This is a genomic window from Micromonospora parva (genome assembly GCF_000718515.1).
In the GTDB taxonomy this organism is placed as follows: Bacteria; Actinomycetota; Actinomycetes; order Mycobacteriales; family Micromonosporaceae; genus Micromonospora; species Micromonospora parva.
Map to the genome: position 1 here is coordinate 1 of NZ_JNZS01000035.1, position 46,538 is coordinate 46,538.

The window sequence follows — 46,538 nt, forward strand, 5'->3', positions numbered from 1 at the left end:
GGAGCGGGGAGCGGGGAGCGGGGAGCGGGGAGCGGGGAGCGGGGAGCGGGGAGCGGGGAGGCAGCCGCTGGCTGGGGGTTGGCTGGTGGGGGGCCGTGAAGTTGGTGACAATCGGGCTCTGGGGGTGGTCGGTTGGCGGTTTTTGTGGCAATCCTGGGTTGCATGGCCGCCCCCCGCTCGCCGCTGTCGCGGCTGTTCACCGTGCTGCTCGCCGGAGTGTTGGCCGGGCTCGTCCTGGCCGTCGCCGCGCTGCCGGGCAACCTGCTGCTCGGGCTCACCGCCCGCTCCGCGCTCGGGTCGTACGCCGCGTTGCCGGCCTCGCTGAAGACCCCGGCCACGCCGCAGCGTTCGTACCTGTACGCCAACGACGGCAAGACGCTGATCACCACGTTCTACGACGTGAACCGCACCGACGTCCCGTTGTCCGAGATCGCCCCGGTGATGCGGCAGGCGATCGTGGCGGCCGAGGACCGGCGCTTCTACGACCACGGTGGCGCGGACCTGCGCGGCCTCGCCCGGGCACTGGTGGCCAACGTCAAGGGCGGCGGCACCGAACAGGGCGGCTCGACGCTGACCATGCAGTACGTCCGTAACGTGCTGAAGACCGACCCGACCCGCACCGCCGAGGAGCGCGCCGCCGCGACCGACCCGACCGTCGGTCGCAAGATCCAGGAGATCCGGTACGCGAGCGCGCTGGACAAGAGCCTCGGCAAGGACGAGATCCTCGACAGGTACCTGAACATCGCCTACTTCGGCTCCGGTGCGTACGGGATCGCGGCGGCCAGCCAGCGGTACTTCGGCAAATCTCCGGCGCAGCTGACCCTCAACGAGTCGGCACTGCTGGCCGGTCTGGTGCAGTCCCCGGACGCGTACAGCCCGATCGACGGGGACAAGGAGCAGGCGCTGGCCCGCCGGTCGTACGTGCTGGACTCGATGGTCGCCACCGGCGCGATCACCGCCGCGCAGGCCGCCCAGGCCAAGACCGAGCCGCTGGCCCTGCGCCCCACCGCACAGCCCAACGGCTGCACCGCCGTCTCCCAGGGCCACGACGACTGGGGCTACTTCTGCGACTACCTGCGCCGCTGGTGGCTGACCCAACCGGCCTTCGGGGCCACCGTCGCGGAGCGCGAGCAGGCGCTGCGCTCCGGCGGCTACACGGTGGTCACCTCGCTGGACCCGAAGATCCAGGCCACCGCGCAGCAGCAGGCCACCAAGGTCTACTCCTACGACAACAAGCGCGCCCTGCCGATCGCGGCGGTCCAGCCCGGCACCGGGCGGGTGCTGGCGATGGCGGTCAACCGGCACTACAGCCTCGCCGACAACCCGGCCGGGCAGGCGAACTACCCGCACACCGTCAACCCGTTGATCTCCGGCGGCGCCAGCGTCGACGGGTACCAGGCGGGTTCGACGTTCAAGCTGTTCACCATGCTCGCCGCGCTGGAGTCGGGCCGTACCCTCTCCACCGGTTTCGACGCTCCCGCCAAGCTGCCCACCCGGTACGCCGCCGAGGGGCCGGGCAGCTGTGACGGCCGCTGGTGCCCGGCGAACGCCAACCCGGACTGGATGGACGGGTACCGGATGATGTGGGACGGCTTCGGCCGCTCGGTGAACACCTACTTCGTCTGGCTGGCCGAACAGGTCGGCCAGGACAAGGTGGTCGAGATGGCGCAGCGGCTCGGCATCACCTTCCGTGCCGACTCGGATGCCGCCTTCGCCACGGACAACGCCAAGAACTGGGGTTCGTTCACCCTCGGCGTGGCCGCCACCACCCCCCTCGACCTGGCCAACGCGTACGCCACGGTGGCCGCCGAGGGCACCTACTGCACGCCGCTGCCGGTGGTCTCGGTGACCGGCGCGGACGGTGCGAAGGTGCCGGTCGGGCAGCCCTCCTGCAAGCGGGTTCTCGACGCCGACGTCGCCCGCGCCGCGACCGACGCGGCGCGCTGCCCGGTGGGTCAGCAGTCCGCGTTCGGGCAGTGCAACGGCGGCACCGCCACCGACGTCGACGACATCCTCGACGGCCGGCCGGTGGCCGGTAAGACGGGTAGCTCGGAGCAGAACTCCACCGAGACGTTCGTCGGCTTCACCCCGCAGGTCGCGGTGGCCGGTATCGCCGCCAACCCGGACGACCCGGCCGACTCGGTGGGGTCGGCGGTGCAGGCCAAGGTGATCGACGCGGTCGCCCGGGTCATCGCCACCGCCGTGAAGGGCCAGCCGGAGAAGGCGTTCGCCGCACCGAGCAAGGAGCTGGCCGGCGAACCACGCCGCCCGGTGGAGCGCCCAGCGGTCCCCGACCGCCAGGAGCCCACCCAGGACCCCCGCTCAGCCCTGCAACGCTGGCTGGACCGCCGAGGCTGACGCCTCAGCGTTCGCGGCGGCGGGGGCGGTAGCTGGCCAGGGTGGCGGGGAGGCCGCGGCGGATGATGCCGGCCCAGTCGGTGTCGCCGCGCAGCACCGCCGCAGCGGTGTTGCGGGCCTGCTCGGCGGTGAAGTGCGGGGGCAGCATCAGCTCGGCCGGGTCGACCAGGGCGTTGATCACCACTGGTCGGTCGGCGGTGAGCGCCCGGTCCCAGACGTCGCGCACCTGCTCCGGTGAGTCGATCAGTTCGCCGTGCAGCCCGAGCACCTCCGCCCACTGGTGGTAGGCGATGTCCGGCAACTGCTGACTGTCCGGGAACATCGGCGTTCCCTCGGTGGAGCGCTGTTCCCAGCTGACGAACGCCAGGTCCCGGTTGTTGAGCACCAGCACCACGAAGCGCGGGTCGGCCCAGCTGCGCCAGTACTTCGCCACGGTGATCAGCTCGTTGACGCCGTTCATCTGCATGGCGCCGTCGCCGATCAACGCGACCAGCGGTCGGTCCGGGTGGGCGAACTTGGCGCTCAGCGCGTACGGCATGGCACCGCCCATGGACAGCAGCGTGCCGGACAGGCTGGCCAGCATCCCGGGGCGTACCTGGATGTGCCGGGCGTACCAGGCGGTGGTGGTGCCGCAGTCGACAGCGAGCAGCACGTCGTCGGGTAGCCGTTCGTTCAGGGTGTGGAAGAGCAACTGCGGGTTGACCGGTTCGGCGCTCTGCTCGGCCAGGTCGCGTTGCACCCGGCGCCACGCGGAGGTGGCCTCGGCGACCTCCGCCCGCCAGGCGGTCGGCCCGGGGCCGGGGCCCAGCTCGTTCAGCAGCGCCCGCAGGGTGGGGCGGGCGTCGCCGGTCAGGTTCACCTCGGTCGGGTACCGCAGCCCGAGCTGGGTGCCGTCCAGGTCGATCTGCACCGCGCGGGCCTGTCCGGGCGGCGGGTAGAACTCCGAGTACGGCATGTTGCTGCCCACGATGAGCAGCCGGTCGCAGCCGTTCATCAGCTGCCAGCTGGGTCGGGTGCCGAGCAGCCCGATCGCGCCGGTCACCCACGGCTCGCGATGGTCGACGGCGGTGAAGCCGAGCAGCGCGGTGGCCACGCCGGCCCCGAGCCGGTCAGCGATCTCGCGGACCTCGTCGCGCGCGCCGAGGGCACCCTGGCCGACCAGCATGGCCACCCGCTGCCCGCCGCGCAGCACCTCGGCCGCCCGGCGTACGTCCGCCTCCGGTGGCACCGTCGGCGTGCTGCTCGGCGCGTTGCTGGTCTGGTAGTAGCCGTGCGCGTGCGGCGGGTTGGGCACGGCTGGCTCGTCCTGGATGTCCAGGGGCAGGACCAGGGCGGTGACGGTACGCCGGGCCAGCGCCGTCCGGCACGCCCGGTCGACCAGGTGGCGTACCTGCGCCGGGTTGTCGAGCTGGGCCAGGAACGCGGCGGCCACGTCCTTGTAGAGGGCGAGCAGGTCCACCTCCTGGTAGTAGCCGCCGCCCTCGGCGGTGGTCGCGGTGTGCCCGACCAGGGCGATCACCGGCTGGTGGTCGAGCTTCGCGTCGTACAGGCCGTTGAGCAGGTGGATCGCGCCCGGTCCGCTGGTCACCAGCGCGCAGCCCAGCGGGCCGCCGCCGTACTTGACGTGCGCGGAGGCGGCGAAGCCGGCGGTCTCCTCGTGGCGGACCTGGATGAACTGGGCCCGCCCGTTGGTGCGTTGCAGCGCGGAGGTCATGCCGTTGATGCCGTCGCCGGGATAGCCGAAGTAGCGGTGTACGCCCCAGCTGAACAGCCGCGACACGATGTGGTCCGCGACGGTCGGGCGCCGGGGCAGGGCACCCACTTCGCCGGGTGCCGTGTGGTCTGCGCTCACCTGGCTGGTCCTTCCCGTCGAGTCCGATACTCCGCCGGTCATTCCCCTTCTTCTTCGGACAAAACACCCCGCCGCGCGGGCGTCGGAGCGCGCTGCCCCGCGTCCGGCAGAATCGTCCGGTGCCCGTACACCAGATCACCGACCCTGACGACGACCGGATCGCCGACTACCGGGCGCTCACCGACGTCGAGCTGCGCACCCGCTGGGAACCACCGCACGGCCTGTTCATCGCCGAGGGGGAGTTGGTGCTGCGCCGGGCGCTGCGCGCGGGCTACCCGGCCCGGTCGTACCTGGTCGACGCCAAGCGGATCGACCAGCTCGCCGATCTGGACACCGGCGACGCGCCGGTCTACGCCGCCACCCAGGACGTGCTGCAACGGGCCACCGGCTTCCACGTACACCGGGGGGTGCTGGCGTCGTTCCACCGCCGGCCGCTGCCGACGGCGGCCGAGGTGCTCGCCACCGCGCGCCGGGTCGTCGTCCTGGAGGACGTGAACAACCACACCAACCTGGGCGCGATCTTCCGGGGGGCTGCCGCGCTCGGTGTCGACGCGGTGCTGCTCTCGCCGACCTGCGCCGACCCGCTGTACCGGCGCAGCGTCCGGGTCAGCATGGGTGAGGTCTTCGCGATGCCGTACGCGAAGCTCGACAGCTGGCCCGGGGGCCTGGACCAGGTGCGGGAGGCCGGCTTCACGGTGCTCGCCATGACGCCCGCGCCGGACGCCGTACCGATCCAGCTGTTGACCCCGGCGCAGCGGGAGCGGGCGGCGTTGCTGCTCGGCGCGGAGGGGCCCGGCCTCACCGCGGCGGCCCAGGCCGCCAGCGACGTGCGGGTGGTCGTTCCGATGCGCCGTGGCGTCGACTCGTTGAACGTCGCCGCCGCGGCGGCGGTGGCGTTCTGGGAGCTGGGCCGCGACGACCCGCCCTTCGGCGGCGAGTAGACCCTTCGGCTTGCATGGCCATGCGTTCTATTGCATAATTTTCCCCGTGTCCAAGGTTCTCACCTCCCTGCCCACGGGCGAACGTGTCGGCATCGCCTTCTCCGGCGGCCTCGACACCTCCGTCGCGGTCGCGTGGATGCGCGACAAGGGCGCGATTCCCTGCGCCTACACCGCCGACATCGGCCAGTACGACGAGCCCGACATCGCGTCGGTGCCCGGTCGCGCGCTCAGCTACGGCGCCGAACTCGGCCGCCTGGTCGACTGCCGCGCCGCCCTGGTCGAGGAGGGCCTGGCCGCGCTGACCTGCGGCGCCTTCCACATCCGCACCGGCGGGCGGGCGTACTTCAACACCACCCCGCTGGGCCGGGCCGTGACCGGCACCCTGCTGGTGCGCGCGATGGTCGCCGACGACGTCCAGATCTGGGGCGACGGCTCGACCTTCAAGGGCAACGACATCGAGCGGTTCTACCGCTACGGCCTGCTGGCCAACCCGATGCTGCGCATCTACAAGCCGTGGCTCGACACCGCCTTCGTCACCGAGTTGGGTGGGCGTAAGGAGATGTCGGAGTGGCTGCTGGAGCGCGGCCTGCCCTACCGGGACAGCACCGAGAAGGCGTACTCGACCGACGCCAACATCTGGGGCGCCACGCACGAGGCCAAGACCCTGGAGCACCTCGACACCGGCATCGAGACCGTCAACCCGATCATGGGTGTCCGGTTCTGGGACCCGTCGGTGGAGATCCCGACCGAGGACGTCACCGTCGGCTTCGACCAGGGCCGCCCGGTCACCATCAACGGCAAGGAGTTCGGCAGCGCCGTCGACCTGGTGCTGGAGGCCAACGCCATCGGCGGCCGGCACGGTCTGGGCATGTCGGACCAGATCGAGAACCGGATCATCGAGGCCAAGAGCCGGGGCATCTACGAGGCGCCCGGCATGGCGCTGCTGCACTACGCGTACGAGCGGCTGGTCAACGCCATCCACAACGAGGACACCCTGGCGAACTACCACAACGAGGGCCGCCGCCTCGGTCGGCTGATGTACGAGGGCCGCTGGCTGGACCCGCAGGCCCTGATGCTGCGCGAGTCGCTGCAACGGTGGGTCGGCACGGCGGTCACCGGCGAGGTGACGCTGCGGCTGCGCCGGGGCGAGGACTACTCGATCCTGGACACCACCGGCCCGTCGTTCAGCTACCACCCGGACAAGCTGTCGATGGAGCGTACCGAGGACTCGGCGTTCGGCCCGTCGGACCGGATCGGCCAGCTCACCATGCGCAACCTGGACATCGCCGACTCGCGGTCGAAGCTGGAGCAGTACGCCTCCCTCGGCCTGGTCGGCGGCGGCAACCCGCAGCGCATGATCGGGGCCGCGCAGGCCGCCTCGACCGGCTTGATCGGTGCCATGCCCCAGGGCGGCGCGGAAGCCATCGCCTCCCGGGGCGTCGCCTCGCCGGAGGACGAGGCGCTCGACCGCGCCGCTATGGAGTTCGGCGTCGACTGAGCCCGGCGGTCCCGGCCCGCGGCGGCAAGTCGAGTTCCGGCGTCACGGACGGTAGCGTGTCGGCCGTGTTCCCTACCGTCCGTGAGATCCTCGCCCTGGACCCGGTCCGCCACGGCGCGCCGCGCGTGGTCGCCGGGGACGACGGGCTGGACCGACCCGTCCGCTGGGTGCACGTGGCCGAGGTGCCGGACATCGCCACCCTGCTCGGCGGCGGTGAACTGGTGCTCACCACCGGCATCGGCCTGCCCGCGGACGACGCCGGGTTGCGCGCGTTCATCGGCGACCTCGCCGACGTCGGCGTGTCCGGGCTCGTCGTCGAGCTGGGCCGCCGCTACCTCAGCGGGGTGCCCCGGGTGATGGCCGCCGCCGCCGACCGGCGCGGGCTGCCGCTGGTGGAGCTGCGCCGGGCCACCCCGTTCGTCCGGATCACCGAGGCGGTGCACGCGCTGATCGTCGACGCGCAGCTCACCGAGCTGCGCGCCACCGAGGAGATCCACCAACGGTTCAACGACCTCTCCGTCGAAGGCGCCGACACCGCCGAGGTGATCAGGCAGGCCGCCGAGCTGTCGGGTTGCCCGGTCGTGCTGGAGAACCTGTCCCGGCAGGTGCTCGGGTACGACCCGGCGGGCGAGAGCGCCGAACTGCTGCTCGACGGCTGGGAGCAGCACTCTCGCCGGATCCGCCCGGCCGGGCGGACCGCGTACGACCTGGACAGCGGCTGGCTGGTGACCACCGTCGGCGCCCGGGGGCAGGACTGGGGTCGGCTGCTGCTGCGCTGGCCGGCCAGCGGGGACGTGCCCAGCGCCCAGGCCGGCGAACCGACCGCCGGCCCACCCACCCGGCTCACCATCCTGATCGAGCGGGCCGCGTCCACCCTCGCGTTGGGCCGGCTGATCCGCCGCGACGCCGAGGGCCTGGAACGGCAGATCCACCGCACCCTGCTCACCGCGCTGCTCGACCACTCCCGCCCGGTGGACGAGGTGGGGCTGCGCGCCAAGGCGCTCGGCGTGGTGCTCGACCGGCGTCACCTGGTCGGCGTGATGGTCCGGCACCGCGCCGACGACGCCGCCGGGGAGGTCGGCCCCGAGGCCGCCCAGGCCCGGCTGCGGGATCTCGCCGAGGCGGTCGGGCAGGCGGTGCGGGAGGCGAAGCTGACCGCGCTGACCAGCGCCGTCGACGACCACTCGGTGGGCGCGCTGCTGGCCCTACCGGACCCGGCCGCCGAGGACCGCGCGCTGTCCGCGTTCGCCAGCGCCCTTCATCGGGTACGCCTCGACGCCGGCACCGGCCGCGCGTCCACCGCCGGTGTCGACCCGGCCCGGGGTGCCGGCCCGGCTGCCGTGATCGTCGCCGCCGGATCGGGCGTGGGGAGCCTCCGGGAGGCCCGAAGGTCGCTCGTCGAGGCGCGGCAGATCGCCGAGGCGGCCCGCCGGGACCGGCGCGACCTGCCGATCTTCCGGCTACCCCACGTCGGTCTGGCGGGGTTGTTGCACCTGCTGCGCGACGAGCCCCGGTTGCAGACCTTCGTCGAACGCGAACTCGGGACGCTGCTGGAGTACGACGCCCGGCACCCCCGGGAGCAGCTGCTCGACACCCTGCGCGCCTACCTGGAGCAGGGTCGTAACAAGTCCGCCGCGGCCGCCGTCGCCCACCTGTCCCGACCGGCCTTCTACGAACGCCTGGCCCGCATCGCCCGGATCCTCGACGTGGACCTCGACTCGGTAGAGGCCGCCCTGTCGCTCCACGTAGCTCTCCTGGCCCTGGAAGCGGTCCGAGCGCCCTGACGTGGCTCCTTGTGTTGCCGATTCGGCGGCGGCGGACGGCTCGGCGTCGGGGTGAACGTCTGGGTCGGGCACGCTTTGGAGCTGATGTCGTAAACGAATCATCCCCTGGCCTTACTCGGCGGGGCGCTGACTTCGGTTGGGCCCTGGGTCCGGCCCGGTCCTGGTTCGGCCTTGGGTCCGGCCCGGTCCTGGTTCGGCCCTGGGTCCGGCCCGGCCCTGGGCCGGCCCTGGTCCGCTCGACCATGGGCCGCCCTGACGTGCTGGGCTTGGCGTGTCCCGGCCGGGGCTCGGCCTGCCTCGCTCGATTCGTTTACGACATCAGCTCCAAAGGCGCAGCGCCACACACACTCCACCGGCCAGCCGCCGCGATCATGCGACCCACGGCGGGGGGAGGGCTCGCAACACCGGCGCGGGGCCGGAGCGCGGGCCTGAACGTCTAGCGCGTCACATAAGTTGGTTCAGGGCTTTTGCGTAGGTGGGGGGGATGTGGTTGGGGCCGCCGGGGGTGAAGACGTCGGACGTGGCCACCGCGGACCAGGCCGTCGCCGGCACCGCGTCCACCAGGGCCTGGATCACCGGAGCGTCGCGCCACTGGTCCTGCTCGGCGAGCAGGCCGAGGGCCACCACCGACTCCTCGACCTCGCCCACGCACTCGAACGGCTTGTGCCCGTCCACGCCCAGCAGCTCGCGGTAGCCGGGGATCTGCGACTCGTCGGCCAGCAGGTCACCGCCGAAGATGTGGGTGACCCGTTCCCGTGGCATGAACGGCGCCATGGCCAGGAAGACGAACCGGCACTTCGGGCAGTCACGGCACCAGCGCTCACTCGCGTCGCGTAGCTTGAACGCCTGGTTGCAGCTGGTCACCACGTCGTCGTACCGGGTGAACTCGGCGAACAGCCGGGCGATGTGCAGCTCGGACAGCGACCGCAGCAGCGAGAAGTACGGTTCGGTCAGGCCCGCGTGCTCGGCCAGCGACGCCCGCAGCAGCCCCTCCGCCTCGACGCCCTTGGACCACTGGTGGTTGATCTCATGGCCGTTCCAGACCAGGTTCGGGTCGGACGCCGAACGCTCGTTGGACATCACCACCGGGCCCAACCCGTGCAGCACGGCGGTGGCCACCGCGATCAGCGAGTTGATGGCGGTGACCGGGATGTGCCCGTTCAGCGCGCCCGCCGCGTTCAGGTCGAACAGCACCGGGTCGATGCGCCGCCGGGCGGCCAGCGGGACCAGCCCGGACGCCTCGTTGACGGCGACGATCACATGGTTCGGGTTGACCGAGAACGGCACCGGGTCCAGCTCGGCGCGGCGCAGCGCCTCCAGGCTGACGATCGAGTCCTTGCCGCCGCCGACCGCCGAGAGCGGGCGACGGTCCGAGTCGTCGTACACCCGGGGCGACTCCGGGGTGCCGGCCGGCACCTCCGGGCGCAGCTGGAGCACGTGCGGCAGCTGGTTGCGGTACGCGTACTCGGCGAGGCCCTTGGTGTAGATGGCCGTGACGTAGTCGACGGTGGCCGCGCCCAGCGGCGCCGGCAGCACGAGTCGGGGCGGCGCGGCGGCCTTGTAGTAACTGACCCCGGCGACGAGGTGCAGCACCTCCAGCACCCGGTTGAGGGTCGCCACCGTCTCGTCGGACGGCGGCTCCGCCGGCAGTGGAAGCGTGATCACCTCGGTGAACCGCTGCTCACCGGCCGGGCCGGTCAGGGCGTAGTCGAACAACACCTCGCCGGTGGCGAAGTCGATCGAGTAGGACGGGAAGGTGAAGGCGTCCATCCGCCGGAGCTGCTCGTTGGGCACACGCCATACTAGGCCCTGGTTCGTCCGGCCGTGTCCGGACCGGGCCCTGCCCGCCGCCGCCGTGACCCCCGAGGAGATCCTCGTGCGCCTTTCTGACCTGCGCGGTCGTTCCGTCGCCGTCTGGGGCACCGGCCGGGAGGGCCGGGCCGCTGTGACCGCCATCGCCGCGCACGGTCCGGCCGAGCTGGTCGCCGTCGACGACAGCGCGAACTTCCTGTCGCTGCCCTGGGACGGTCCGCTGGCCGAGGCGGCGCCGCTGGTCACCGGTGAGGCGGGCTTCGAACGGCTGGCCGCCGCGGACGTGGTGGTCCGTTCCCCGGGCGTGCCGCAGACCCACCCGTGGCTGGTCGAGCTGCGCCGACGCGGGATCATGGTGACCCAGGGCACCGCGCTGTGGATGGCCGACCACGCCGCGCGCACCGTGGGGGTCACCGGCAGCAAGGGCAAGAGCACCACCTCCAGCCTGATCAGTCACCTGCTCACCGCGATGGGCCGGCCCAACGTCTTCGGCGGCAACATCGGGGTGCCGACCCTGGACCTGCCGGAGGCGGAGCTGTACGTGCTGGAGCTGTCCAGCTACCAGTGCAGCGACCTCACCGACTCGCCCCGGGTGGCAGTGGTCACCGCGCTGTTCCCCGAGCACCTGGACGCGCACGGTGGGGAGCGGGAGTACTACCGGGACAAACTGAACCTGCTGGCCCACGACCCGCAGACGATCGTGGTCAACGGTGCCGACCCCCGACTGGCCGCGGAGCTGGGTGAGCTGCCGGCGATCCGGGCCGGTCGCCCCGACACCTTCCACGTCGCCACCGGCGCCGACGGCACGCAGTGGTTCCACGTCGGCGACCAGCCGCTCTTCCCGCGCGCCGTGCTGCCGCTGGTCGGCCGGCACAACGAGGGCAACCTCTGCGTCGCGCTCGCCGTGCTGGACGCGCTCGGCGTGGACGTGCTGGCCGGCAAGGACCACCTCGCCGTCGCCGTCGCCGAGTTCCAGGGGTTGGCCCACCGGCTCACCGAGATCACCGACCCGTCCGGGTTGACGTTCGTCGACGACACCCTGGCCACCAGCCCGTACGCGGCCATGCACGCCATCGACGCGTACGACGGGCGGCCGTTGACGGTGATCGTCGGGGGCAACGACCGAGGTCTGGACTACACGCCGCTGGCCGAGCACCTGGCCGAGCGGGAGCTGACCGTGATCGGGATCCCGGACAGCGGCGCCCGCATCGTCGAGGTGCTCGCCAACCTGCCGAAGGTGCGTACCGAACTGGTCGACGACCTGGTGGCGGCGGTCCGGCTGTCCCGCGAGGTGACACCGGCCGGCGGGGTGGTGCTGCTCTCCCCGGCCGCGCCCAGTTACGGACGGTTCCGCAACTACGAGCACCGCTCCGAGGTGTTCGCCCAGGCCGTCGCCGACACCGCCCGCTGACTCAGCCCCGGTCGACCGGGCTGGGGTCCGGTGACCGCATCCCGGGCAGCAGCACTGTGTCGGCGGCGTCCTCGTGCTCGTTCTCGTCCTCGTCCGACGCGGGTTTCGTCGCGGCGCCGGTGGGAGGGTGGTCCTTGTCCGGAGTCCAGGCGAAAGCGAGTGCCCCGCCGATCAGGGCCAGCAGCATCCCGACCAGGAAGCCGCCCAGGTTCGAGGTCAACCAGGAGACCAGCCCGAGCACCAGCGAGATCACGGCGTAGAAGACCCGCTGCTGCGGGGTGGTGATCAGCAGGACGCCGCAGATCACGAGGATGGTGGGCACCAGGTATGCGGCGAGCCCCTGCGGTCCGATGTGCAGCAGCACCCCGAGCGGTGCGCGCAGGGTCGCCAGCATCTCGGCGCCCCCGAGGGCGATCAGCACTGCGGCGGTGAACGGGCGGGCCCGCCGCCAGCGGCGCCACCGCCCGCGGGTTTCGCGGACGGCCGGCGCCGTCTGGTGTTGTTCGGTGCTCATGTCAGCACCCGTCGGAGGTGAACGCCATGCGCAGGTTGGGCAGGTTGAAGACGGCAGCGGTGGTGGCGTAGTTGTTCTGCCGCAGGTTCTCGATGACGATCGAGTCCGCCTGCTGGGAGAAGACGCCGGGGTTACCCTTCACACCGGGCACCTTGTCCAGGGTGCTGGCGTCCTGCCCGATGTCGATGTTCCGGAAAGCGGCGTTGCCGGCGATCTCGTCGCCGTCGACCACAAGGGTCCGGGCGGTGACCGGTTTGTCGCCGTTGCCGGCGGTGATCTTGAGGAAGACACCGCCGAGGTTGATGCTCTGGCAGAGGTTGGTCAGCTCCGCCTTGTCGATCGCCGAGACCATCACCAGGACCTGTCCACCGGTGTCGCCCTGGTTGGGGCTGTCCGGGATCATCTGGTCGAGGGTGGCGAACTGCTCGAACCCGGTGCCGGTGAGCCTGTCGGCGGTGACCGTGAACGGCATGCCCGAGATGGCGAACTGCGCGCCCAGCACGCCCTGGGCGGTCAGCATGATCATGCCGGCGGCGCCCGCCACGACGATGCCGAACGTGGCGGCGAACCGACGCCAACGCGTGCCACTGCGCGGCGGCCCGGGTGCGACGGGTGTGGTTTCCTCCGACATGGCGGCTCCCCTTAAGATCGATTCATCGGCGACAATGGGAATTGCATCCCTGACCCGCGTTCTGTGGGCGCAGAGCCGAAGTTACCGCCGAGTAAAGGAGAGGTCAACGGCACGTGACGGCCATTTGGGCGGTATTTGTTAAATGTGGCCAAGGTGAGAAACCGCTGCGGTTTCCGACCGTGTGATCAGGAGGGGTGGGTCGGTGCGCATGGCGCGGTCGTACTCGGGCCGTCGTCCGGCCGTATCGGCCGGGTCGCCTGAATCGCGGCCTCGGTGCCCAGGAACGGCGCCATGGCCGCGTAGGTGAGCACCGGCAGCAGTTGCGGCAACTCCGCCGCCCGACCCCGCGCCACACGGCCGCGGACAGTGGCGTAGATGCCGCCGACCACTGTGGACACCAGCTCGTCGCGGCCCACCTCGGCGAGCGCCGGCCCCGAGCCGGCGTCGACGAAGAACCGACGGAAGCTGGTGAGCAGCGCGTCGCGCTCGCGGCGGGCGTCGGGGCCGGCCGCGTCCACCTCGACGAGCGCCATCCGGGCGAACGCCGGAACGCTCGCCAGCACCTCCAGCAGGGTGCGCAGCGCGGCGCGTGCCGCGTCCGGCCAGGTCGGGCCAGCCTCGCGGTAGGCGTTCTCCATCAGTTGTGACACCACGGCGATCCCGTGCCGGTACGCGGCGAGAAAGGCGTCCTCCTTGCCCGTGAACAGGGCGTAGAAGGCCGGCCGGGTCACGCCGGCGGCTTGGCAGATGTCGCTGACCCGGGCGTTGTCGTAGCCCTTCGTCGCCACCTCGTGCACGAGCCCGTCGAAGAGGCGGTCTCGCTGGGTCGCGGCCACGACCTCTGCGGAGACCCGTCGCGGGCCGCGCTTGATCGCGCGGTCCGGGTCGCGGCCCGGGCGTGCACCCGGCAGGGGCGCCGGCGCCGGCTGAGGGTGGCTCTGCGTGGTCAATTCATTGACCTCCGTTGATTCATTGACTTTGCGACCCTCCGGGGTTTATAACTTTCCTCACGCTCAGTTCGCTCCCCGTCACCTTTGGTGATCTCCCCGGATGGTCACCCTGACTCGTCGAAGGAGGGCTCGATGGCTGTCATTATCGCCGAACACGAACGCTCTCCCAATGCCGGAAAGGCGCAGGTGACGCGGCTACGCCGCAGTGCACCACGCCGACCCGCCCGCTGATCCGCGGCACCTCCGTCACCCGCGCCCGACCCGACGGTCGCCCGGCGCCTCCTCCACCACCACCGCCGTCCACCTCGGACGGCCATGATCGCCGCCCGGCGTGCCCGCCCGGCGGTGACCGCCTGCGCGGTCCGCTCGTTCCCGTCCCGCCACCGGAAGGAAGCACCATGCTCAGGTACGGAAAAATCGGCGGGGGTCTCGTCGCCCTCGCGCTGCTGACCGGTCTCGTAGCCGCCCCGCCAGCCTCCGCCGACCCGTCAGCCGCGCTCGCCGGCAACGTCCTGACCTACCCCACGGCTGGCGGCACCGCCGTCGCCGTCAACGACGTCATCCAGGCCAGCCTCAAGACCGGCACCAACGCCACCTTCTACAGCTCCACCTCGGGCACCACCGGCATCAAGTGCGCCGCGTCCAGCTTCAGCGCCAAGGTGCTCACCAACCCGACCGCCCCGGGCACCGCCACCGAGAGCCTCACCGCCCAGAGCTTCGGCACCTGCACCACCAACGTGTTCGGCACCACCGGGGTGCAGAGCATCGCCCTCAACAACCTGCCGTACGCCACCTCCGTCACCAGCGCCGGCGTGGTCAAGATCTCCGGCACCACGGCGGCGCCGGTGCAGAGCACCGTCGTGCTGAACTCGTTGCTCGGCACGATCACCTGCGTCTACCGGACCAGCACCAACAGCCTCACCGGCACGGCGGCCAACGCCACCAACTCGATCACCTTCGCCAATCAGCCGTTCACCAAGTTCTCCGGCCCGTCCCTCTGCTTCGGCACCGCGTACTTCTCGGCGACGTACTCGCCGGTGCGCGACAGCACCAAGGGCAACGCCGCCGTCTACGTGAACTGACCATGCTCCACCGGGCCGGCGCGCGGGCGATCCGCCGTGCGCCGGCCCTCGACCATGCCCGGGTCAGCCGGCGACCAGCGCCGCGTGCAGGGCCCGCATCGACCGGACGGCCGAGCGGATCTCCTGCAGGTAGCGGCCGGGGCTGAGCGTCTGCTCCGGCAGCCGGGCCAGGCCGGGCAGGGTGGGGTCCACCCCGACGGTGTCGATCCCGCAGCCGTACGGCAGGGCCAGGGTGCGCAGCGCGTCGCAGTGCTGGAACGGCACGTAGATCGGCGCGGTGAGCATCAGCACCTGATCGCCCGGGGCGACCTGGGCGTGCCCGGCCCAGAAACGCTGCGTGTCCGCGGTGTGCGCCCGCCGCAGGTGCGGTTCGCTCGACGGCGCCGCCAGCACCCGTACCGGCGGCAGGCCCCTGGGGTGGTAGGTCCGCGACGACCAGGAGTGGTGCGGGTGGCCTGCGTCGACCCCGTCGCGCTCCGCCGGGACGGCCACCCCGAACGCCCGCCGGACCGCCGTGTCCAGCACGTCCACCTCGGTGTCGTCGGCCGGCAGGCCAGCGTCGGCCAGCGTCGCGCGTTCCCACTCGGACAGCGGCCGGAAGCTGCCCAGCACGGCCACCTCGCCGCCCACCGCCAGCCCGGCACGCAGCAGGTGCGCGGCGTAGGTGACGCGGCGCACGCAGGCGTGTGCCAGGCCGCCGAGCACCACCAGGTGGGCGTACGCGCCACGGGTCGGCGGCACCGGATGGACCAGCCCGAGCGCGGCTGCCGCGTCGAGCACCAGCGCGGCGGTGGCCGGATCGAGGTCGGGTTCGCGCGCGTCGGGCCGTTCCCGGCCACCCCGGAAGTCCCAGTGTCGGGCGGAGAACTCGTCCAGGAATCGGAGCACCTCGGTGAGATCGCCGTCGGGCCAGGCGCCGCCGAAGCGGGCGACCAGGCCGCGGAGCGGATCCGCGCAGACCCAGCCGGCGATGCCGGCGGCGGGCTCGCCCGGCGCACCGACGGGCAGCGGTACGGGCAGCTCGGGCACCGCCGGATCGTACCGGGGAGTGGTTGTCGTCCCGTCGTACCCTGACAGCAGCCGGCGCCCGGGAGGTACCTCGATGGCCGATCTGCTTCGCCGATCCCGCCCCGGCCGGGTCGGTTCGGCGGGCGGGATCGTCCGGCTGCTGGCGCACACCGACCCGGTCGCGTTGGTCGGCATCCTGCTGTCCGTCTCGCTGTCCGTGACGTTGGACCTGACCAACGCGGCAACCGGCGTGGAGTCGTTGCTCGCTGGGCTGATGGGCACCACCATCTCGCTGCTGGTCGACTCGCTGGCCCGCGCCGAGCGCCGGTTCCACCTGCGGACGCTGCTGGAGGGGCCGCCGTGGCTGGTGCACGCCGTGCCGGAGGTGGTCACCGGCACCCGTGAGGCGGTCGAGCGGCATCCGGGCAGTCGGGTGGCCGAGGAGGCCCGCCGCCGGTTCGAACGGTTCCGCGCGGAGACCGAGCAACTGCGCGTCGGTCGGATCATCCGGCCCGGCGGCGACTGCCAGGACCTGCTCGGGGGCACCCGCGAGTGCCGACAGCGGTTGGACGCGGTGACGAACGTGATGCCGAGGGCCAGTGGCGAGCTGAGCTGGTGGCGCAGCGAGATCGGCCGGCACTACTGGGCGACGAACATCGAGGCGCTGGCTCGTGGCGTCCAGGTCACCCGGATCTTTCTGCACGCTGGGCTCACCGACGAGCTGACCGACCTGGTGCGGGCGCAGCGGCGGGCCGGGGTGCGGGTGGGTCTGTTGCCGTGGGGCGTGGTCGACGCGTCCCGGCACGTCAACCTGACGCTGTGGGACGGTACGGCGTGCTGGGAGGGTCGGATGAGCGCGCACGGCGAGATCACCGAGAACCAGTTCTCGGTGAATGCCGGGGATCTGGCCCGGCTGACCGACGTCTTCGAGGTCTGCGTCGAGGCGGCGACCTTCCTCGACTGACCGCGACCGGAGGGTGTGCCCCCGATGACCGTTCAGGCCGTGCTGCTGGTGACCGCGGTTGTCTGGGCGGTCAGCCTGATCCGATCGGTACGACTGCGGGCGCTCGTCTACAGTCTTCCGCTGCCGATGACGCTGGCCCTGATGAGCACCGGGCATCGGGTTGAGGGCGCGCAACTGCTCGGGGTGCTCGGCCTCAACCTGTTCTTCGTCGTCGTGACAGTCACCCACCACCGGCTGCGCTGGCCGATCCTGCTCGCCGACGCCGCCGGGATCGTCGCGTACGTGGCGTTCAGCGCCGTCCTGCTCGCCGTGCCGGTGCCGTTCGAGTTGGCGTTGGCCGGGTCGGTGACGCTGTGGGGGCTGGCCATGCTGCTGCTACGCCGAAACCGCCCCGCCGCGTCGCCGCAACCGTCGGGCCCGCTCGCGGCGCAGGGGCGTCGGATGCCGGCGCCGGTCAAGCTGCTGGTGATCCTGGTGGGCGCGACACTCACCGGGCTGCTCGGCGAGGTGCTGCGCGCCATGGTGGTGACGTTTCCGTACTCGGGGGTGCTGGTGGCCGTCGAGGGTCGCCGAGACCTGGTGGCGTTCACGCGGCACTTCGCCCGCAACAGCCTGGCGCTCGTTGGTTTCCTCGCCGCGTACCACTGGTGGCAGGACCATTCGACGGTCGCCGCGCTGGTGGCCGGCTGGTTGGCGTTCACGATGCTGGCCGTGGCGCTGCACGCGTCGACGTCCTTGGGCGTGGTTCGGCGTCGGGCCGCGCTGGGCGCCGCCGGACGAGGCGTGCCGGGTGTCTGACGCACTGTCAGGAGCGGATGCCTGCTGCGCTACACAGTGGCAGTTGTTCGCCTCGGCTGGCGGTGGGAGCGTGCGGTATCCACGAACGCCGCTGAAGGGTTGCCACGATGACCGACGACCTGCTGGCCCGGCACCGGGCCGTGCTCCCGTCCTGGATGCCGCTGTACTACGCCGAGCCGATCGAGCTGGTGTCCGGCTCGGGCCGCCGGGTCACCGACGCGCAGGGTCGCAGCTACCTGGACTTCTTCGGCGGGGTGCTGACCAACATGATCGGGTACGACATCCCGGAGATCCGGGAGGCCGTCGAGCGGCAGTTGGCCACCGGCATCGTGCACACCTCGACGCTCTACCTGATCCGCCAACAGGTGGAGCTGGCCGAGAAGATCGCCCAGCGCTCCGGCATCCCGGACGCCCGGGTGTTCTTCACCAACTCCGGCACGGAGGCGAACGAGGCGGCGCTGCTGGTCGCCACCAACCACCGCCGATCGCACCAGGTCCTGGCCGTGCGCAACAGTTACCACGGCCGGTCGTACGCGGCGATGGGGGTCACCGGCAACCGCAACTGGTCGGCCAGCGGCCTCAACCCGCTCCAGGTGGCCTGGCTGCACTCGGGCGACCGGGTGCGCGGGCTGCTGGCCCGGCTCAGCGCCGACGAGCAGGTCGACGCGGCGGTGGAGGACCTGCGCGAGGTGCTGGCCACCCAGACCGCCGGTGACGTGGCCGCGCTGATCGCCGAGCCGATCCAGGGCGTGGGCGGGTTCGTGCACCCGCCGGACGGGCTCTTCGCCGGCTGGAAGAAGGTCCTCGACGAGCACGGCATCCTGTTCATCGCCGACGAGGTGCAGACCGGCTGGGGGCGTACCGGGGAGCACTTCTGGGGTTACCAGGCGCACGGCGTCACCCCGGACCTGCTCACCTTCGCCAAGGGCATCGGCAACGGCTTCGCCCTCGCCGGGGTGGTCGGTCGGGCCGAGGTGCTGGAGTCGGTGGCGGCCATCAGCTTCTCCACCTTCGGCGGCAACCCGATCTCCACGGCGGCCGGCAACGCGGTGCTCGACTATCTCCTGGAGCACGACCTCCAGGCGAACGCGGCCCGCGTCGGCGCGATCCTCGCCGACGGCCTGCGGTCCGCGGTGGGTGGGCTCGACTGCGTCGCCGAGGTACGCGGAAAGGGGCTGATGCTCGGCGTCGAGTTCGTCCGATCGGGCACCAGCGAACCGGACCCGGCGTTGACCAACCGGGTCTTCGAGGCCGCCCGGGAGGGTGGTCTGCTGGCCGGCAAGGGCGGCCTGCACGGCAACGTGCTGCGGATGGGTCCACCGTTGACGCTGACCGAGGCGGAGGCCCGGGAGGGCCTGGCGATCCTCGTCGACGCGATCCGCTCGTGCGCGGGGGTGGCGGCATGAGCATCGGTCACTTCATCGACGGCAAGCGGGTCGGCGGCACGTCGGCGCGGCGCGGCGACGTGTTCGATCCGGCGACCGGTCGGCGTACCGCCGAGGTCGAGCTGGCCTGCACCGCGGACGTCGACGTCGCGGTGCAGGCCGCCGCCCGCGCGGCGCGGGCCTGGCGGGACGCGTCGTTGGCGAAGCGCTCGGCGGTGCTGTTCGCCTTCCGGGAGTTGGTGCACGCCCGCCGGGACCGGCTTGCCGAGGTGATCACCGCCGAGCACGGCAAGGTGCTCGCCGACGCCGCGGGCGAGGTGCAGCGCGGCCTGGAGGTCATCGAGTACGCGTGTGGGCTGCCGTCGGCGCTGCGCGGCGCGTTCAGCGAGAACGTGTCGACCGAGGTCGACTCGTACACGATCCGGCAGCCGCTCGGGGTGGTGGCGGTGATCTCGCCGTTCAACTTCCCGGTGATGGTGCCGCTGTGGTTCGTGCCGGTGGCGGTGGCCTGCGGCAACGCGGTGGTTCTCAAGCCGAGCGAGAAGGACCCGAGCGCGTCGCTGCTGCTGGCGGAGTGGTTCGCCGAGGCGGGCCTGCCCGACGGGGTGCTGAACGTGGTGAACGGTGACAAGGAAGCGGTCGACGCGTTGCTGGAGCACCCGGAGGTGCGGTCGGTGTCGTTCGTCGGCTCCACCCCGATCGCCCGGTACGTCTACCAGCGCGGGACGGCCGCCGGTAAGCGGGTGCAGGCGCTCGGTGGGGCGAAGAACCACATGGTGGTGCTCCCGGACGCCGACCTGGACCTGGCCGCCGACGCGGCGGTCAACGCCGGGTTCGGTTCGGCGGGGGAGCGGTGCATGGCCATCTCGGTGCTGGTGGCGGTGGAGCCGGTGGCGGACGAGTTGGTCGAGCGGATCGCCGAGCGGATGGCCGGTCTGCGCACCGGCGACGGTCGACGGGGCTGCGACATGGGCCCGCTGGTGACCGCCGCGCACGCGGCGAAGGTGCGCTCCTACGTGGACGCGGGTGTGGCCGCCGGCGCGGTGCCGGTGGTGGACGGGCGGGACGTGACGCCGGACGGCGACCCGGACGGTTTCTGGCTCGGCCCGACGCTGTTCGACAGGGTGACCCCGGACATGTCGATCTACACCGACGAGGTCTTCGGGCCGGTGCTGAGTGTGGTCCGGGTCGGCTCGTACGACGAGGCGGTGGAACTGGTCAACGCCAGCCCGTACGGCAACGGCACGGCGATCTTCACCAACGACGGCGGCGCGGCCCGCCGCTACCAGCACGAGGTGGAGGTGGGCATGGTCGGGATCAACGTGCCGATTCCGGTGCCGATGGCGTACCACTCGTTCGGCGGCTGGAAGTCGTCGCTCTTCGGTGACCTGCACGCGCACGGTGAGGACGGGGTGCGGTTCTTCACCCGGGGCAAGGTCGTCACCAGTCGCTGGTTGGATCCCCGGCACGGCGGGGTCAACCTCGGGTTCCCCACCCAGACCTGAGCAGTCGCAGCACGCCCGCCCCGGCCAGGTACGCCACCAGCGCCGGGACGGGCGTGCCGAGCGGCTCCGGGGCCCGCTGCGGTGTGGCGCTGTTGATCAGCAACGCGGCCACCACGGCGGCGTAGCCGGCCACCGCCAACGCCGCCCGGGCGGGGCTGCCCCGGGTCCGGCGTCCGGTGCGGTGCCGGGCGCTGCGCGCCTCCACCGGGCCGAAGATGGCGACGAGCGCCACCAGGACGGCGCTGAGCAGCAGCAGCCAGGGCACCCGCCAGGCCCACCAGGCGGCAGTGTCGACCGCCGGGGCGGGCAGCGTCCCGACCGCGTCGAGCATCCCGATCAGCAGGATCGCGGCAGTGAGGTGCCAGAGGAAGACGGTCAGCACCACCAGGTTGACCCCGATCACCAGCTGCCACGGCCCGGTGCGCCGTAGCAGCCGCTCCGCCGGGCCGCGCAGCAGCAGGATCACCCCGAGCTGGCCGGCGGCGACGGCCAGCAACGCGAGGCTGGGCGGCGCGCTGTTGTCGAACCGTTCGTCGGGCACCTTGAGCATGACCACGGGCCACGGGCCGAGCACGGTGAGCAGCAGCGCCGCACCAATCCCAGCGGTCAGGAACACCAGGCCGGCCCGGCGGGAGGTGGGCAGCCGTCGTCGGCGTACCCCGGGACGGTCGGGTGTCGACGGCCCGGCGGCGTCGGCCTCGGCGGGTGGTGGCGCGGTCTGGCCAGCCGGGCCGGTCGACGGCTGCGGCGGCGCGGCCCGACGGGCGGGCGGCACGGTGCGGGTGTCGTGCCAGGCGAAGCCGAGCTGGTGGACGGCGAGCCATCCGAACAGGTAGTTGCCGTAACTCAGCTCCTCCGGCCCGATCAGCCGGCCGAGGTCGCCGAGGCCGACCAGAACCACCAGGACCAGCGGCACGGCCAGGCCGAGACGGCGGTGCAGCGCGTACATCGCCGGGGTGAGCACGACCGCCGCCAGGTAGGCGACCAGGAACCAGAGCGGAATGGTGGCGAACCAGACGACCTCGCGGATCCGGGTCGGCTCGGCACCACGCAGCCAGGCGGCCGCCGCCGCGGCGGTGAGCACCAGCAGCAGTGTGCTGGTGGGGCGGACCAGGCGGGCACTGCGGTCGATCAACCAGCCGGGTGCGTCGCCGCCGCGGGCCCGCAGCCGGGTCAGCGAGGCCGCGTTGGCGTACCCCCCGACCAGGAAGAAGACCGGCATGACCTGGGCCAGCCAGGTCAGCGGGTACGCCCAGCGCAGGTCGCCGAGTGCGGAGTGGCCGGTGGCCTGCCCGGCGGCGTCGCGCCCGATCACCGTGACGCTCCAGTGTCCGAAAACGACCATGGTGATGGCGAGCGCGCGGAGCAGGTCGACGTACCGTTCCCGCCCAGCCGGGGTGTGCTCGGCCAGCTGGCGCAGACGGCGCATCGCCTCAGGCTAGGCGACCCGGCGACGGCTGGTGGTGATAACGGTTCGACAGTCAGGACTTGAAGTCCGGGCCCGGCTGTCGTAGAAATTCTTCAGCAACAGAGCATGAACTGAAGAGAATCACCGCGCCTCGCGCGGCGGACGCCTCCCCCCACACCGGCGGCCGCCCGACCCGACCCGAGGAGAACCCATGAACAGGCGTGACATCCTGCGGCGCAGCGCCGCCGCCGGCCTCCTGGCCACCCCCGCCGCCGGCCTGCTGTCCGGCTGCGCCACCAGCGGTGGCGGTGACAAGAACGATGCCGAGACCTACCAGGGCACCAAGAGCGCCCAGAACCCGCTCGGCGTGAAGGAGGACGCCCCACTCGAGGTGGTGATCTTCGGCGGCGGGTTCGGTGAGGAGTACGCCAAGGCCCACGAGGCCATGTACACCGAGAAGTACCCGAAGGCGAAGATCAAGCACTCCTCCACCCAGGAGATCAGCAAGACTCTCCAGCCACGCTTCGTCGACGGCACCCCGCCCGACGTGGTCAACAACTCCGGCTCCGGCCAGATCGACTTCAACGGGCTGGTCAGCCAGAACGCCCTCGCCGGCCTCGACGAGCTGCTGGCCGCCCCGAGCCTCGACATCCCCGGCAAGACGGTCAAGGAAACCCTGCTGCCCGGCGCCGTCGAGGTCGGCTCCTACGACGGCAAGTTCCTGGTGCTCAACTACACCTACACCGCCTACGGCATCTGGCACTCCGCCAAGCTCTTCGCCGACCGCGGCTGGTCGTACGCGAAGACCTGGGACGACCACATCGCGCTCTGCAAGCAGATCAAGGCCGCCGGCATCGCCCCCTGGACGTACGCCGGCCTGCACCCGCGCTACATGAGCTGGCCGCTGATCTCCACCGCCATCAAGCTCGGTGGCCCGTCGGTGGCGACCGCCATCGACAACCTGGAGCCGAACGCCTGGAAGTCCGACTCGATGCGGACCGCCGCCGACGCCTGGCACCAGATCGTGAAGGACAAGTACATCCTGGACGGCTCGTCCGGCCTGGACCACAAGCAGTCGCAGACCGCCTGGTGCCAGGGCAAGGCCGCCTTCATCTCCTGCGGCTCCTGGCTGGAGAGCGAACAGAAGGACGTCACCCCGGCCGGGTTCAACATGACCATTCAGCCGACGCCGAGCCTGGGCAGCGGTGACAAGCTGCCGTTCGAGGCGATCCGAGGTACTGCCGGGGAACCGTTCATGGTGCCCGCCAAGGCCCGCAACGTCGCCGGCGGCCTGGAGTACTTCCGGACCATGCTCTCCAAGAAGGGCGCCCAGGACTTCACGAAGAAGGTCGCCAGCCTCACCGTGGTCGCCGGCGCCACCGAGGGTGTCGAGCTGCCGTACGGGCTGAGCACCGTGGTCAAGGCCCTCGACGCGTCCGGCGCCAACGGCTTCAACTGGGTCTACAACAACTTCTACCGCAAGTTGGAGCGCAACCTCGTCGACGCCGCGTGCGGCGAGTTCTTCAGTGGCCGGATCGGTCCCGCGGAGTTCCTCGAGCAGTGCCAGAAGGGCGCCGACTCGATCGCCCAGGACAGCTCGATCAAGAAGTACAAGCGAGCGGCCTGACCGCCTGGCCGGTGGGGGAGACGCCCTTCCCCACCGGCCGTACCCCCTCGGAGAGGTCCACCTCGTGAAACATGGCAAGTGGCCGCTGATCGTCACGTTCCTGGTGCCGCCGGTGCTGCTGTACGTCTTCTTCGTCGTCTCGCCGTACCTCCAGGCGTTCCAGATCTCCACCACCGACTGGCTCGGCTACTCGGCCGACGCGAACCCGGTCGGCCTGGCCAACTTCAAGGCCCTCTGGCACGACGACTACGTGTGGAACGCGCTGAAGAACAACGTGATCCTGTTGGCTCTCGTGCCGGTGCTGACCATCGTGCTGGGGCTCTTCTTCGCCACCATGCTCGCCATGGGCGGGCGCAAGGGCAGCGCCGGCGTGACCGGCGTACGCGGTGGCGCGCTCTACCGCACCGTCTACTTCTTCCCGCAGGTGCTCTCCGTGGTGATCATCGCGCTGCTCTGGAAGGAGGTGTACCACCCCAACAAGGGGCTGCTGACCAGCGCACTGCACGGTCTCGGCCTGCCCTCGCCGACCTGGCTCGGCGACCCGGCGACCGCCTTCTGGTGCGTCCTGGCGGTGATGGTGTGGAGCAACGTCGGCTTCTACGTGGTGCTGTTCGGCGCGGCGATGTCGGCAGTGCCGAAGGAGATCTACGAGGCGGTGCTGCTCGATGGCGCGTCCCGGTTCACCACCCTGCGTCGGGTCACCCTGCCGCTGCTCTGGGACACCGTCCAGGTCGCCTGGGTCTACCTGGCCATCTTCGCCCTGGACGGGTTCATCCTGGTGCAGCTCATGACCAACGGCGGCCCGAACTTCTCCACCGACGTGATCGGCGTACGGATGTACGACACCGCCTTCGGCAGCGAGACCAAGTTCGGCTACGCCTCGGCGATCGGCGTGGTGATGTTCTTCCTGACCCTCTCGGTGGCGGTGCTGTCGCTGCGCATCGGCCGGCGCGAACGGATCGAGTACTCGTGACCACTCTGGATCAGCCCACCACGACCGCCCCGACCCCGGTCGTCCGCCGGGACCGCCCGGTGCGCCGGGAACTCGGCGTGGCCAACACCCTCTCGCACGGCTTCCTGCTGGTCTGGGGTCTGCTCACCGTCCTGCCACTGCTGTGGATGTTCATCAGCTCGTTCAAGACCAACGGTGAGATCCTCGCCGACCCGTGGAGTCTCCCCGGCGCGTTGCACCTGGACAACTGGGCGCGGGCCTGGACCGGCGCGCACATCGGCCGGTACTTCCTGAACAGCATGGTGGTGGTCGCCGGTTCGGTCAGCCTCACCATGCTGATGGGGGCGACCGCCGCGTACGTCTTCGCCCGCTACGAGTTCCGGGGCCGCCAGGTCGTCTACTACCTGTTCGTCGGCGGCCTCATGTTCCCGGTGTTCCTTGCCCTGGTGCCGCTCTTCTTCGTGGTCCGCAACGCCGGCCTCTTCAACACCTGGCTCGGGTTGATCCTCGTCTACGCGGCGTACTCGCTGCCGTTCACGGTGTTCTTCCTGACCGCGTTCTTCCGGACCCTGCCGACGTCGGTGGCGGAGGCCGCGCTGGTCGACGGCTGCGGCCACTTCCGGCTCTTCTTCCGGGTGATGCTGCCGATGGCACGTCCGGGACTGATCAGCGTGGCGATCTTCAACTTCCTCAGCCACTGGAACCAGTTCCTGCTGCCGCAGGTGCTGTTGCAGGGCGACGAGTCCAAGTGGATGCTGGCCCAGGGGCTGTTCGCGCTCTCGGTCAGTCAGGGCTACGCCGGTGACTACGCCCGGCTGTTCGCCGGACTGAGCATCGCGGTGCTCCCGGTGCTCGCCGTGTACGTGGCGTTCCAGCGTCAGGTGCAGGCTGGCCTGACCGCCGGCCAACTCAAGTAGCGGCCCGCCACCCTGACCGATAACGACCACCCGGTGTGCGGCCCGAACACGACCTCCCGCCCGACCCGGCCGCGACCCTCCGCCCGGTCCGCCCGACCCCCTCGCCCGGTCATGATCGTGCTCGATCCTGGATGTGGTCCCCTCCTCGTGGCACGAGGCCACTACTTCCTGGTTCGAGCGCGATCATGACCGGCGCGCCCGGGCCCCATGCGCGAGCGCGGGGGCGGTGGGGGCGCGGGGCGGCCAGGTGCTGGCGGCCGGGTGGTGGGGCGTGGTGGGTCAGGGGGTGGGGAAGAGACGGGCGTGCAGGGCGGCGGGGTCGGTGACCTCGGGTAGGCCGCGGGCGGCGAGCCAGGCCGCGGCGGCGGCCCCGTCTGCGGCGGTACGCACCGGCGCGTCCGGCCAGCGTCGGGCGATCTCGGCCCGGACGGCGGTGGCGAGCGGGGTGTCCGCGGTGAGCAGGCCACCGCCGAGCACGACGGGTGTCACCGCCCCGGCGGTGCGGATGCGACTCACGCTCTCGGTCAGGTGCGCGGCGGCTTCGGTGATCAGCGCGGTGGCGACCGGGTCGCCGTGGGTGGCGGCGTCGACGACCAGCGGTGCGAGCCGGGCGAGTTCGACGGGGGGTCGACGGGTCACCGTCTGGATGGTGGCGTCGACGGTGTCCCGGGGGCGGGCGGCGATGTCGGCGCTGCCCAGCAGTTCGGTGAGGACGGTCGTGGCCAGCGCGCCTGGGGCACGCCCCGCGTCGAGATCGGCGAGTAGCCGGCGTACCGCTTCCCGGCCGAGCCAGAAGCCGGAGCCGGCGTCGCCGAGGAGCCAGCCGTGGCCGTCGGCGATCCGGTCGAGCCGCAGGTCGTGGACCTGCGCGGTGATTGCCCCCGTGCCGGCGATGAGGATGGTGCCGTCCGGGGCGGCGGTGCCGGAGGCGTAGGCGACCAGGGCGTCGCCGTGCACCTCGTACGGGCAGCGCAGGCCGGCGTCGCGCCAGGCCTGGTCGAAGGCGGCCCTTCCGGCCGGGTCGGCGAGCAGCCGGCCCGCTCCGGCGAGACCGATGGTGCCGGCGGCGGCCCGCGCCGGGTCGACGTCGGCGAGCGCCTCGCGCAGTGCGGTCAGCAGTTCGGCGGCGGCGCGTTCGGCGCCGTGACTGGTGGGGTTGCCGCCGCCGGCGCGGCCGGTGCCGACGCGGTGCCCGGTGAGGGTGAGGACGGTCGCCCGGGTGGACGTACCGCCGACGTCGAGCCCCACCACGACGGTGTCGGACATCGGCACGGGTCTCCTTGCGTGGAACGGCGATCTGGCTTGTTCATGCTGGTCGGCGGCGTGGTGCGGGGCAAGTGGTGGGGGCCGTGCGGGGCTGTGCGCCGGGTAACAGTTTGAAAACTTCGCCCACGGTCTTGACATAGAGGGGCGTCTAGTAAGAACTTTTACCACTAACGGTTAACAGTCTTTTCGGAAAGTTGAGGCGACTCATGGTTGATCACGAGGTGGACACCGCCGCTGGGACCGCGGTGGTCGACGCCGACGTGATCGACCGCAGAACCTCGCCCTCCGACGGGGTGCTGGCAAGGGTGCGCAACGGGCTCGGGGAGTTGACCGGCGCCCTGCACCGGGTCGCCGAGCACGTGCTCAGCGACCCGGAGGCCGCCGCCCGATCGACAATCGTGGAGCTGGCCGAGCGCAGCGGCACCTCACCGGCGACCATCACCCGGTTCTGCCGGGCGATGGGCTTCGAGGGGTACGCCGACCTGCGACTGGGCATCGCTTCCGAGACCGGGCGGGCGCGCTCGGCCGGTTGGACGGTCGACATCGGACGGGAGATCCAGCCGAGCGACCCGCTCGCCCGGGTGCTCGACCAGATCATGGCCGCCGACACCCGAGCCATGCACGACACCGCCACCCTGCTCGACCTCGGCGAGGTGGAGCGGGCCGCCGTGGCGATCGCCGGCGCCAGCCGGGTCAACATCTTCGGCGCCAGCGGCAGCGCCCTGGTCGGCGAGGAGATGCAGTTCAGTCTGCACCGCATCGGGGTGGCGGCGTGGGCGTGGAACGACGTGCACGAGGGGCTGGCCAGCGCCGCCCTGCTGCGACCGGGGGATGTGGCGCTCGGCATCTCGCACACCGGGCAGACCCGGGAGACCATCGAGATGCTCGCCGAGGCGGGCAGCCGGGGCGCCACCACGCTCGCGCTCACCGGCTTCCCCCGCTCGCCACTGGCCGAGCTGGCCGACATCGTGCTGCTCACGGCCAGCCAGGCGACCACCTTCCGGCCGGACGCGCTCTCCGCCCGGCACCCCCAGCTGGTGGTGCTCGACCTGCTCTACATCGCCGTCGCCCAACGCACGCACGACCGCGCGCACGCGGCCTTCCGGCGGACCGCACAGGCCGTCGACGGACACAAGTCGGCGAAGCGGCCGCCGGGAAGCCACCCGCCGCAGCCGACACGAGGTTTCCCGACAGCATCCGAGGGAGCCGACTCATGATCAGCGCCCAGGGGTACGCGGACGCCGTCCGCCCGGTGCTCGACCGGCTGCTCGACTCGGAGGCCGACGGGATCACCCGGGCCGCCGACCTGATCGCCACCAGCCTGCGCGACGGCGGCGTGCTCCAGGCGTTCGGCGCCGGGCACTCGGAGGCGTTCGCCGCCGAACTGGTCGCCCGGGCCGGCGGGTTGGTCCCCACCAACCGGCTCTCGGTACGGGACCTCGTGATGCACGGTGACGCCCCGCGCGACGTGCTCGCCGACCCCAAACTGGAACGTGACCCCTCCATCGCCCACCAGATCTACGCGCTCGCGGCGCCCCAGCCGCGCGACGTGTTCGTGGTGGCGTCCCAGTCCGGCATCAACGGCTCGGTGGTCGAGCTGGCGGCGCTGGTCACCGAGCGCGGTCACCCGTTGATCGCGGTCACCTCGGTCGAGCACACCGCACGGGTGGCGCCACGGCACCCGTCCGGGCATCGGCTCGCCGACCTCGCCGACGTCGTGCTGGACAACGGCGCGCCGTACGGCGATGCACTGCTGCCGCTCGAGGGCGGCGGCGCGGTCTGTGCGGTCTCCTCGGTCACCACGGCGCTGCTGGCGCAGCTGCTGACCGCGGAGGTCGTACGACGGTTCCACCAGGCCGGAGAGGTACCCCCTATCTACCTCTCCGCCAACGTCCCCGGAGGGGACGAGCACAACCTCGCCCTCGAGTCGCGGTACGCCGGACGTCTCCGGCGTACCGCATGACCCGAATTCCACAAGGAGAGACGACGATGTCGATTACCCCCGAACACCCGGCCGCACTCGACCGTCGCACGGTGCTGCGTCGCGCCGCCGCCGTGGGCATGCTCGCCACTCCGGCCATCGGCCTGCTCGGTGCCTGCGCCACCAGCAGCAACGACGGCGACAACGAGCAGGTCGCCGGCGGCACGAAGAGCGAGAAGAACCCGCTGGGCGTCAAGGAGGACGCCGCGATCGAGGTGGTCATCTTCAACGGTGGCTACGGCGAGAAGTACGCCACCGACGTGCACGAGCCGCTGTACAAGAAGGCGTTCCCCAAGGCGGAGGTCAAGCACCAGGCCACCCAGGCCGTCTCCACCGTGCTCCAGCCGCGGTTCGCCTCCGGTAACCCGCCGGAGTTCGTGAACAACTCGGGCGAGAAGCTGATGGACTTCGGCGCGCTCGTGGCCGACGGTCAGCTCCAGGACCTCACCGAGCTGTGGGACGCGCCGTCGGTCGACGACCCGACGAAGAAGGTCCGCGACACGGTGGTGCCCGGCACCATCGAGGCGGGCTCGTTCAACGGCAAGCCGTACGTCCTGTACTACGTCTCCACGGTCTTCGGCATCTGGTACTCGGGCAAGCTGTTCAAGGACAACGGCTGGGCGCCGGCGAAGAACTGGGAAGAGTTCATCGCCCTGCTCACGGCCATCAAGGCCAAGGGCATCACCCCGTACGGCTACGCCGGTGCGAACGCGGCCTACTACCAGTGGAACGTGATCCTCACCCACGCCGCCAAGATCGGCGGCGTGGACGTGCTGAAGAACATCGACAACCTGGAGGACGGCGCCTGGCAGCAGGACGCCGTGAAGCAGGCGGCCACCGCGTGGGCCGAGGTCGGCGCGAAGTTCAGCGACAAGAGCTTCGAGGGCCTCAAGCACACCGACGTGCAGCTGCGGCAGAACCAGTACAAGGTGGCCCTCTACCCGAGCGGTGACTGGCTGGAGGGCGAGCAGAAGAAGGACACGCCGGCCGGCTTCGACTACCAGCTCATGCCGGTGCCGAGCATGTCCGCCTCGGACAAGCTGCCGGCCACCGCGCTGCGGGCCACCGCCGGTGAGGGCTACTTCGTCTCGGCGAAGAGCAAGAACCCCAAGGGTGGCCTGGAGTACATGCGCCAGATGCTGTCCAAGGAGGGCGCGAAGGGCTTCACCGAGGTCGTCAAGGCCCCGACCGTGGTCCCCGCCGGTTCGGAGGGCTTCGCCTTCCCGCCCGGTGTGGCCAGCTCGCAGGCCGCGCTCAAGGCGGCCGGTCAGGACGTGTTCAACCTGTACTTCGACGGCTGGTACAAGGAGCTCGACACGGAGGCGCGGACCGCCACCAACGAGCTGATGTTCGGCCGGATCAACGCGGACGCCTTCGTGGAGCGGATCCAGAAGCGTGCCGACGCGATCAAGAAGGACAGCTCCGTCGCCAAGTTCAAGCGCTGATCGATCGGAGCTAGGGTCATGCGGCACGGCAAGTATCCATTCGTGATCGGGTTCCTGTTCGCCCCGGTCGCGCTGTACGTGACATTCGTGATCTGGCCGTACGCGCAGGCGTTCCAGATCTCGATGACCAACTGGCGGGGGCTCTCCGCCCCGCAGTGGGTGGGCTTCGACAACTACCGGAGGTTGCTCGACGACGGGGCCTTCTGGAAGGCGGTCCAGCACCACGGCGTACTGCTGCTTGCCCTGCCGCTGATCACTATCGCCATCGCCCTGTTCTTCGCCTTCCTGCTCAACGTGGGCGGCAAGAGCAGCGGTGGTCAACGCCAGGGGGTCTGGGGGGCGAAGTTCTACCGGGTGGTGTTCTTCTTCCCCCAGGTCCTGGCGGTGGCCATCATCGCGGTGTTGTTCCAGATGGTGTACCGGCCGAACGAGTCCGGTCTGATCAACGGCGTACTGATGAAGTTCGGCCTGGAGCCGATCCTCTTCCTGGTGAAGCCGAACCTGGCCCTCTGGTCGATCATCGCGGTGCTGGTCTGGCAGGCGGTCGGCTTCTACGTGGTGCTCTTCTCGGCGGGGATGGCCTCCATTCCCGGTGAGATCTACGAGGCCGCCGAGATGGACGGGGCGTCGAAGGTGACCCTGTTCTTCCGGGTCACCCTGCCGCTGCTGTGGGACACCCTCCAGGTGGCCTGGGTCTACCTCGGGATCGCGGCGTTCGACGCGTTCGCCATCGTGGCGGTGCTCTCGGTGGACGGTGGCGGCCCGGACGGCGCCACCACAGTGCTGGCCATGGAGATCTACCGCAACGCGTTCGTCTACTCGAAGTACGGCTACGCCTCGGCGATGGGCGTGGCGTTGTTCTTCCTCACCCTCACGTTCGCGGCGCTGACGCTGCGGCTCACCAAGCGGGAAAGCGTGGAGTACTGATGAATCCGCAGTCGACGCTGCCGCCCCCGGCGGCGCTGCCGCCGAAGACCGGTGACCCGTCCGCCCCCGCCGGGCCGGGGCGCAAGGGCCCCCGCTCGGAGGTACGGTTCTTTGCCAGCCTGGGGCACGTCGCGCTCGCCGTCTGGGCGGTGATCGTGATCGTGCCGATCCTCTGGACCTTCCTCGCCGCGTTCAAGAACACCAGCGAGATCTTCAGCAGCCCGTGGACGCTCCCGGCGGAGCTGCGCTGGGAGAACTTCTCCCGGGCCTGGACCAAGGCGCACGTCGGGCGGTACTTCCTGAACAGCGTGATCGTGGTGTCGTGCAGCACCTTCCTCACCATGCTGCTCGGCTCGATGGCCGCGTACGTGCTGGCCCGCTACAAGTTCTGGGGCAACCGGGCGGTCTACTTCCTCTTCGTCTCGGGGTTGGCCTTCCCGGTCTTCCTGGCTCTGGTGCCGCTCTTCTTCGTGGTGAAGAACCTGGGTCTGCTGGACACCCACACCGGCGTGGTGCTGGTCTACACCGCGTACTCGTTGCCGTTCACCGTGTTCTTCCTGGCGGCGTTCTTCAAGACGCTGCCGTCGTCGGTGGCCGAGGCGGGGATGATCGACGGCTGTGGGCACAGCCGACTGTTCTTCCAGGTGATGATGCCGATGGCGAAGCCGGGCCTGATCAGCGTCGCGATCTTCAACATCATCGGTCAGTGGGCGCAGTACCAGCTCCCGTTGGTGCTGCTCTCCAACGCCAAGGACAAGTGGGTGCTCACCCAGGGCATCGCCGACATCTCGGTCAACGCCGGCTACGAGGCGGACTGGTCCGGGTTGTTCGCCGCGCTGACCATCGCCATCCTCCCGATGATCCTCGTGTACGCGCTGTTCCAGCGGCAGATCCAGGCCGGCCTCACCTCCGGTGCGGTGAAGTAGGGCGTCTCACCGCTCGTCGACGCGGGTGTGCCAGGAGCGCCACAGAGCGGCGTACGCGCCACCGGCCGCCACCAGCTCGTCATGGCTGCCGATCTCGGTGATCCGGCCGTCCGCGAGCACGGCGACCCGGTCGGCGTCGTGCGCGGTGTTGAGCCGGTGCGCGATCGCGATGACGGTCCGTCCGGAGAGCACCGCGGCCAGCGCGCGCTCGGTCCGTCGGGCGGTGGACGGGTCGAGCGCCGCTGTCGCCTCGTCCAGGATCAGGGTGTGGGGGTCGGCGAGCACCAACCGGGCCAGCGCGAGCTGCTGGGCCTCGGCCGCACCGAGCTGACGGGCCCCGTCGCCGAGCGGGGTGTCCAGGTCGTCGGGGAGCGCGGCGAACCAGTCGGCACCGACCGTGGCGAGCGCGGCGCGCATCTGGTCGTCGGAGGCGTCGGGCGCGGCGAACGAGAGGTTGTCGCGTACCGAACCGATGAAGACGTGGTGCTCCTGGGTGACCAGGGCGATCCGGCGGCGGCGCTCGGCCGGGTCGAGGTCGGTGACCGGGCAGCCGCCGATGCTGACGACACCCTGCCGTGGCGCGTCGATCCCGGCCAGCAGCCGGGCCAGTGTGGACTTGCCGGCGCCGGACGGGCCGACGACGGCCAGCCGCTCGCCGGGCTGCACCTCCAGGTCGATGCCGTGCAGCACGTCCGGCCCGTCGGAGTAGGAGAACCGTGCCCCCCGCACGACGAGCCGCTCACCTGGGGACGAGGCCGTCGTGCCGGGCGGTTCCGGCGGAACCATGCCGACACCGAGCACCCGGGCGTACGACGCGAAGCCGCGTTGCGCCTGCTCGGTCCACTGCAACAGGCGGTCCAACGGGTCGATCGCCTGTTGCAGGTAGAGCGCGGCGGCGACCACCGCGCCGAGCGACACCATGTCCCGGGCCAGCAGGTAGCCCCCGACGAGCAGGACCATGGCGACCGGCAGCGGGTAGCTGGCCTCGACGACCGAGAAGAACACGGTACGCAGCGCGAGGGTCGCCCGACGGGCCCGCCACACCAGCGTGACGCGGGTGGTGCCGTGGCGGACCCGCTCGTCGGCCAGCCGCAGCGCCTCCACCGTGCGGGCGCCCTCGGCGGTGGTGGTCAGCGTCTCGGTCAGCTCGGCGGCCGCCGCGCCCTCGGTGAGGTACGCGGAGCTGGCCCGGCGCAGATACCAACGGGTCACCGCCACGATCGACGGGAGCCCGGCCAGCGCGGCCAGCCCGAGCAGCGGGTGCAGCAGGAAGACCGCACCGAACAGCAACGTCAGCTGCACGGTGGCGATGACGATGGTGGGCACCACGTCGCGCACCGTGCTGCCGACCGTCGACACGTCGACGGAGCTGCGGGTGGCCAGGTCACCAGAGCCGGCGCGCTCGACGACCGAGACCGGCAGCCCGAGAGTCCGGGAGACGAACTGCTCGCGCAGCTCCGCGACGGCCCGTTCGCCGAAGCGGTGGCCGGCGTACTGGGCGTATCGGGAGAGCAGGGCACTGACCAGGACACAGCCGGCGATGGCCAGTGCCAGCCGGTCCACAGTGGCCACGCCCGCGCCCGCGGCGACCCGGTCGACGATGGTGCCCAGCAGCCACGGCGGGGCGAGCCCGGCGACCGCGGCGGCGCTGTGCAGCGCCAGCACCACCCCGACGGCGCGCCGGTGTCGGCTGATCATGTCGCGCAGGGCCCGGCGTACGGTGGCGCGGTCGGCCACCGGCAGGCGGCTCACCGGTACGCCTCCTCGCTGCCCCGGGCCACCAGGTGCCGGTAGGCCGGGTCGCTGTCGAACAGGTCGGTGTGGCTGCCGGTGCCGGTGACCCGGCCGGCGCTCACATGCGCGACCAGGTCGGCCCGGCCGAGCAGCAGCGGTGACGTGGCGATCAGCACGGTGGTCCGCCCGGCCCGGGCGGTCCGCAGCCGCTCGGCGATCCGCGCCTCGGTGTGCGCGTCCACCGCCGACGTCGGGTCGATGAGGATCAGCACCTCCGGTTCGCGGTGCAGCGCCCGGGCCAGGCGCAGCCGTTGGCGCTGGCCGCCGGAGAGCGTCCGGGCGCGGGCGTCGATCGGGGTGTCCAGCCCGGCGGGCAGGGCGTCGACGACGTCCTGCGCGGAGGCGGTTCGCAGGGCCGCGCCGATCCGCTCGTCATCGTCGTCGGCCCCGGCGCCAAGGATGTCGCGCAGCGTGCCGGCGAACAGGTACGAGTCGTGGTCGGCGACGAGGATCCGGGCGCGGACCTCGTCCAGGGCCACGTCGCGCAGCGGCACACCGCCCCAGGTGACACCGCTGACCACGTACCGGCCGAGCCGGTCGGCCAACGCCACGGCCGTCGCCGGGTCGTTCACCGCCACGCCGGTCAGCGACCCGGCGCGCACTGTCAGCCCGGTCACCGGGTCGTGCAGGTCGGCCGGGCCGTCCGGCGCGGCCGGGCCAGGTGGCCGGCGTGCCTCGGGCACGGAGCCGGGCCGGCGTGCCTCGGGCCGGCGTGCCTCGGGCGTGGAATCGGGCCAGCGGCGACCAGGTCCACCGACGTCGTCAGGTGTCACGTTGAGCAGGTCGGCGATGCGCCGGGCGGCGACCCGACCCCGGATCAGCTGGTGACTGCCCTCCAGCAGAAACCAGACCGGCACGATCAGGGTCGCCACGTAGCCGTAGACGGCGACCAGCTCGCCGATCGTGACGTCACCGGTCACCGCCATCCGGGCGGTCAGCCACACCACCGCCGCCAGGAACAACCCGGGGATGGCGACCGTCGCCGCGTCGATCCAGCTGTTGACCGCGCCGACGCGGTAGCCCTCGGCGCGCAGCTCCTGGGACCGGGCCGCGTACCGCCGGGCGAACAGGTCCCGACCACCGACCCCGGCGAGCACCCGCAGCCCGGCCACGATGTCACCGGACCGGGCCGTGAGCGCGCCCTGTTGCCGCCGGTAGACCGATTCGGCCCGCTCCAGGCGACGCAGCAGCGGCCCCACGACCAGACCGACCACCGGCACCCCCACCAGCACGCAGAACGCGAGCATCGGGGAGATCGACCAGAGCACCACGGCGATCACCCCGTACGCGACGACCGCGCCGACGCCCGGCCCGGTCAGCGTCAGCACCTGCGCCGTCCAGTCGATGTCGGAGCCGCCGATGGTGGACACCTCGCCCGCGCCCACCCGGCGGGGCAGCACCGCGCCGATCCGGGACAGGTGGCGCAGCAGGACCTCCGCCGAGCGGGCCTTGGCGTCCTCCCGGATGAAGGTCATCGTGCGGTGCCGCATGATGCCCAGGTAGGACAGGCCCACGCCGGCGACCACGATCGCCGCGACCCAGAGCGCCAGCGCGCGGGTGTCGCCGGTGCGCAGCCCGTCGTCGACGGCCCGGGCGATCAGATAGGGCCGGGCCGAGAGCCCGATCATCCAGGCCGTGCCGAGCAGGCTGCCACGCAGCACCCGCCAGGGTTGGCAGCGGACCAGCCACCACAGGTAGCGCATCGGACCACGGGTGTCGGGGGTGCCAGGATCGGGATGCGGGATCTGCGGAGGCACCTGATCACGCTACCGACCGGCTCCGACACCGCACCGACCCGAATCCGGTGAGGTGCGCCTCCGTTTCTGTCGGACGAAAGAGGCAGAATCACGTTCGTGCTGGTGGCGGTGGTGTCCGACGAACGCGGCGGGGGAGTGCTGTGCCCGCTGGACGCCACCGGCCAGCCGTGCGGCCCGGCGGAGGCCGTCACCGATCTGGTCGCCGCGGTCGCCGCGCGCGAGGCCGCAGAGCGCCCCCGCTGGGTCTGGGCGACCGCCTCGGCGGTCTATCCGCCGCTGTTGCGCGCCGGCGTCCGGGTCGATCGGTGCCACGACGTGGAGTTGACCGAGGCGTTGCTGCTCGGCCACGCGGGCCGCTGGGGCGAGCCCCGCTCGCTGGCCGCCGCCTGGGCCCGGCTGACCGGCGCGGCGGTGCCGCCCGACCCGCCGCCGCGCGCCGCCGCACCACCCGGGCACGGGCAGGGCGCGCTCTTCGACACCCTTCCCGGTCCGCCGGGGCCGGGCATCGAGGCACTGACCCGGGTGTACGCGGACCAGCTCGCCCGGGTCGCCGGAACCGAGCACCCCGGCCGGTTCCGGTTGCTGGTGGCCGCCGAGTCGGCCGGCGCGCTGGTCGCCACGGAGATGGGCGTCGCCGGGCTGCCGTGGCGTGCCGACGTGCACAACGAGATCCTGCACGAGCTGCTCGGTGAGGCGTCCCCGGTCGGTGGGCCGCCCCGTCGACTTGCCGAGCTGGCCGCCCGGATCGCCGACGCCCTCGGCGTACGCGGCCTGCACGCCGACTCGCCGGCCGAGCTGCTGAAGGCGTTCGCCCGGGCCGGGGTGGAGCTGCCCAACACCCGGGCCTGGGTGCTGCGCGGGGTGGACCATCCGGCGGTGCCGCTGGTGTTGGAATACAAGGAGCTCTACCGGATCTGGACGGCGCACGGCTGGGCCTGGCTCGACCAGTGGGTGCGGGGCGGCCGGTTCCAACCGGAGTACGTGCCAGGTGGTGTCGTCTCCGGCCGGTGGGCCACCCGGGGTGGTGGCGCGTTGCAGATCCCCAAGGTGATCCGGCGGGCGGTGGTGGCCGATCCGGGTTGGCGGTTGGTGGTCGCCGACGCCGGCCAGTTGGAGCCCCGGGTGCTGGCAGCGGTCTCCGGCGACGCGCGGTTGGCGGCGGCGGGCGGTGCCGGCGACCTCTACGCCGCGTTGGCCCGGGATTCGTTCGGTGGCGACCGGGCGAAGGCCAAGGTGGCCCTGCTCGGCGCCATGTACGGGCAGACCGGCGGGGCCGCGGTGCCCGCGTTGGCGGTGCTGAAGCGCAGTTACCCGACGGCGTTCGGTTACGTCGAGGCGGCGGCGCGCACCGGTGAGACAGGTGGGTTGGTGCGGTCGTGGCTGGGGCGGACGTGCCCGCCCGGCTCGGCCGGGTTCGGTGAGCTGGGCGACGAGACCGCCGATCCGGAGGGGCCTGCCGATCCGCAGAGTCCACGGGCGCGTGCCGCGCGGTCGCGGGGGCGTTTCACCCGCAACTTCGTCATTCAGGCCACCGCCGCGGAGTGGGCCTCGACGTTGCTGGCGACGCTGCGTACGGAGTTGTCCGGCACCGACGCCGAGTTGGTGTTCTTCCAGCATGACGAGGTGGTCGTGCACGCGCCGGCGGGCCAGGCCGACGCGGTCGCCGAGGCTGTCAGCCGCTGCGGCGAGCGGGCCTCGGCGCTGCTCTTCGGTGCGACGCCGGTCCGGTTTCCGCTGGATCTGTCCATCGTCGACTGCTACGCCGACGCCGCCTGACCCGCGAGCGTACGCCGACCGTCGGGACACCGGCCAGGTCCGCGCCGTCGGGCGACCGCCGCGCCCTCGACGACCGGCACCGTCCGCTGCGTCGGGAGATGCCGGGCGTGTAACGGTTGTGCTATTTCTCCTTTTCGCCCCGCCACCCTCGGCTGGCCGTCCTCGTTGCAGTGTCCGTAGGAGGGGACGGATCTGTCACGGTCCGTTCCGTGCTGGAGGGGGCGCAGCTGAACCGGATCGCAGGAATGATCATCGCCGCAGGCGGAGGACGACGGATCGGTGGTCCCGAGGCGCTGCTGCACCAGGGGGGAAAGCCCCTGGTCAATCAGATGATCGACACGATGACCGAGGCGGGCTGCGAGCGGATCGTGGTCGTCCTGGGTGCCGCCGCCGACCAGGTCCAGGAGACCGCTGACCTGGGCAAGGCCACCGTTGTGATCAACAAGGCGTGGGGCACCGGAGTCGGCTCGTCCATCCGGGCCGGTCTGGCCGCGATGGACGACGACGGGATCGAGGCGGTGGTGGTGGTCCCGGTCGACATGCCGGGCCTGACCGCGACGGCGGTCCGGCGGGTGGCCGCGCTGCCGTACCCGGACGTGCTGGTCTGCGCCACCTACGACGGGTTGCGCGGCTATCCGATGTTGTTCGGCCGCCGGCACTGGCCCGGCATCGCCACCCTGGCCAGCGCCGACGTGGGCGCCCGGCCATACCTGTTGGCGCACAAGGACCAGATTGTCGACATCGCCTGCGACTCGGTCGCCGACGGCAGCCGGATCGACACCCCGGAGCTGATGGATCTCTACGGCCTCACCGTCCCGCCGCAGCGCGTCGGGGTCTGAGGCGGCAGCAGCCGTGGAAGCCCGACGGTAGGCGGTGCGTCGCGCTTCCCGGAATGCGTGATGCCTGTGAGGCATCAAGATGACTCACAGGCATCACGCTCGTCAGGACATGGCCGCAAGATCGGTGCGGGCGTGGCGGGGTACTTCAGTCCTGCGCCGAGTCCAGCTTTCCGGTGGCGGCGAGGCGCTGGTACCAGTGGGCGCTGTCCTTCCAGGTGCGTACCTGGGTGTCGTAGTCGACCCGGATGATCCCGAAGCGACGGTCGTAGCCGTAGCCCCACTCGAAGTTGTCCAGCAACGACCAGACGAAGTAGCCGCGGACGTCAGCACCCTGGGCGCGGGCGTCGGCCATCGCGCCGATGTGCCGACGCAGGTAGTCGATCCGCCGCTCGTCGTGGATGCGGCCGTCGGCCGACACCACGTCGTCGAACGCCGCGCCGTTCTCGGTGATCATCATGGGCTGGTTCGGGTATTCGCGGTGCAGGCGCAGCAGCAGCTCGGTCAGCGCCGGCGGGTCGATGTTCCAACCCATCGCCGTGTACGGGCCGGGCTGCGGCAGGAAGTCGACGTCGTCGGCGGCGACCCACGGCGTGGAGGTCGACGCGCCGTGCCCGTCGGCGTCGGAGCGGGCCGACACCCCGTCCCAGGCCCGGACCAGGGTGCTGGAGTAGTAGTTGACCCCGAGCACGTCCAGCGGTACCGCGATCAGCTTCTCGTCACCCTCGCGGACGAACGACCAGTCGGTGACGGAGGCGGTGTCGGCCAGCAGGTCGGCCGGGTACGCCCCGTCCAGCATCGGGCCGAGGAACGCCCGGTTCGCCAACGCGTCGATCCGCCGGACCGCGTCCTGGTCGGCGGCCGAGTCGGAGGCACCCCGGACGACGTGCAGGTTCAGCGTCACCGACAGCTCGGCGGACGGGGCCAGCTCCCGGACCACCCGGCCGGCCAGGCCGTGCGCGAGGTTGAGGTGGTGCACCGCTGCCAGCGCCGCCGCCGGCTCGGTGCGACCCGGCGCGTGCACCCCGGAGGCGTAGCCCAGGTACGCGGAGCACCACGGCTCGTTCAGCGTCGTCCAGGTGTGCACCCGGTCGCCCAGCGCACCGACGATGCCCGCCGCGTACTCCTGGAAGCGCAACGCGGTCTCCCGTGCCGCCCACCCGCCGGTGTCCTCCAGCTCCTGCGGCAGGTCCCAGTGGTACATGGTGGCCACCGGGCGGATGCCCCGCTCCAGCAGCCCGTCCACCAGCCGCGAGTAGAAGTCGATGCCCGCCTGGTTGAACCGGCCCGAACCGCCCGGCTGCACCCGGGGCCAGGAGATGGAGAACCGGTACGCGCTGAGCCCGAGGTCGGCGATGTGCCCGAGGTCGTCGGCCCACCGGTGGTAGTGGTCGGCGGCCACGTCCCCGGTGTCGCCGTTGAGGGTCCGGCCGGGGGTGTGGCTGTAGGTGTCCCAGATGGACGGGCCCCGCCCGTCCTCGGTCGCCGCACCCTCGATCTGGTACGCCGCCGTCGCCGAGCCCCAGATGAAGCTCTCCGGGAAGTGGTGTCGCGTCATCGTTCCGTCCCCTGGATCTCGCAGATGTAGCCCGTCGAGGTGCCGGCGACCAGTTCGGCACTGGCCGTCCCGCCCTCGTAGCGCACGTCGAACTCGGCGCCCGGTCCGTCGCCGGGTGACGGTACCCGTACCCGGACCCGCTGCCCGTCGGTCGGTGCGTACAGCCGCAGCCGCACGTCGTCGGCCCACTCGTAGTCCGGTCGGTCGGTGCGCGAGCCGAACGGGATGACCGCGCCCGGTCGGGCCAGCACCGGCAGGCTGTCGAAGCCGTGCTTCTCGGTCACCCAGGTCGGGCCGGTGACCTGCGCGCCGGTGACCAGGTGCGTCCAGGTGCCGGCGGGTACGTAGTACGTGACGTCGCCGTCGGCGCTGAGCACCGGCGCGACGAGCACGTCCGGGCCGAGCATGTACTGCCGGTCCAGGTGCGCGGTCGCCGGGTCGTCCGGGAACTCCAGGAACATCGGCCGCATCATCGGCGTTCCGTCGCGGTGCGCGTCCTCGGCGGCGGCCGCCAGATACGGCATCAGGCCGAGCTTGAGCTGGGTGAAGTGCCGCAGCACGTCGACGGCCTCGTCGTCGAAGGCCCACGGCACCCGGTACGAGCCGGACCCGTGCAGCCGGGAGTGCGAGGAGAGCAACCCGAAGGCCACCCACCGCTTGAACACCGCCGGGTCGGGAGTGCCCTCGAAGCCGCCGATGTCGTGGCTCCAGTAGCCGAAGCCGGACGCCGCCAGGGACAGCCCGCCGCGCAGCGACTCGGCCATCGCGACGAACGTCGACTCGCAGTCGCCGCCCCAGTGCACCGGGAACTGCTGCCCGCCGGCGGTGGCCGAGCGGGCGAACAGCACCGCCTCGCCCTTGCCGCGCTCGGTCTCCAGCAGTTCGAAGACCGCCTTGTTGTAGAGGTACGAGTAGTAGTTGTGCATCCGCTGCGGGTCGGAGCCGTCGTGCCACACCACGTCGGTCGGGATGCGCTCGCCGAAGTCGGTCTTGAAGCAGTCGACGCCCATGTCCAGCAGCACCTTGAGCTTGCCGGTGAACCAGGCGACGGCGTCCGGGTTGGTGAAGTCGACCAGCGCCATGCCGGCCTGCCACTTGTCCCACTGCCAGACCGATCCGTCGGGGTTGCGCACCAGGTAACCGGCCTCGCGGCCCTCCTCGAAGAGGTACGACCGCTGCGCGATGTACGGGTTGATCCAGACGCACACCTTCAGGTCGCGTTCGTGCAGCCGGCGCAGCATCCCCTCCGGGTCGGGGAAGGTCGCCGGGTCCCAGACGAAGTCGACCCAGTGGAACTGGCGCATCCAGAAGCAGTCGAAGTGGAACACCGACAGCGGCAGCCCGCGCTCGGCCATCCCGTCGACGAACTCGGTCACCGTCTTCTCGTCGTACGAGGTGGTGAACGACGTGGACAGCCAGAGGCCGTACGACCACGCGGGGATCCGGGCCGGCCGGCCGGTGAGCGCTGTGTACCGGCGCAGCACGTCCTTCGGGTGGGGCCCGTCGATGACGTAGTAGGTCAGCGACTGGCCCTCGACGCTGAACTGGGTCTGCGTGACGACCTCGGAGCCGACCTCGAACGACACGTGCTCCGGGTGGTCCACGAAGACCCCGTAGCCGGCGCTGCTGAGGTAGAACGGCACGTTCTTGTACGCCTGCTCGCTGGCGGTGCCGCCGTCGGCGTTCCAGATGTCGACGGTCTGCCCGTTCTTGACGAACGGGCCGAAGCGCTCGCCCAGCCCGTACACCGTCTCACCGACGCCCAGGGCGAGCCGTTCGTGCACGTGCCGGCGGCCTTCGGCGTCGGTGACGACGCCGATGCTGCGCGCCGTGGACGAGGTGACCAGCCGGTCGCCGTGCAGGAAGTCGACCCGCCACCCGTCGATGAGCGAGACCCGTGCGGTCAGCTCACCGGTGGCCAGCGTCGCGCTGAGCCCGGTGACGTCGACGGTGACCGGGTGCGTCTCGTCGGTGCTCAGCCCGAAGTGCGGTTCGCGGGGCAGCCCTCCGGTGTGGTGGGCGATCGTCACCCCGATGACGCCGGGGGCGGGGGAGAAGAACCGAACGGTGACCAGGGGACGGTTGAGGGTGTCGCCGCGTCCGGTGATCTGACCGGTCGGCGCGAAGACGGTGAAGCCGCGCTCGTCCGGCTCGACCGACTCCACGGTGCCGGGGCGCAGGACGCTGACGCCGGGGCGCAGCTGCCAGTACCCGTCGGTGAACTTCACTTCTCGGCTCCTGCCGTGATACCGCGCGCAAGGGTGCGCTGGAAGATGAGGAAGAAGAGGATGGCCGGCACCAGGCTGATCAGCGCGCCGGCGTTGGTGGTCGGGGCGTCCATCAGCCGGTCGCCCTGCAACGACGCGAGCGCGACCGGGATGGTCTGCGTCTGGTTGTCGATCAGCATGACCAGCGGGATGAGGAACTCGTTCCACGTCCAGATGAAGAAGAAGATGAGCAGCACCGCGAGGGTGGGTCGCAGGTTGGGGAAGACCACCCGCCACAGCACCGTCCACTTGCCGGCGCCGTCCAACGCGGCGGCCTCCAGCAGCGAGCGCGGGAACGTGCTCATCACCGAGGCGAGCAGGTAGGTGCCGAACGCGCTCTGGATCACGGTGAAGATGATGATCACCGAGAGCTGGGTGTTGTAGAGGCCGACCTGCTTCGCCACGTAGTACAGCGGGTAGATCAGCGCCTCCTGCGGCAGCATGTTCGCCAGCAGGAAGAGACCGACGATCCACAGCCGGCCACGGACCCGGCCGATGCCCAGGGCGTACGCGTTGAGCAGCGACACGGCGACGCCGAGCACCGCCACCGAGCCGGCGATGATCGCCGAGTTCCAGAACTTGAGCGGGAAGTTCACAGTGGTCCAGTAGGTGCGCAGACCCTTGGTGTAGAACTCCGTCGGCCAGCTCAGCGGCCCGCTCGACGAGTAGTCGCCGGGCGACTTGAACGCGTTGAGCAGCATGAACGCGAACGGCACCAGCATGACGAGCGCGCCGAGGAGGACCAGGACGAGCACCACCCAGCGGCTGACGCCGCGGTGGTGTCGGTCGCGTACCGGCCGGGCCGGCTTCACCGGCGCGGCGCTCGGTGTGAGCATGACGGCCATGTCAGAACCCCCGGTCCCGGCGCTCGCTGCGGGCCTGCATCCAGATGAAGATCCCGGCCACCACCACGATGATCAGGGTCAGCACCATGGAGATCGCGGAGCCGTAGCCGACCTGCAGCTTCTTGAAGAACGTGTAGTAGGCGAAGTACGACGGCACGTTCGTGGCGTTGTCCGGGCCGCCCCGGGTCAGGGCGAAGATCGGCCCGAACACCTTCAACGCGGCGATGGTGCAGGTCAGGGCCACCACGAAGGTCTCCGGCCGGATCTGCGGGAGGGTGATCGCCCGGAACCGGTGCAGCCAGTTCGCGCCGTCGACCTCGGCCGCCTCGTACAGCTCGGGGTCGACCCGCTGCAACGCCGCCATGAACACGACGACGGGGTAGCCGATCTGCACCCAGATCATCACGGCCATCACGGCCGGCAGGGCGGTGCCCGGGTCGCCGAGCCAGTCATGGCGGAGCGCGCCGAGACCGACCGCGTCGAGGAGGCTGTTGAACGCCCCGTCGGGGCGCAGGATCCAGCCCCAGACGATGCCGGCCACCACGACGGGCAGCACCTGCGGCAGGTAGAACGCGGCCCGCAGCGCGGCGGCGGTGCGGGGCTTGAACCGGCGGCCGATGACGTCGAAGAGCACCGCGGCCAGCAGCAGACCGAGCACGGTGGGCACCACCACCATCGCGACGAGCATCCAGACGGTGTTGCGGAACGACGCCCAGAACACGTCGTCGTGCAGCAACTGCTGGTAGTTGTCCAGGCCGACCCACCGGGGGTCGCCGATGCCGGACCACTTGGTCAGCGACAGGTAGAGGGTGCCGAGAAGCGGCGCGCCGATGACGAGGAGGAAGAGCGCCGCTCCGGGGAGCAGGTAGAGCCAGTACGCCGCGTTGCGGCCGCGGCGTCGGCGGCGGGGCACGGGCGGAGTGGGGGCCGCGGCCGGCGGTGTGGCGGCGACCGTCTCGGAGACTGCCATGGAAGATCCTTCCCGGCGGGGCGGGCGGGCGCGCCGGTCGTGCCGGTCACGCCCGCCGCTCGCCGTGTCACTTGCCGGTGATCTCCTTGACGCCATCGGCGTACGGCTTGGCGATCGTGTCGAGGACCTGGTCGGGCGACTTCGAGCCGTTGATCAGACCCTGGAAGCCGGAGACCAGCACGTCGTAGTAGCCGGGGACCGGCCAGTCCGGGTAGAAGGCGAGCCCGTCGGACTTGCTGACCGTGTTGAAGTCCTCGATCAGCTTGCGGTCCTTCGGGTCGGTGATCTTCGACGCGTCAGCGGCGACCGGAACACCACCGTTGTTGCCGATCAGATCCTGGATCTCCGGGCGCAGGGTGATGTCGATGAAGTCGTACGCCAGGCTCTTGGCCTTGCTGTTCTCCGGGACCACCCAGAGGTTGCCGGAGGAGCCGGCCTGAAGGGTGTTGCCGGGGAAGAGGAAGGTGTCCCAGTTGGCCTTCATCTCGGCCTTGAACCGGCCGTACCACCAGCTACCCGAGACGATCATCGGAACCTTGCCGCCGATGAAGGCGGTGCCCATGTCCTCGGCCTTGAGGCTGGCCGAGTTCTTGGCGACGTAGCCCTTCTGCACCCACTGGGCGAAGGTCTCCGCGCCGTACTTGAGCGGGTCGGCCTTGAAGTCGACAGGGTTCTTGTAGAGCTGGTAGTTGTCGACGAACTGCCGGTCGGCCTTGGAGAGGGCGAGTTGGTAGAAGAGTTGCCCGGCGGGGTACTCGGCGCCGGCCATGCCCAGCGGGGTGATCCCCTTGCCGACGAAGGTGTCCATGGCGGCCGTCATCTCGGCCATGGTGGTCGGGACCTTGACGCCGTTGCTCTGGAACAGGTCCTTGTTGTAGTAGACGGTGACGTACTCGCCGTAGTTCGGCACACCGAACCAGTTGCCGGAGCCCATCACGCCCTTGTCGCTGTACCGGGCGGTGGTCTGCAGGCTGGGGCTGAGCTTGCCGGCCCAGCCGCGCTTGTCGGCCTCGCTGCTCAGGTCGGCCAGCAGGCCCTGGGAGGAGAGCAGCCCGGCGGTCGCGTTGCCCTTGTTGTACTCCATGATGTCCGGGCCCTCGGACGAGTTGATGATCATGCCAGCGTTCTGCTGGATCTGCTCGAACGCCTTGCGCTCGAAGCGCACCTCGACGCCCGGGTGCTCGGACTTGAAAATCTCGATCGCCCGGTCCCAGCCGATCCCCATGGCGCTGTTCTCGCTCTCGTAGTGCCAGAGCTTCAGAACCTTGGCGTCGCTGCTGTCCCCGTTGTCACCACCGCCGCAGGCGGCCACGGTGGTCGTCGCGGTCGCCGCCAGGGCGATCGCGGCGACGAGCCGGTGGAATCGCTGCATTACTATCCTCCTCGTTGAGTACTAGCCGGTACTTCACGGGGCCCGTCGTCGCGTTGCAGCGCGATGGCGGGCCGTCTTAGCTGGTCAGCCGCCGTCGTTCGACGCCGGACCAGAGGTAGCCAGTGCCGGCCGCCGGGGTGCGGCGGTCGACCCCCGGATCTCCAACGTGCACGGCAGCAGTTGCTGGTGACGAAGGTCGGCGGGGCCGTCCAGGTGGCGCGTCAGCGCCTCGATCGCGATCCGGCCCAGCGCCGAACCGGGGGACGTCATCGCGGTCAGCGCGGGGGTGGCCAGTTCGGCGACCTGCGGCGAGGTGACCATCGAGACGACGGAGACGTCGTCGGGCACCGACAACCCCCGGCCGGTCAGCTCGCCGAGGATGCCGAAGATCGCCGTCTCGTTCATGGCCAGCACCGCGGTCAGCTCCGGGGCCTGCGCGAACGCGGCGGCCAGGGCGGCCCGCCCGCCGGCGGCGCTGTCCTCGGCGGCGATCATCACCGGATCCAGGCCGTGCCCGGTCATCGCCGAGGTGAAGGCGTCCCGGGTACGCAGCGCCGGCCCGTAACCGCTGGCCAGTGTGGCGGCCGAGTGGTTGACGTAGACGATCTGCCGGTGCCCGAGACCGACCAGGTGCGCGACGGCGTCCCGGACGGTCTGGTCGAAGTCGATGTCGACGTAGGAGAGCGTGCTGGTGTCGGCGGTGCGGCCGATCAGCACCAGCGGCACCCCCGCCTCCTGGAGCACGGTGACCCGCTCGTCGGCCAGCTGCACCTCCATCAGCACGACCCCGTCGAGCATCCGCTGGCTGGCCAGCCGGCGCAGGTCGTCGAGGTTGCCTCCGCCGACCGGCGAGAGCACCAGGTGGTAGCCGGCGACGCTGGCCGCGGCGGCGGCACCGGTGACGAAGGCGGTCTCGGTGGCACCGAGGCCCCGCTCGTCCATCGGCATCAGCAGGCCGAGGATCCGGCTGCGGCGACTGGCCAGCCCTCGGGCCATCGCGTTGGGCTGGTAGTCGAGCTGTGCCATCGCGGCGAGCACCTTGTTGCGGGTGGCCTGCGAGATCGGCCGGGCGCCGGTGAGCACGTACGAGACGGTGCTGACCGAGACGTGGGCGAGGCGGGCGACGTCGTGCATGGTGGCCACCGCGTACCTCCTTTGGCCTGCTGTGGAACCGCTCCCGGAGACTTCGTCGAAGCGCTTCGACGAAGCGGTTCGACAGGACGCTAGGCCACCTGTTACGGCGACGTCAATAGCCGATGTCGAAAAGAATTCAGTCCGTGTCCGGCCCTCGGGCCCCGGGGCTGCGCTCCTGGCACGCCTCAAGATCGCGCTCGATCCTGGTTGTAGTCCCCTCGGGTCGTCGCGGAAGCCGCTACACCAAGGATCGAGCACGATCTTGAGGGCGCGGCGGGGGTGGCGGG

At 71.2% G+C, this 46,538-nt stretch carries 35 protein-coding genes and 1 pseudogene; 20 read left to right on the top strand and 16 right to left on the bottom strand.

Features of this window, described 5'->3' with window-relative positions:
• Window positions 1-162: 162 nt before the first annotated feature.
• On the top strand, window positions 163-2,358 hold the full coding sequence (locus IF22_RS0130270) for a transglycosylase domain-containing protein (protein WP_030337754.1): 2,196 nt from the start codon (window positions 163-165) through the stop codon (window positions 2,356-2,358).
• 4 nt (window positions 2,359-2,362) lie between these two features.
• Here the strand turns inward: IF22_RS0130270 and IF22_RS0130275 are convergent, their stop codons facing one another.
• Entirely contained in the window at window positions 2,363-4,210 is a 1,848-nt protein-coding gene (locus tag IF22_RS0130275) for a thiamine pyrophosphate-requiring protein (protein ID WP_051708878.1), read from the bottom strand.
• A 92-nt stretch (window positions 4,211-4,302) separates the two neighbouring features.
• On the opposite strand from IF22_RS0130275, the gene IF22_RS0130280 reads away from it, so the two are divergent.
• The 3 genes from IF22_RS0130280 (at window position 4,303) to IF22_RS0130290 (ending at window position 8,433) form a co-directional block, all read left to right on the top strand.
• Window positions 4,303-5,151, top strand: coding sequence for a TrmH family RNA methyltransferase (locus IF22_RS0130280; RefSeq protein WP_245233776.1), 849 nt, complete (start codon window positions 4,303-4,305; stop codon window positions 5,149-5,151).
• Between the two features lie 46 nt (window positions 5,152-5,197).
• Complete coding sequence (argG, locus tag IF22_RS0130285) at window positions 5,198-6,649, top strand: argininosuccinate synthase (RefSeq protein WP_030337757.1); 1,452 nt, start codon at window positions 5,198-5,200, stop codon at window positions 6,647-6,649.
• Between the two features lie 65 nt (window positions 6,650-6,714).
• Window positions 6,715-8,433 (top strand): PucR family transcriptional regulator, encoded by a 1,719-nt coding sequence (locus tag IF22_RS0130290; RefSeq protein WP_483414223.1) that lies wholly within the window; start codon window positions 6,715-6,717, stop codon window positions 8,431-8,433.
• Between the two features lie 444 nt (window positions 8,434-8,877).
• Here IF22_RS0130290 and IF22_RS0130295 read toward each other — a convergent pair whose 3' ends face one another.
• Window positions 8,878-10,227: a MurL-like N-terminal domain-containing gene (locus tag IF22_RS0130295; protein WP_030337759.1), complete on the bottom strand. Its 1,350-nt coding sequence runs from the start codon at window positions 10,225-10,227 to the stop codon at window positions 8,878-8,880.
• Window positions 10,228-10,309: 82 nt separating this feature from the next.
• Here IF22_RS0130295 and murD point away from each other — a divergent pair, with 82 nt between their 5' ends.
• Window positions 10,310-11,656, top strand: coding sequence for a UDP-N-acetylmuramoyl-L-alanine--D-glutamate ligase (gene murD / locus IF22_RS0130300; RefSeq protein WP_030337760.1), 1,347 nt, complete (start codon window positions 10,310-10,312; stop codon window positions 11,654-11,656).
• A gap of 1 nt (window position 11,657) precedes the next feature.
• Here the strand turns inward: murD and IF22_RS0130305 are convergent, their stop codons facing one another.
• The 3 genes from IF22_RS0130305 to IF22_RS0130315 all read right to left on the bottom strand — a co-directional run bounded on the left by IF22_RS0130305 (window position 11,658) and on the right by IF22_RS0130315 (window position 13,637).
• Window positions 11,658-12,170: a DUF6114 domain-containing protein gene (locus IF22_RS0130305; protein ID WP_245233774.1), complete on the bottom strand. Its 513-nt coding sequence runs from the start codon at window positions 12,168-12,170 to the stop codon at window positions 11,658-11,660.
• A 1-nt stretch (window position 12,171) separates the two neighbouring features.
• Window positions 12,172-12,801 carry a DUF6230 family protein gene (locus IF22_RS0130310; protein ID WP_030337762.1) on the bottom strand — a complete coding sequence of 210 codons (630 nt, stop codon included), beginning with the start codon at window positions 12,799-12,801 and terminating at the stop codon, window positions 12,172-12,174.
• Window positions 12,802-12,986: 185 nt separating this feature from the next.
• Window positions 12,987-13,637, bottom strand: coding sequence for a TetR/AcrR family transcriptional regulator (locus tag IF22_RS0130315; RefSeq protein WP_245233775.1), 651 nt, complete (start codon window positions 13,635-13,637; stop codon window positions 12,987-12,989).
• Between the two features lie 512 nt (window positions 13,638-14,149).
• On the opposite strand from IF22_RS0130315, the gene IF22_RS0130320 reads away from it, so the two are divergent.
• The gene (locus IF22_RS0130320; protein WP_030337764.1) at window positions 14,150-14,833 is read left to right on the top strand and encodes a hypothetical protein; all 684 of its coding nucleotides are present in this window, start codon (window positions 14,150-14,152) and stop codon (window positions 14,831-14,833) included.
• A 63-nt stretch (window positions 14,834-14,896) separates the two neighbouring features.
• Here the strand turns inward: IF22_RS0130320 and IF22_RS0130325 are convergent, their stop codons facing one another.
• Complete coding sequence (locus IF22_RS0130325; protein ID WP_167337355.1) at window positions 14,897-15,862, bottom strand: hypothetical protein; 966 nt, start codon at window positions 15,860-15,862, stop codon at window positions 14,897-14,899.
• A 73-nt stretch (window positions 15,863-15,935) separates the two neighbouring features.
• On the opposite strand from IF22_RS0130325, the gene IF22_RS0130330 reads away from it, so the two are divergent.
• The 4 genes from IF22_RS0130330 to IF22_RS0130345 all read left to right on the top strand — a co-directional run bounded on the left by IF22_RS0130330 (window position 15,936) and on the right by IF22_RS0130345 (window position 20,493).
• Entirely contained in the window at window positions 15,936-16,805 is an 870-nt protein-coding gene (locus IF22_RS0130330) for a hypothetical protein (RefSeq protein ID WP_030337766.1), read from the top strand.
• Between the two features lie 24 nt (window positions 16,806-16,829).
• A complete protein-coding gene (locus IF22_RS0130335; RefSeq protein WP_030337767.1) occupies window positions 16,830-17,603 on the top strand; it encodes a hypothetical protein in 774 nt (257 codons plus the stop codon).
• Window positions 17,604-17,710: 107 nt separating this feature from the next.
• Window positions 17,711-19,009, top strand: coding sequence for an aspartate aminotransferase family protein (locus IF22_RS0130340; RefSeq protein WP_030337768.1), 1,299 nt, complete (start codon window positions 17,711-17,713; stop codon window positions 19,007-19,009).
• Window positions 19,006-20,493 (top strand): CoA-acylating methylmalonate-semialdehyde dehydrogenase, encoded by a 1,488-nt coding sequence (locus IF22_RS0130345; RefSeq protein ID WP_030337769.1) that lies wholly within the window; start codon window positions 19,006-19,008, stop codon window positions 20,491-20,493. Before IF22_RS0130340 ends, IF22_RS0130345 begins: the two co-directional genes overlap by 4 nt.
• Here the strand turns inward: IF22_RS0130345 and IF22_RS0130350 are convergent.
• Window positions 20,465-21,922 carry an acyltransferase family protein gene (locus IF22_RS0130350; RefSeq protein WP_030337770.1) on the bottom strand — a complete coding sequence of 486 codons (1,458 nt, stop codon included), beginning with the start codon at window positions 21,920-21,922 and terminating at the stop codon, window positions 20,465-20,467. The genes IF22_RS0130345 and IF22_RS0130350 overlap by 29 nt on opposite strands.
• 190 nt (window positions 21,923-22,112) lie before the next feature.
• On the opposite strand from IF22_RS0130350, the gene ngcE (IF22_RS0130355) reads away from it, so the two are divergent.
• From ngcE (IF22_RS0130355) to IF22_RS0130365, 3 genes are all read left to right on the top strand, one after another.
• Window positions 22,113-23,528 carry an N-acetylglucosamine/diacetylchitobiose ABC transporter substrate-binding protein gene (ngcE, locus tag IF22_RS0130355; RefSeq protein WP_030337771.1) on the top strand — a complete coding sequence of 472 codons (1,416 nt, stop codon included), beginning with the start codon at window positions 22,113-22,115 and terminating at the stop codon, window positions 23,526-23,528.
• A 64-nt stretch (window positions 23,529-23,592) separates the two neighbouring features.
• Window positions 23,593-24,501 (top strand): carbohydrate ABC transporter permease, encoded by a 909-nt coding sequence (locus IF22_RS0130360; RefSeq protein ID WP_030337772.1) that lies wholly within the window; start codon window positions 23,593-23,595, stop codon window positions 24,499-24,501.
• Window positions 24,498-25,397: a carbohydrate ABC transporter permease gene (locus IF22_RS0130365; RefSeq protein WP_030337773.1), complete on the top strand. Its 900-nt coding sequence runs from the start codon at window positions 24,498-24,500 to the stop codon at window positions 25,395-25,397. The genes IF22_RS0130360 and IF22_RS0130365 overlap by 4 nt, the downstream gene beginning before the upstream one ends.
• 279 nt (window positions 25,398-25,676) lie before the next feature.
• On the opposite strand, the gene IF22_RS0130370 is transcribed toward IF22_RS0130365, so the two are convergent.
• The gene (locus tag IF22_RS0130370) at window positions 25,677-26,663 is read right to left on the bottom strand and encodes an N-acetylglucosamine kinase (RefSeq protein WP_030337774.1); all 987 of its coding nucleotides are present in this window, start codon (window positions 26,661-26,663) and stop codon (window positions 25,677-25,679) included.
• Window positions 26,664-26,869: 206 nt separating this feature from the next.
• Between IF22_RS0130370 and IF22_RS0130375 the strand changes: the two are divergent.
• From IF22_RS0130375 to IF22_RS0130395, 5 genes and pseudogenes are all read left to right on the top strand, one after another.
• A pseudogene (locus IF22_RS0130375) lies at window positions 26,870-27,808 on the top strand (MurR/RpiR family transcriptional regulator); the annotation flags it as partial.
• A gap of 68 nt (window positions 27,809-27,876) precedes the next feature.
• Window positions 27,877-28,626, top strand: a complete 750-nt coding sequence (locus IF22_RS0130380; RefSeq protein ID WP_030337776.1) for a sugar isomerase domain-containing protein — start codon at window positions 27,877-27,879, stop codon at window positions 28,624-28,626.
• Window positions 28,627-28,652: 26 nt separating this feature from the next.
• Complete coding sequence (gene ngcE / locus IF22_RS0130385) at window positions 28,653-30,089, top strand: N-acetylglucosamine/diacetylchitobiose ABC transporter substrate-binding protein (protein ID WP_030337777.1); 1,437 nt, start codon at window positions 28,653-28,655, stop codon at window positions 30,087-30,089.
• Window positions 30,090-30,107: 18 nt separating this feature from the next.
• Complete coding sequence (locus tag IF22_RS0130390; protein WP_030337778.1) at window positions 30,108-31,016, top strand: carbohydrate ABC transporter permease; 909 nt, start codon at window positions 30,108-30,110, stop codon at window positions 31,014-31,016.
• A complete protein-coding gene (locus tag IF22_RS0130395; protein ID WP_030337779.1) occupies window positions 31,016-31,942 on the top strand; it encodes a carbohydrate ABC transporter permease in 927 nt (308 codons plus the stop codon). Before IF22_RS0130390 ends, IF22_RS0130395 begins: the two co-directional genes overlap by 1 nt.
• A 6-nt stretch (window positions 31,943-31,948) precedes the next feature.
• Here the strand turns inward: IF22_RS0130395 and IF22_RS0130400 are convergent, their stop codons facing one another.
• Window positions 31,949-33,640 (bottom strand): ABC transporter ATP-binding protein, encoded by a 1,692-nt coding sequence (locus IF22_RS0130400; protein WP_245233777.1) that lies wholly within the window; start codon window positions 33,638-33,640, stop codon window positions 31,949-31,951.
• Between the two features lie 50 nt (window positions 33,641-33,690).
• Window positions 33,691-35,439, bottom strand: a complete 1,749-nt coding sequence (locus tag IF22_RS0130405) for an ABC transporter ATP-binding protein (protein WP_245233778.1) — start codon at window positions 35,437-35,439, stop codon at window positions 33,691-33,693.
• Window positions 35,440-35,559: 120 nt separating this feature from the next.
• Between IF22_RS0130405 and IF22_RS0130410 the strand changes: the two genes are divergently transcribed.
• Together IF22_RS0130410 and IF22_RS0130415 are read left to right on the top strand one after the other, a co-directional pair.
• Window positions 35,560-37,269 (top strand): bifunctional 3'-5' exonuclease/DNA polymerase, encoded by a 1,710-nt coding sequence (locus tag IF22_RS0130410; RefSeq protein WP_030337782.1) that lies wholly within the window; start codon window positions 35,560-35,562, stop codon window positions 37,267-37,269.
• Window positions 37,270-37,514: 245 nt separating this feature from the next.
• Complete coding sequence (locus tag IF22_RS0130415) at window positions 37,515-38,108, top strand: nucleotidyltransferase family protein (RefSeq protein ID WP_030337783.1); 594 nt, start codon at window positions 37,515-37,517, stop codon at window positions 38,106-38,108.
• A 145-nt stretch (window positions 38,109-38,253) separates the two neighbouring features.
• Here IF22_RS0130415 and IF22_RS0130420 read toward each other — a convergent pair whose 3' ends face one another.
• The 6 genes from IF22_RS0130420 to IF22_RS0130445 all read right to left on the bottom strand — a co-directional run bounded on the left by IF22_RS0130420 (window position 38,254) and on the right by IF22_RS0130445 (window position 46,251).
• Complete coding sequence (locus IF22_RS0130420; protein ID WP_030337784.1) at window positions 38,254-39,663, bottom strand: GH1 family beta-glucosidase; 1,410 nt, start codon at window positions 39,661-39,663, stop codon at window positions 38,254-38,256.
• Window positions 39,660-41,891, bottom strand: coding sequence for an alpha-xylosidase (gene yicI, locus IF22_RS0130425; RefSeq protein ID WP_030337785.1), 2,232 nt, complete (start codon window positions 41,889-41,891; stop codon window positions 39,660-39,662). The genes IF22_RS0130420 and yicI overlap by 4 nt, the downstream gene beginning before the upstream one ends.
• Window positions 41,888-42,775, bottom strand: coding sequence for a carbohydrate ABC transporter permease (locus tag IF22_RS0130430; RefSeq protein ID WP_030337786.1), 888 nt, complete (start codon window positions 42,773-42,775; stop codon window positions 41,888-41,890). The genes yicI and IF22_RS0130430 overlap by 4 nt, the downstream gene beginning before the upstream one ends.
• A 1-nt stretch (window position 42,776) precedes the next feature.
• On the bottom strand, window positions 42,777-43,745 hold the full coding sequence (locus tag IF22_RS0130435; protein ID WP_030337787.1) for a carbohydrate ABC transporter permease: 969 nt from the start codon (window positions 43,743-43,745) through the stop codon (window positions 42,777-42,779).
• A 67-nt stretch (window positions 43,746-43,812) separates the two neighbouring features.
• A complete protein-coding gene (locus IF22_RS0130440) occupies window positions 43,813-45,117 on the bottom strand; it encodes an ABC transporter substrate-binding protein (RefSeq protein ID WP_030337788.1) in 1,305 nt (434 codons plus the stop codon).
• An 84-nt stretch (window positions 45,118-45,201) separates the two neighbouring features.
• On the bottom strand, window positions 45,202-46,251 hold the full coding sequence (locus tag IF22_RS0130445) for a LacI family DNA-binding transcriptional regulator (RefSeq protein ID WP_245233779.1): 1,050 nt from the start codon (window positions 46,249-46,251) through the stop codon (window positions 45,202-45,204).
• Between the last annotated feature and the right edge of the window lie 287 nt (window positions 46,252-46,538).

What these genes read in the sequence shown, in the direction of transcription:
- IF22_RS0130270 (WP_030337754.1), top strand. Translation starts at nt 163, where the DNA reads ATGGCCGCCCCCCGCTCGCCGCTGTCGCGGCTGTTCACCGTGCTGCTC.
- IF22_RS0130305 (WP_245233774.1), bottom strand. Translation starts at nt 12,170, where the DNA reads ATGAGCACCGAACAACACCAGACGGCGCCGGCCGTCCGCGAAACCCGC.
- IF22_RS0130310 (WP_030337762.1), bottom strand. Translation starts at nt 12,801, where the DNA reads ATGTCGGAGGAAACCACACCCGTCGCACCCGGGCCGCCGCGCAGTGGC.
- IF22_RS0130320 (WP_030337764.1), top strand. Translation starts at nt 14,150, where the DNA reads ATGCTCAGGTACGGAAAAATCGGCGGGGGTCTCGTCGCCCTCGCGCTG.
- IF22_RS0130330 (WP_030337766.1), top strand. Translation starts at nt 15,936, where the DNA reads ATGGCCGATCTGCTTCGCCGATCCCGCCCCGGCCGGGTCGGTTCGGCG.
- IF22_RS0130335 (WP_030337767.1), top strand. Translation starts at nt 16,830, where the DNA reads ATGACCGTTCAGGCCGTGCTGCTGGTGACCGCGGTTGTCTGGGCGGTC.
- IF22_RS0130340 (WP_030337768.1), top strand. Translation starts at nt 17,711, where the DNA reads ATGACCGACGACCTGCTGGCCCGGCACCGGGCCGTGCTCCCGTCCTGG.
- IF22_RS0130345 (WP_030337769.1), top strand. Translation starts at nt 19,006, where the DNA reads ATGAGCATCGGTCACTTCATCGACGGCAAGCGGGTCGGCGGCACGTCG.
- IF22_RS0130350 (WP_030337770.1), bottom strand. Translation starts at nt 21,922, where the DNA reads ATGCGCCGTCTGCGCCAGCTGGCCGAGCACACCCCGGCTGGGCGGGAA.
- ngcE (WP_030337771.1), top strand. Translation starts at nt 22,113, where the DNA reads ATGAACAGGCGTGACATCCTGCGGCGCAGCGCCGCCGCCGGCCTCCTG.
- IF22_RS0130370 (WP_030337774.1), bottom strand. Translation starts at nt 26,663, where the DNA reads ATGTCCGACACCGTCGTGGTGGGGCTCGACGTCGGCGGTACGTCCACC.
- IF22_RS0130380 (WP_030337776.1), top strand. Translation starts at nt 27,877, where the DNA reads ATGATCAGCGCCCAGGGGTACGCGGACGCCGTCCGCCCGGTGCTCGAC.
- ngcE (WP_030337777.1), top strand. Translation starts at nt 28,653, where the DNA reads ATGTCGATTACCCCCGAACACCCGGCCGCACTCGACCGTCGCACGGTG.
- IF22_RS0130390 (WP_030337778.1), top strand. Translation starts at nt 30,108, where the DNA reads ATGCGGCACGGCAAGTATCCATTCGTGATCGGGTTCCTGTTCGCCCCG.
- IF22_RS0130395 (WP_030337779.1), top strand. Translation starts at nt 31,016, where the DNA reads ATGAATCCGCAGTCGACGCTGCCGCCCCCGGCGGCGCTGCCGCCGAAG.
- IF22_RS0130400 (WP_245233777.1), bottom strand. Translation starts at nt 33,640, where the DNA reads ATGATCAGCCGACACCGGCGCGCCGTCGGGGTGGTGCTGGCGCTGCAC.
- IF22_RS0130405 (WP_245233778.1), bottom strand. Translation starts at nt 35,439, where the DNA reads ATGCGCTACCTGTGGTGGCTGGTCCGCTGCCAACCCTGGCGGGTGCTG.
- IF22_RS0130415 (WP_030337783.1), top strand. Translation starts at nt 37,515, where the DNA reads ATGATCATCGCCGCAGGCGGAGGACGACGGATCGGTGGTCCCGAGGCG.
- IF22_RS0130420 (WP_030337784.1), bottom strand. Translation starts at nt 39,663, where the DNA reads ATGACGCGACACCACTTCCCGGAGAGCTTCATCTGGGGCTCGGCGACG.
- IF22_RS0130430 (WP_030337786.1), bottom strand. Translation starts at nt 42,775, where the DNA reads ATGGCCGTCATGCTCACACCGAGCGCCGCGCCGGTGAAGCCGGCCCGG.
- IF22_RS0130435 (WP_030337787.1), bottom strand. Translation starts at nt 43,745, where the DNA reads ATGGCAGTCTCCGAGACGGTCGCCGCCACACCGCCGGCCGCGGCCCCC.
- IF22_RS0130440 (WP_030337788.1), bottom strand. Translation starts at nt 45,117, where the DNA reads ATGCAGCGATTCCACCGGCTCGTCGCCGCGATCGCCCTGGCGGCGACC.
- IF22_RS0130445 (WP_245233779.1), bottom strand. Translation starts at nt 46,251, where the DNA reads ATGCACGACGTCGCCCGCCTCGCCCACGTCTCGGTCAGCACCGTCTCG.